45 protein-coding genes and 1 tRNA gene (1 of these 46 only partly in view) are annotated in these 48,374 nt (G+C 56.9%); 32 read left to right on the top strand and 14 right to left on the bottom strand.

All coding sequences use genetic code 11. The features are described from left to right. Positions 1-945 (bottom strand): hypothetical protein (locus OLX77_RS01225; protein WP_307631760.1); only part of this gene is annotated, 945 nt, incomplete at its 3' end. 165 nt (positions 946-1,110) lie between these two features. On the opposite strand from OLX77_RS01225, the gene OLX77_RS01220 reads away from it, so the two are divergent. Then, complete coding sequence (locus OLX77_RS01220) at positions 1,111-3,795, top strand: DNA topoisomerase (RefSeq protein ID WP_307631759.1); 2,685 nt, start codon at positions 1,111-1,113, stop codon at positions 3,793-3,795. Between the two features lie 17 nt (positions 3,796-3,812). Here the strand turns inward: OLX77_RS01220 and OLX77_RS01215 are convergent, their stop codons facing one another. Then, positions 3,813-4,415 carry a phospholipase D-like domain-containing protein gene (locus OLX77_RS01215; protein ID WP_307631758.1) on the bottom strand — a complete coding sequence of 201 codons (603 nt, stop codon included), beginning with the start codon at positions 4,413-4,415 and terminating at the stop codon, positions 3,813-3,815. Further along, the gene (locus OLX77_RS01210; protein ID WP_307631757.1) at positions 4,403-6,127 is read right to left on the bottom strand and encodes an FAD-dependent oxidoreductase; all 1,725 of its coding nucleotides are present in this window, start codon (positions 6,125-6,127) and stop codon (positions 4,403-4,405) included. Before OLX77_RS01210 ends, OLX77_RS01215 begins: the two co-directional genes overlap by 13 nt. A gap of 241 nt (positions 6,128-6,368) precedes the next feature. On the opposite strand from OLX77_RS01210, the gene OLX77_RS01205 reads away from it, so the two are divergent. Genes OLX77_RS01205 through OLX77_RS01195 form a run of 3 tightly spaced genes read left to right on the top strand, consistent with a single transcriptional unit; the run spans position 6,369 to position 8,273 of the window. Continuing rightward, positions 6,369-6,779 (top strand): DUF302 domain-containing protein, encoded by a 411-nt coding sequence (locus OLX77_RS01205; protein ID WP_307631756.1) that lies wholly within the window; start codon positions 6,369-6,371, stop codon positions 6,777-6,779. A gap of 52 nt (positions 6,780-6,831) precedes the next feature. After that, complete coding sequence (locus OLX77_RS01200; protein WP_307631755.1) at positions 6,832-7,818, top strand: arsenic resistance protein; 987 nt, start codon at positions 6,832-6,834, stop codon at positions 7,816-7,818. A 50-nt stretch (positions 7,819-7,868) separates the two neighbouring features. Then, on the top strand, positions 7,869-8,273 hold the full coding sequence (locus OLX77_RS01195; RefSeq protein ID WP_307631754.1) for a NifB/NifX family molybdenum-iron cluster-binding protein: 405 nt from the start codon (positions 7,869-7,871) through the stop codon (positions 8,271-8,273). On the opposite strand, the gene OLX77_RS01190 is transcribed toward OLX77_RS01195, so the two are convergent. Continuing rightward, on the bottom strand, positions 8,267-8,584 hold the full coding sequence (locus OLX77_RS01190) for a DUF134 domain-containing protein (RefSeq protein WP_307631753.1): 318 nt from the start codon (positions 8,582-8,584) through the stop codon (positions 8,267-8,269). The genes OLX77_RS01195 and OLX77_RS01190 overlap by 7 nt on opposite strands. Before the next feature lie 476 nt (positions 8,585-9,060). Between OLX77_RS01190 and dsrA the strand changes: the two genes are divergently transcribed. The 4 genes from dsrA (at position 9,061) to OLX77_RS01170 (ending at position 12,620) form a co-directional block, all read left to right on the top strand. Then, a complete protein-coding gene (gene dsrA / locus OLX77_RS01185; RefSeq protein WP_307631752.1) occupies positions 9,061-10,341 on the top strand; it encodes a dissimilatory-type sulfite reductase subunit alpha in 1,281 nt (426 codons plus the stop codon). Between the two features lie 65 nt (positions 10,342-10,406). Further along, positions 10,407-11,537, top strand: coding sequence for a dissimilatory-type sulfite reductase subunit beta (dsrB, locus tag OLX77_RS01180; protein WP_307631751.1), 1,131 nt, complete (start codon positions 10,407-10,409; stop codon positions 11,535-11,537). 116 nt (positions 11,538-11,653) lie between these two features. Further along, complete coding sequence (locus OLX77_RS01175; RefSeq protein WP_307631750.1) at positions 11,654-11,887, top strand: dissimilatory sulfite reductase D family protein; 234 nt, start codon at positions 11,654-11,656, stop codon at positions 11,885-11,887. Between the two features lie 148 nt (positions 11,888-12,035). Next, positions 12,036-12,620 carry a YkgJ family cysteine cluster protein gene (locus OLX77_RS01170; protein ID WP_307631749.1) on the top strand — a complete coding sequence of 195 codons (585 nt, stop codon included), beginning with the start codon at positions 12,036-12,038 and terminating at the stop codon, positions 12,618-12,620. A 34-nt stretch (positions 12,621-12,654) separates the two neighbouring features. Here the strand turns inward: OLX77_RS01170 and OLX77_RS01165 are convergent, their stop codons facing one another. The 3 genes from OLX77_RS01165 to OLX77_RS01155 are packed head-to-tail and all read right to left on the bottom strand — an operon-like array spanning position 12,655 to position 14,988. Next, positions 12,655-13,221, bottom strand: coding sequence for a tetratricopeptide repeat protein (locus OLX77_RS01165; protein WP_307631748.1), 567 nt, complete (start codon positions 13,219-13,221; stop codon positions 12,655-12,657). Continuing rightward, the gene (locus tag OLX77_RS01160) at positions 13,214-14,362 is read right to left on the bottom strand and encodes a DVU0298 family protein (protein WP_307631747.1); all 1,149 of its coding nucleotides are present in this window, start codon (positions 14,360-14,362) and stop codon (positions 13,214-13,216) included. Before OLX77_RS01160 ends, OLX77_RS01165 begins: the two co-directional genes overlap by 8 nt. Before the next feature lie 2 nt (positions 14,363-14,364). After that, the gene (locus tag OLX77_RS01155) at positions 14,365-14,988 is read right to left on the bottom strand and encodes a tetratricopeptide repeat protein (RefSeq protein WP_307631746.1); all 624 of its coding nucleotides are present in this window, start codon (positions 14,986-14,988) and stop codon (positions 14,365-14,367) included. A gap of 260 nt (positions 14,989-15,248) precedes the next feature. Between OLX77_RS01155 and OLX77_RS01150 the strand changes: the two genes are divergently transcribed. Then, positions 15,249-16,712 (top strand): cobyrinic acid a,c-diamide synthase CobB, encoded by a 1,464-nt coding sequence (locus tag OLX77_RS01150; RefSeq protein ID WP_307631745.1) that lies wholly within the window; start codon positions 15,249-15,251, stop codon positions 16,710-16,712. Between the two features lie 99 nt (positions 16,713-16,811). Further along, entirely contained in the window at positions 16,812-17,303 is a 492-nt protein-coding gene (locus tag OLX77_RS01145) for a DUF3617 domain-containing protein (RefSeq protein WP_307631744.1), read from the top strand. A gap of 40 nt (positions 17,304-17,343) precedes the next feature. On the opposite strand, the gene OLX77_RS01140 is transcribed toward OLX77_RS01145, so the two are convergent. Then, positions 17,344-17,706: a hypothetical protein gene (locus tag OLX77_RS01140; protein WP_307631743.1), complete on the bottom strand. Its 363-nt coding sequence runs from the start codon at positions 17,704-17,706 to the stop codon at positions 17,344-17,346. Positions 17,707-18,002: 296 nt separating this feature from the next. Here OLX77_RS01140 and OLX77_RS01135 point away from each other — a divergent pair, with 296 nt between their 5' ends. The 12 genes from OLX77_RS01135 (at position 18,003) to OLX77_RS01080 (ending at position 33,042) form a co-directional block, all read left to right on the top strand. Continuing rightward, positions 18,003-18,188: an ATP-binding protein gene (locus OLX77_RS01135; protein WP_307631742.1), complete on the top strand. Its 186-nt coding sequence runs from the start codon at positions 18,003-18,005 to the stop codon at positions 18,186-18,188. 207 nt (positions 18,189-18,395) lie between these two features. Beyond that, on the top strand, positions 18,396-18,827 hold the full coding sequence (locus OLX77_RS01130) for a hypothetical protein (protein ID WP_307631741.1): 432 nt from the start codon (positions 18,396-18,398) through the stop codon (positions 18,825-18,827). Between the two features lie 42 nt (positions 18,828-18,869). Further along, positions 18,870-20,000: an alanine racemase gene (gene alr, locus OLX77_RS01125; RefSeq protein WP_307631740.1), complete on the top strand. Its 1,131-nt coding sequence runs from the start codon at positions 18,870-18,872 to the stop codon at positions 19,998-20,000. 29 nt (positions 20,001-20,029) lie between these two features. Next, the gene (gene argS, locus OLX77_RS01120) at positions 20,030-21,688 is read left to right on the top strand and encodes an arginine--tRNA ligase (protein ID WP_307631739.1); all 1,659 of its coding nucleotides are present in this window, start codon (positions 20,030-20,032) and stop codon (positions 21,686-21,688) included. Between the two features lie 180 nt (positions 21,689-21,868). Next, entirely contained in the window at positions 21,869-22,447 is a 579-nt protein-coding gene (locus OLX77_RS01115; protein ID WP_307631738.1) for an SPOR domain-containing protein, read from the top strand. 310 nt (positions 22,448-22,757) lie between these two features. Continuing rightward, positions 22,758-23,228: an N-acetyltransferase gene (locus OLX77_RS01110; RefSeq protein WP_307631737.1), complete on the top strand. Its 471-nt coding sequence runs from the start codon at positions 22,758-22,760 to the stop codon at positions 23,226-23,228. A gap of 177 nt (positions 23,229-23,405) precedes the next feature. Next, positions 23,406-25,955 carry a preprotein translocase subunit SecA gene (gene secA, locus OLX77_RS01105; protein WP_307631736.1) on the top strand — a complete coding sequence of 850 codons (2,550 nt, stop codon included), beginning with the start codon at positions 23,406-23,408 and terminating at the stop codon, positions 25,953-25,955. 1 nt (position 25,956) lies between these two features. Further along, positions 25,957-27,156: a bifunctional glutamate N-acetyltransferase/amino-acid acetyltransferase ArgJ gene (gene argJ / locus OLX77_RS01100; protein WP_307631735.1), complete on the top strand. Its 1,200-nt coding sequence runs from the start codon at positions 25,957-25,959 to the stop codon at positions 27,154-27,156. Between the two features lie 145 nt (positions 27,157-27,301). After that, positions 27,302-28,453, top strand: coding sequence for a sensor histidine kinase (locus OLX77_RS01095; RefSeq protein ID WP_307631734.1), 1,152 nt, complete (start codon positions 27,302-27,304; stop codon positions 28,451-28,453). A 16-nt stretch (positions 28,454-28,469) separates the two neighbouring features. Continuing rightward, positions 28,470-29,813 carry a sigma-54-dependent transcriptional regulator gene (locus tag OLX77_RS01090; RefSeq protein ID WP_307631733.1) on the top strand — a complete coding sequence of 448 codons (1,344 nt, stop codon included), beginning with the start codon at positions 28,470-28,472 and terminating at the stop codon, positions 29,811-29,813. Positions 29,814-30,238: 425 nt separating this feature from the next. After that, positions 30,239-31,132 (top strand): phosphate/phosphite/phosphonate ABC transporter substrate-binding protein, encoded by an 894-nt coding sequence (locus tag OLX77_RS01085; RefSeq protein ID WP_307631732.1) that lies wholly within the window; start codon positions 30,239-30,241, stop codon positions 31,130-31,132. Between the two features lie 269 nt (positions 31,133-31,401). Next, a complete protein-coding gene (locus OLX77_RS01080) occupies positions 31,402-33,042 on the top strand; it encodes a methyl-accepting chemotaxis protein (RefSeq protein ID WP_307631731.1) in 1,641 nt (546 codons plus the stop codon). Between the two features lie 55 nt (positions 33,043-33,097). On the opposite strand, the gene OLX77_RS01075 is transcribed toward OLX77_RS01080, so the two are convergent. After that, complete coding sequence (locus tag OLX77_RS01075) at positions 33,098-34,078, bottom strand: bifunctional riboflavin kinase/FAD synthetase (protein ID WP_307631730.1); 981 nt, start codon at positions 34,076-34,078, stop codon at positions 33,098-33,100. A 144-nt stretch (positions 34,079-34,222) separates the two neighbouring features. Between OLX77_RS01075 and OLX77_RS01070 the strand changes: the two genes are divergently transcribed. From OLX77_RS01070 to hflC, 6 genes are all read left to right on the top strand, one after another. Further along, positions 34,223-34,309, top strand: a tRNA-Leu gene (locus OLX77_RS01070). A 218-nt stretch (positions 34,310-34,527) separates the two neighbouring features. After that, a complete protein-coding gene (locus tag OLX77_RS01065) occupies positions 34,528-35,307 on the top strand; it encodes a flagellar motor protein (RefSeq protein ID WP_307631729.1) in 780 nt (259 codons plus the stop codon). Beyond that, a complete protein-coding gene (locus tag OLX77_RS01060; RefSeq protein WP_307631728.1) occupies positions 35,307-36,101 on the top strand; it encodes an OmpA/MotB family protein in 795 nt (264 codons plus the stop codon). Before OLX77_RS01065 ends, OLX77_RS01060 begins: the two co-directional genes overlap by 1 nt. Positions 36,102-36,131: 30 nt before the next feature. Beyond that, complete coding sequence (locus OLX77_RS01055) at positions 36,132-37,046, top strand: rhomboid family intramembrane serine protease (protein WP_307631727.1); 915 nt, start codon at positions 36,132-36,134, stop codon at positions 37,044-37,046. Positions 37,047-37,317: 271 nt separating this feature from the next. Further along, the gene (gene hflK, locus OLX77_RS01050) at positions 37,318-38,454 is read left to right on the top strand and encodes an FtsH protease activity modulator HflK (protein ID WP_307631726.1); all 1,137 of its coding nucleotides are present in this window, start codon (positions 37,318-37,320) and stop codon (positions 38,452-38,454) included. Between the two features lie 73 nt (positions 38,455-38,527). Beyond that, positions 38,528-39,454, top strand: coding sequence for a protease modulator HflC (gene hflC / locus OLX77_RS01045; RefSeq protein ID WP_307631725.1), 927 nt, complete (start codon positions 38,528-38,530; stop codon positions 39,452-39,454). Between the two features lie 4 nt (positions 39,455-39,458). Here hflC and OLX77_RS01040 read toward each other — a convergent pair whose 3' ends face one another. Then, on the bottom strand, positions 39,459-40,127 hold the full coding sequence (locus tag OLX77_RS01040; protein WP_307631724.1) for a hypothetical protein: 669 nt from the start codon (positions 40,125-40,127) through the stop codon (positions 39,459-39,461). A gap of 27 nt (positions 40,128-40,154) precedes the next feature. Further along, complete coding sequence (gene thiE / locus OLX77_RS01035; protein WP_307631723.1) at positions 40,155-40,838, bottom strand: thiamine phosphate synthase; 684 nt, start codon at positions 40,836-40,838, stop codon at positions 40,155-40,157. Between the two features lie 226 nt (positions 40,839-41,064). Here thiE and OLX77_RS01030 point away from each other — a divergent pair, with 226 nt between their 5' ends. Beyond that, positions 41,065-42,378 (top strand): citrate synthase, encoded by a 1,314-nt coding sequence (locus OLX77_RS01030; protein WP_307631722.1) that lies wholly within the window; start codon positions 41,065-41,067, stop codon positions 42,376-42,378. Between the two features lie 149 nt (positions 42,379-42,527). On the opposite strand, the gene OLX77_RS01025 is transcribed toward OLX77_RS01030, so the two are convergent. Beyond that, positions 42,528-42,731, bottom strand: coding sequence for a hypothetical protein (locus OLX77_RS01025; protein WP_307631721.1), 204 nt, complete (start codon positions 42,729-42,731; stop codon positions 42,528-42,530). 254 nt (positions 42,732-42,985) lie between these two features. Between OLX77_RS01025 and OLX77_RS01020 the strand changes: the two genes are divergently transcribed. Beyond that, the gene (locus OLX77_RS01020) at positions 42,986-44,290 is read left to right on the top strand and encodes a pyridoxal phosphate-dependent aminotransferase (RefSeq protein WP_307631720.1); all 1,305 of its coding nucleotides are present in this window, start codon (positions 42,986-42,988) and stop codon (positions 44,288-44,290) included. Between the two features lie 121 nt (positions 44,291-44,411). Here the strand turns inward: OLX77_RS01020 and OLX77_RS01015 are convergent, their stop codons facing one another. Continuing rightward, entirely contained in the window at positions 44,412-45,188 is a 777-nt protein-coding gene (locus OLX77_RS01015; RefSeq protein ID WP_307631719.1) for a hypothetical protein, read from the bottom strand. Positions 45,189-45,429: 241 nt separating this feature from the next. Here OLX77_RS01015 and trpS point away from each other — a divergent pair, with 241 nt between their 5' ends. Then, on the top strand, positions 45,430-46,395 hold the full coding sequence (gene trpS / locus OLX77_RS01010) for a tryptophan--tRNA ligase (RefSeq protein ID WP_307631718.1): 966 nt from the start codon (positions 45,430-45,432) through the stop codon (positions 46,393-46,395). 22 nt (positions 46,396-46,417) lie between these two features. On the opposite strand, the gene dinB is transcribed toward trpS, so the two are convergent. Further along, complete coding sequence (gene dinB, locus OLX77_RS01005) at positions 46,418-47,656, bottom strand: DNA polymerase IV (RefSeq protein WP_307631717.1); 1,239 nt, start codon at positions 47,654-47,656, stop codon at positions 46,418-46,420. A gap of 331 nt (positions 47,657-47,987) precedes the next feature. Here dinB and OLX77_RS01000 point away from each other — a divergent pair, with 331 nt between their 5' ends. Further along, positions 47,988-48,374, top strand: the 5' portion of a protein-coding gene (locus OLX77_RS01000; protein WP_307631716.1) for a GGDEF domain-containing protein. The gene runs 645 nt beyond the window's last position; the window shows 387 of its 1,032 coding nt (coding positions 1-387); the start codon lies at positions 47,988-47,990; its stop codon lies off the right edge, out of view.

Genomic DNA, 48,374 nt, shown 5'->3' with positions numbered 1-48,374 from the left:
GAGTTCGATGTCGGCAAGATTATCGCCCGCGACCTCTTGGACCTCTTCGATCAGCTCCTCGTCGAGCAGTTCCACCCCTTCGGCGATCCCCGCATCCCCGGCCCCTCCTTCCTCTTCTCCCAAGCCTTCGGTGGGGGAGGTTTCATCTTCGAAGACCTCCTCAAGTTCTTCCTCGTCGAGGATCTCCATCACCTCCTCCTCAAGGAGTTCGGTGTCAACAAGGTCTTCGTCGGTGATCTCTTGGACCTCTTCGATCAGATCCTCGTCAAGCAGATCAACCTCTCCGGCGATCTCCTCTGCGTCTGATCCACCCTCTTCCTCAAGAACCTCTTCTCCGTCGATAACCTCAAACTCTTCGCTCTGGTCAAGGAGCTCAAACTCCTCTCCCGCATCGAGTTCAATGGTTTCAACGGTCTCGGTTTCTTCGCCTGTGTCCGGCGCAGCAACGGCTAAATCTCGTAATTTCTCAAACTCATCCAAGAGATTTTTGACATCCTGGGCTTGCTGATCCTTGATGTTTTCGGAAAAGAATTTTTTGAAGGCCGCAAACATTTCGTGCAGTAGATTCGGGGAGTTTGGTGAAAGCCCCATCTGCTTGAGGATGTCATCCTTGCGCTCTTCTGAGACAATAAAGACATTGTCCCGGCCCAGAATGATGCCGGCTTGATTTTTCCCTGCCTTGTCCAGCTCCTTGAGGGATTTGTTGAGCGCGGACTTGAGGGAGCTGAAGTTTTTCTTCTTGGCTTTGAGCTCATCGTCCTGGCAGGGCCCCCAGATTTTGAAGACGATTTCCTCGGCGGGGATGCTGGAGATGGATTGTACGGCGTGTTCGTCGGCGAAATATGAGCGAATAACCCTGACCAGTTCCGCTTTGAGGGTTCCCTCCTTCAACTCAAGGTTGTCGAGGGTCTCATTGATGCTTTGCAGGCTGAGCAGGGCTGGCATTGGGGCTCCGTGGAAAGGATTGGCAAACAAAAAAAGTATATGGATAATTGATTGTATAAAGTTGTTGCTGATTATATGCTATTTTTCGTGAATGAATGGGAATTCCTTCAGTGTTATTTTGCAAACAAGAATCTTTTGTCATTGAAAATAGGTCGGGAGAGGTGCATGGCAAAGTCTGTAGTCATTGTCGAGTCGGCAGCCAAGGCAGAAACCTTGGCAGAACAGCTTGGCGGAGAAGTGGAGCCCATCCTTGTGCTGGCAGCACCGGCGAGAGCCACCTACCTCCCGCCCAAAGACCATATGCGTCGGGAAAAGCCGCATTTCGATTTCGGACCCGAGGCCAAGGAAAAAATATTTCTCGATAAACTTTTTGCCTGTCAGGGGAGAGAAATATATCTCGCCCTTGATGGGGATTGGCGTGGGGAGTTTTGGGCCTGGCTGATCAGCGGTTACTGGGCGATGGTCGCTCCCGGCAGTAAGCAGCCCAAACGGGTCGGTTTAGTTGGGCTCGCCGGAGAGGCTCTCCGGGAATCGTTCCGGCGGGTGGAGCCTGTCAGCGAAGAGAAGGGGGCTGCGACCTATATCAAGATGATTTTTGAGTCCTATCTGGGGAAACACCTGCAGCGTCTTCTGGGCAGCCGAACCGGTCCCAGCGGTCTTCCGCTCAATCATCCGAGTCTCACCACCCTTTTTCTCCTGGCCGAGAGGGAAACCGAGATCAGGATGTTTACCCCCCTTGCGAAATGGAAGGTGAAGGTCAAGATCAGCAGCGAAGCAGGGGAGTGTGCCTTGGCTTTGCAAGAAGCTTACGGGGTAACGGATGACGGTTTTTTGCGCAACGAGAAAGAGGTGCATACCGCCATCAACCTTTTTAACAATGCCTCCTTTCAGGTCCGCGAGGTTGCGCGGTCGCCCCTCGCGGTTGCCCCGCCGAGCCCGTACCATTTCCTTGAGTTGCTGCGGGACGGAGTTGCCCAGGGAGGTCTTTCCCCCCTGGCGGCAATGACCGCGATTCGCAATCTCTATTACGGGGTGAAGGTGGATGGACGGAGGCTGGGGCTGGTCACCGCTTTTCTCCCCCCGGCCATGGCCCAGGAATCCTTTGCCGCTGTGTTTGTCCAAATCAGGGCCCAGATTGCTCAAAGGTTGGGGGATTCCTGCTTGGGGCCGGAGACCGGGCAGCAAACCACCCGGGGCCTCATTCTCCCCACTCTGCCGGAGCTCGGCCCTGAAGAGCTTGCAGGGAAAATAGGCGGGGCGGAGGAGAAGATCTACCGACTGGTCTGGGCTAGGGCTCTGGCAAGCCAGATGAAGGAGGCGCAAGGAGAGCTTTTGGCGGTGACGGTGGAGGGTGGTGAAGACTGTATTTTTCAGGGCAATGCCAAGGTTTTGTCGGATAAAGGGTTTCTCGCCATCTATCCTGGCTGTCAGGAGCATGAACTCCTGGCGCCTCCCTCTCCTCTGGCTGAGGTAAAGGCGGGGCAACCGCTGCACTGCGTGCAGATCATCCCGGAAAAAAATACCGGCCATCCCCCTGAATATTACAGTTTTGAGGGGCTGGCCACCGATCTGGCTGATTTCTCCCTGGAGATCGACGGGATGACCGTGGCCATGCTCCAGCAGATGCTCGATAACAATTATCTCAGAATGATGCCGGACGGTTCTTTTCGCTGCGCCGAGAATACCGCCAAGCTTCTCAGTGTGATGAACCGCGCTTTTCCGACCATGAAGGGGATTCAGCTTTCCGCCTATCTGGCCCAGACCATTGAGGAGGCGGTGAGCGGGAGAAAACTGCTGACCAGCGGTCTGCAACAGTTCGATCAAACCATGATGATGCGGGGCGAGGTTCTGGTGAAGATGGCAATGCCGGTTGCCACCCAGAAACGCGGGATCAGTTCACGCAGCGTTATCAGGCTGCCCGAAGAAGCGGAGCCTGCGAAGGTTCAGGATTCCGGGGGGGGTGTCCCGGGTCAAGCGGAAAAGGCGACTGAGCCGTCCATTGCTGAGCCGCTTGTGGAGGCCGCTTCGCTGGAGCCGCCGGAGTCTGCCTCGGTCAAGGAGGGTGCTATCTCGGAGTCCGCCGCCGAGGTCGCGGAAACAGGCGAGGGTGCTGCCGTAAGCAGTGGTCCGGAAACAGTTGAGCCTCAGGGTGACGAGGCCGTCTCCGCTCAGGAGGAGAGTCAGGAACCCATTGTCCTGGATGAGCCTGCTGTGGCGGAAGAGGTTGTTTCGCCGGAACTTGCCGCAGCCACGGAAAAGATGTTTGCCGAAGCCGCGACCTCCATGGACGAGCCTCTTCCTCCACCACCCGGGGAAGCTTTGCTTGTCGAGCCAGCATCGGCACAGGCGGAGCCGGGCAAACCCTGCCCAGACTGTGGCAGGGTGCTGTTGCTCAAGGAGGACCGTTTCGGAAAGTACTGGTACTGTTCGGGGCATCCCGAATGCCGGCATTCGGCATCCTATGAAAAAGATGGCGCCCCGTCTCTGCTCTGCCCTGTCTGCCGGACCGGTACAGTGGTGACCAAGCATACCCCCACCGGGAAGATTTTTTATGTCTGTCCCGAGCAGGATTGTGAATTTATGGCCTGGTCCAAGCCCCATGCCATCGCTTGTCAGGTCTGTGATTCCCCATTTCTGGTGGAAAAAAAGAGTCTCGATGGCAGGCTCTCCCTGCGATGCCCCAAGGCCGGCTGTACCTTCACGCGACCCCTTTCCGGGACCGCAGGCGCGGCACCAGAGCCCGGGGCGGCACCGCAAAAAAAGAAGGTGCTGGTTCGCCGGGTTGCTCCTGGCAGCGGAGGGGCAGGCGGGGCGACAAAGAAGGTTCGGATTGTCAGAAGGAAGAAGTGACGGGGAAAGAAAAAGGGTTACGGCAAGAGTGTCTCCATGTAGGCCAGGATCTCCTCGGCGAGCGCTGGGTTGTCCAGAAGCAGGGAAAACTCATGGTTGTGGCTCAGAGCCGACTGGGTGAGATTGTGGCTCCCCACCAGGCAGTAACGGCGATCAATAACCGCCAGCTTGGCATGACTGGTCCGCTTGGGGGAGTCGAAAAGCACCGTGACCCCGCCTTTTCTTAAGGCTTCCGCTGTCTCCTGGTTCGCCCGATTGAGTTTTGGGTCATAGTTGGAATATTCCAGGATAACCCGGACCGCCACCCCCCGTTGTCTGGCCGCAATGAGATCCCTGGCCAGCCCTGCCGGCCGGTTGTTGCCGGACGGGCTTGTTTTGAAGAGAAACATGGCGAGATCAATGCGCTGGCTTGCGGCTTGGATCTGTTTGGCAAGGGTGTCGCCATAGGTTGCATCGGGTAAGGTCTGAACGGTTCCGCTTCCGGGAGATGGCGTTTCCGTCTTGCTGCGCGCGGCAGCAGGCCCTGCGCCAAGCAGGCAGCACAGGAGGATGGCCGCCAAGGGGATTGCCCTGGAGACCACCCGCCATTGTGGGAGAGTTAACGGAATCAGTTGGGCCACCAGGCAACGCCCATGCGGCGGATGAGGTTAAAGCCGCCGCCGAGGACCAGGTTGTTTGTAAGGCCGAAATGGTCGAGGACAATCTGGATTTCGGAAGAGCGGGTGCCTGCATCGCAGATGATGAGCATGGTCTTGTCTTTGGGCAACTCCTGATACCGGTCCCGGATCTCGATGTAGGGAACGGAGAGCCATTTTTCCTTGGTGTATTTCTCGACAAAAGACCCGGCCTCGTTGGAGTGGCGGAGATCCAGGGCCACCCAGTCCGGCTGGCTGGCAAAATCGTCCATCCAGTTGAGAAACTCCCTGGTGCTCACATAACGCAGCCGTCCGGCGGCCAGATTGTCGGCCACGTTGGCGGTGGCGTTGAGGGCGTCGAGCGCCGTGGCAAAGGGTGGGGCGTAGGCCATTTCCAGCTGGCTGAGGTCGTCGATGGTGCCGCCTTGGCCGATGATCGCGGCGGCTGCATCGATCCGGGCCAACACCGCGTCGCTCATGGGGCCGAAGCCCTGGCAGCCAAGAACCTTGCGGGTTTTGGTGTCAAAGATGATCCGGAGCGGAATAACGGCCTGGGTGGGGAAAAAATGGGCCCGGTCGGACTGGGCGGTGGTCACGGCGGCCGCGGCAAACCCCTCGGCCAGGGCCGCGTCCAGGGAAAGGCCGGTGGCGGCGATGCTGTGTTCAAAGGCTTTCATGATGAAGCTGCCGATCCATCCCTTGTATTTGGTGGGGATGCCCGCCAGGTTGTCCCCGACGATCCGCCCTTCGCGGTTGGCCAGCGAGCCCATGGGTGCGATGGAGCCTTTGCCGGTGATGATGTTTTTCACCTCGATGCAGTCGCCAGCCGCGTAGATGTTGGGGTCCGAGGTCTGCAGCCGCTCGTTGACCACGATGTTGCCCATGGGCGAGACGAGAAGCCCGGCCGCCTGGGCCAGTTCACTGCGTGCCCGAACCCCCACGGCCATCACGACCAGATCCGCCTCCAGAGTCCGCTTGGGGGTGACGACCCGGCAGACCTTGCCGTCTTTTCCTTCGATGGCCGAGGCTGCCTCGCCGGTGAAAACCGTCACCCCGCTTTCCTGAAGGTGGGTTTCCAGCATTTTGGCAAAATCCCAGTCAACCAGGCGGGGCATGATTTGGGGCATGAACTCGAGGATGGTGGTTTCGATTCCCCACAGATCGGTGAAGGCCTCGGCCATCTCAATGCCGATGGCGCCGCCGCCGATGACCACGACCCGGCTTACCTCGCCCTTGGCGATCCGCTCCTTGATGGCAATGGCCTTGTGCAGGTCGCTGATGGTGAACACCCCGTCGAGATCCGCCCCGGGAATGGGGAGGACATTGGGGCGGGCGCCGGTGGTGATGACCAGGTTGTCGTAGGGGATGGACTCCTGGGTGCCGGAGGTGATGTCTTCAACCAGAACGAGTTTTTCCTTGCGGTCGATGGAGAGGGCGCGGGTGTTGGTTTTGGCCGTGACCCCCTTGGCCTTGAGGAAAAAGGCTTCGTCCCGGGTCATGTGAAAGCTGGTGTTTCTGAGCTCCTTTTCGTCGGAGACATCGCCCGACACATAATAGGGGATACCGCAGCCGCCGTAAGAGATCAGATTGTCCTGATCAATGATGGTTACTTCGGCATCGGGCATGAGGCGTTTGACTCGGCAGGCGGATTTTGGTCCGGCGGCAACCCCGCCGATGATCACGATTTTTTTTCCCATGGCAACAGTCCTTATAATGAAGAGTGGGTACCGTTAATATGTCATCCGAATGCGCGATAGCCTATCGCGATTGAACCCGTCTGTCAAACCTTTCAGGCGGCTGTTTAAATGTTTTCTTTTTTACTTAATTCCTTGCTTGACACCCGGGTTCCCCTTGTTTATTGTGGGCATATGCACAGAATAGGGTGCGGGGAAGTGGTTTGATATTTAGGGAATGCAGGAAAAATAAAAGGAGTGGGTTATGAAGCAGGAAGATCTCTACCTTGCGGAAACGGGCAAATCCCCGGCGGAATTTGCCCGGGATTTTGCAGAGGTTGTCACCAAGTACGGCTTTATCATTAACAATGCCGACACCATGGATATGGGCAAGACCTTTCGGGCGCACGGGGCTCAAGCAGGGCAGGATTTTGATCTCCACATGATCCAGATCTGCAAGCCGGAAAAGGCGGCAAAAAGTCTTGCCGCCAACCCGGAACGCTCGGTCCTGATGCCCAAGTTTGTCATGGCCTTTTCCAAGGAGGGCAAGACCCAGCTGCGATTTTTAAGCTACAACACCGAGGACATCAGCCTAATTGTCGCCGATGCGGTTTTTCCCGGTTCGCTGGCGGAATCTTTTCAGAAGATCCGCGAGATGATTGACGAGGCGCGATAAGCGAAGGTGTGTGCGTTGTGTCGGTTAACTTGAGGTCGCGGAGGAGCATCGTATGTGGAATTTTTTGATCAAGATCAACAAACGGCTGGTTGTGGTTATCCCGGCCATGATGGCGGTGGGGTATCTGTTCGGGATCAGCGTAGCCCCCGCATCCTTAAGCATTCTCAAATCTCTGATCCTGCCCTTCACCTTTCTCATGGTCTACCCCATGATGGTGACTCTGAATATCAAGGCCTTGCAGGAAGGGATCAAGAATGTCAGGCTGCAGCTTTTCGCCCAGGGCATCAATTTTCTCGTGGTCCCCTTTGTCGCCTATGGCTTGGGGCTTATTTTCTTTCGGGACCAGCCGTACATGGCTTTGGGGCTGCTCCTTGCCTCCTTGCTGCCCACCAGCGGTATGACCATCTCCTGGACCGGCTTTGCCAAGGGAAATCTCGCCGCCGCCGTCAACATGACGGTTATCGGCCTTACCTTGGGTTCGCTGGCCACGCCCTTTTATGTCCAGGGGCTCATGGGCGCCCGGGTCGATGTTGACCTGCTGCTGGTGGTCAAGCAGATTGTGATCATCGTCTTTCTCCCCATGCTGCTCGGCTATCTTACCCGGCAGGTGTTTTTGAAAAAATACGGGCCCCAGGAATTCAAAAAGACCTGGGCGCCCCGTTTCCCCTCGCTTTCCACGGTGGGGGTGCTGGGGATTGTCTTTGTGGCCATTGCCCTGAAGGGGCGGGGGATTTCGGAAAATCCGGCCATTCTGGGGGGGATCTTTATGCCGTTGCTTATTATCTATGGCTTGAACTTCGGCCTGAGCACCGTGCTGGGCAGGATGTTTTTTAATCGTGGCGATGCCATCGCCCTGGTGTACGGCACGGTGATGCGAAATCTTTCCATCGCCTTGGCCATCGCCATCAATGCTTTCGGGTCCAAGGGGGCGGATGCCGCTCTGGTTATCGCGGTCTCCTATATAATCCAAGTTCAGTCCGCGGCCTGGTATGTGAAGTTCAGCGACAGGATTTTCGGGCCACCGGTTAGTGCAGAATAAAAGAGCGAATTAAGAAACCAAACACGTCGCAAGGCGGGAGGAGTGACATTATGGATAAGAAGCGGATAGCGGTTCCATCAAACAATCCTGGGGGGCTTGAGGGCGGCCGTTCCGAGCACTTCGGGCATTGTGACCTGTTTACCCTGATTGATTTGGAAAACGGTAAGGTTGTCGGGGTGAATACGGTTGCCAGTGTCGAACATGGCGCAGGCGGCTGCATGGAGCCGGTGGGTGTGTTGAAAGAGCATGGCGTGCAGGCCATTCTTGTTGCGGGTATGGGGGCGCGGCCCTTACAGGGGTTTGCGCAGGTCGGGATTGAGGTCTACTTTGCCGCCCGGCATGCCTTTGAGACGGTGGCCGAGGTTGTATCCGGTCTGGTCGAAAACAAGCTGATCCTGATGGAGCCAACCCAGGCCTGCAAGGGACAAGGCAACTGCCATGGCCAGGGTCACTGAGATGAGATCCTTATTCCTTCTTTAGGCTGGGGGGAGTCTTCGATGATGAGGGCCGCTCCTTCCACCAGGGCCTGGGCGACCTTGCTTCGGGCCCTGGTGAGAATCCGTTGCACCGTGCCCCGTGATATTCCCATGCTGACTCCGGCCTGTTCCTGGGTTAAGCCCCGCAAGTCACAGAGCCGCAAGGTTTCAAGTTCATCCTGGAGGAGAGGGATTTGTTCCAGCTCCGCCAAGGGGATGCGTGCGGGTTTGAACGCTTTCCCGCATTTACGACCTTCTTCGCAATGGCGTATTTTTTTTGGTCTCGGCACAAAAGTTTCCTCACGGGTCCACGGGTAAGCCGTGGGAACCAAAAAAATATTTTGGTATTGTCATCATTGATAAAAAAACGGTTCCCAACGAGTGGCTTTACTGTACAGGAAAAAAAAGAGGAGATAAACCCCTTCCTGCGATTGTCTTGGCAAGAGAAAAAAACCGGGCAAAAGAGGATGGCGGTGTCGTAATATTCTCTGTGTCAATCAGACCGGCAAACCCTTTGTGCTTTGGAAAAAGAACAACCAAGCGCGGAGATAAAAACAGGGTGAGAAGTCTATCATTTTTTATTGACAAAGATTGCGGCACTGGCTATGGTCCTCTGACTGAATCACTGTTCAGATTTTGTCTGTAGTTACCATCGCCCTGCCTCGAAAGCCCCCTCCAGTGCTGCGAGTGGGAAATAATGGTGCAGGGCGAACTGTTTATTTATTGGAAACCTATTTAAATTACCTTAGTAAGGGAGGAATCGACAATGCCGAAGCATGATACGCCTTTGTTGGACGAGCTCGAAAAAGGCCCGTGGCCGAGTTTCGTCACTGACCTGAAGCGTCAGGCAGAGAAAAAACCCGAATGTTTTGATATTCTGGGTCAGCTTGAGCTGTCTTTCAGAGACAAGATTACCCATTGGAAACACGGCGGCATCGTTGGCGTTTTCGGTTACGGCGGTGGTATTGTTGGCCGTTACTCCGACGTTCCGGAGCGGTTCCCCGGCGTGGCGCATTTCCACACCGTACGGTTGAACCAGCCTTCCAGTAAGTTTTACAGCAGCGCAAAACTTCGCGACATCTGTGACCTTTGGGAGAAATACGGTTCCGGTATGACTAACATGCACGGTTCCACCGGCGACCTGGTTCTTCTCGGCACCACCACCCCGAACCTTGAGCCCCTGTTCTACGACCTGACCCATAACCTGAATCAGGATCTCGGCGGTTCCGGTTCCAACCTGCGTACTCCGGAATGCTGCCTCGGCCGTGCCCGTTGCGAGTGGGGTTGTTACGACACCCAGGATCTCTGCCACAGCCTGACCATGCATTATCAGGACGAAATCCATCGTCCGGCGTTCCCCTACAAGTTCAAGTTTAAGTTCTCCGGTTGCCCCAATGACTGTGTTGCTGCTATCGCCCGTTCCGACTTTGCTGTTATCGGTACCTGGCGTGACGATATTCGTATCGACCAGGCTGCGGTTCAGGGCTACATCAAGGGCGAGTTCGCTCCCAACGCCGGCGCTCACTCCGGCAAGGACTGGGGTAAGTTCGATATCAAGAAAGAGGTTCTTGATCTCTGCCCCACGAACTGCATGTGGATGGAAGGCGATGCCCTTAAAATCGACAACTCCGAGTGCACCCGTTGCATGCATTGCCTCAATGTAATGCCCCGCGCGTTGCGTCCCGGCGTGAAGCAGGGTGCTACCATCTGTGTCGGCGCTAAAGCCCCGATCCTTGACGGTGCCCAGTTTGCCACCATGACCATCCCCTTCCTTGAGATCAACAAAGATACCGAGTACGCCGAGGTTATCGAGGTTATCGAGAAGATCTGGGATTGGTGGATGGAAGTCGGCAAAAACCGCGAGCGTGTTGGTGAGACCATCATGCGTATCGGTCTCCCGACCTTCTTGAAGGTTATGGAAGTTACGCCTCTGCCGCAGCATATCAAAGAGCCCCGCTCCAACCCCTACGTTTTCTGGCAGGAAGATGAGGTTGAAGGCGGCTTTGAGCGTGATGTTAAGGAATTCCGCAAACGTAACGCTCAGTGATGTGCGTGGCTGTTGCTGATACTACATTGAACATATTTGACTTTACGATATAAGGAGGAAGTATCATGGGTTACGATCCAGCGAATCCGATGGCCGACAGAATCACAGATATCGGTCCGCCACATTACGAGCAGTTTTTTCCGCCCGTTGTCAAGAAGAACTACGGCAAATGGCTGTACCATGAGATCATTCAGCCCGGCGTTTTGATGCACAAGGGCGAGAGCGGCGACGAGTGCTACACCGTTCGTGTTGGTGCAGCCCGTCTTATCAGTATTGAATTGATCCGTGAGATCTGTGACGTTGCCGATGCGCATTGCGAAGGCTTTGTCCGTTGGACCACTCGGAACAATGTTGAGTTCATGGTTGATTCCAAGGCCAAGGTTCAGCCCCTGTTGGACGATCTGAAGGGCCGTGGGAACCGTTTCCCTGTTGGCGGCACCGGCGCCTCTGTCAGCAACTGCGTACACACCCAGGGCTGGATCCACTGCCATACCCCGGCTACCGACGCTTCCGGCGTTGTTAAGGCCGTTATGGACGAATTGTTCGACTACTTCGTCAGCCACAAGCTGCCGGCTCAGGTTCGTGTTGCCCTGGCTTGCTGCTTGAACATGTGCGGCGCCGTACATGCTTCCGACATCGCTATCCTCGGCGTACATCGTAAACCGCCGATGATCGATCATGATGCGATCAGCGGTCTTTGCGAGCTGCCCTTGGCTATCTCCGCCTGTCCTCTGGGCGCGGTTAAGCCTGCTACCGTGAAGAACAGCGCCGGCGAAGACATCAAGTCCGTAAAGGTTAACGCCGATCGCTGCATGTACTGCGGTAACTGTTACACCATGTGCCCGGCTATGCCTTTGGCAGATCCGGATGGTGACGGTATCGCGATTCTGGTTGGTGGTAAGGTTTCCAACTCCAGGACCATGCCGACGTTCTCCAAGCTGGTTATCCCCTTCCTGCCCAACACTCCGCCGCGTTGGCCGGAGGTTGTTGCCGCAGTAAAGAACATCCTTGAGACCTATGCTAAGGATGCCAACAAGTACGAGCGTGTTGGCGAGTGGGCTGCCCGGATCGGTTGGGAGAAATTCTTCGAAAAGACCGGTATCCCCTTCACCATCAAGTCTATTGATGACTACCGTCTTGCTTATGATACCTGGAGAACCAGCACTCAGTTCAAGTTCACCAGCCATATCAAGTAACGTGAACGGTTTTCACTAGAATCAGGGTCAGTAGTTCATTTGTTCTTTGGACTACTGGCCTTATTCTGTGATTGATGATGTGCTTGCGTAAAACCTTATCGAAAGGAGTAAGTACCATGGCATTAAGCAAAGATGAGTTGAAAGCAGCCATCCTTGAAAAAGCGCTGAGTGGTCCCAAGGCCCAGCTCTATGTTAAGGATTTTTATGCCTGTGATCCCGACGCCAAGCCCCGTGAAGTAAAGAACGCGGCCAACGATCTGGTTAAGGAAGGCAAGATGGACTTCTGGTCCAGCGGCAGTACCACCATGTATGCTGCAAAAGGCCGGGCCAAAGACGAAGAGCATCGCTAGTTTTTTTGTTTTTCAGTCGGTATATGAAAAATGCAGAGGGTTTCCTCTGCATTTTTTTTTGTCCTTTCCCTGATGCCTCTCTGGGACGAGGAACATTCCGTGATCGAAGAAGGTATTGTAAGTAGCCTTTGGGGAAGTGAGACCGGCCATGCACAACGATTTGCACACCCTCTTTGCCGCCATTGATCAGGCATTCAAGACCGTGAGTCAGGTCCATCCCGAGGCGATCAACTGCCAAAAAGGGTGCGCGGATTGTTGCCAGGCAGTGTTTGATGTGTCTCTAGTAGAGGCGGCCAATCTTCTCGCCCAGGTGCAACAGCAGGCCCCAGGGGTGCAGGAACGGATTGTTGGGGCGGCGCGAGAAGCCAGGCAGGGTTGGGAGCAAATGATCGCTTCGCATCTTGATCCGGGCATGGCCCGGATCCGATGTCCGCTTCTTGATGATGCAGGATGCTGTCTCTGCTATGAGGCACGTCCCGTCAACTGCCGCACTTATGGAATTCCTACGGAAATTGACGGCAAGGGACATGTTTGCGGGCTTTCCCGATTCGAGCCGGGCAAGTCCTATCCTACGGTCAAGCTTGCTCCCCTGCAGCGGATACTCCGCGATCTTTCCGTGCACTTGGCAGGAGAAGAAATGGGGGCAGGGCGTTGGCCCATCGCGGCAGTGATCCTTGAGCAGCAAGTATTCAAGGTCTTTGTCGCCAGTTTCACTCCTGCCGCGGAAAAATAAGAGTGTATTGCTGGGGAGAGCTCCCCAGCCTTCCTTACTCTTTCTCGATCTCCGCTGCTTTTTGCCGGAACTGTTCCGCATGGCGGCTGTGCTTGAAATTTTGGTGGATCGATGCTGCCGTCCGGTACGCATCCGCCGCTTTGTTTTTTTCCCCTTGCGCCAGATAGATCTCCGCAAGAATCTCCAGGGTATCCACCGAGCCCTGAGGATTTCGCAGGGCGCTGTACTCATCCAGCACGTCAAGATAGAGAGCGACCGCCTGCTCGTAATTCTTGGCGTCGTACATCAGTTTGGCTTTTTTCTTTTCGATGGAAAAAAGGCTGAAGCGGTCCGTGTGTTTCTGGCAGATCGCATAGGCCCGATCGTAATGGCTCATGGCTTTTTCCACGTCACCCCGTTTCGCGCAGATATCGCCGAGTTTGTCCGCCGCATTGGCAATGCCGTTGTCATCGCCTTCGAGCTCAAAGGCGATGAGGGCGTTGTGAAAGGCGTTTGCCGCTTGGGCCGGTTCCAGGTTTTTGAGGAATTCCTGGCCTGCCTCGTAGTCAAGTTGGGCCTGGCTTTTTTCTTCTTTTACTTCCGGTTTTATTGGTTCAGTCATTTTTGGGCTCTCTTGCTCTGTGCAGCCGGGCGAGTGCTTCCTTGGCAAGTTCCGCCACGGTAATGCGTATGGGTTGCCCCTGCTCATAAATGGTTAATTCGGCTTCGTCGCCGGTTAGTTTCTCAATCTCACTTTTCACCTCGGTGGCGGTAATCCGGCCAAAAAGACGGACCGCGTGCCCCCTGGTGATCGCTTCGGGGTGGTTGACAAAGGGAAACAGACTGTAAAACGGGGTGGCGCGGACTATGTCGGGACGTTTTTCCGCCAGGGTGCCCAAGGCCCACAACACCTGCACCCTGGTGGTGGGAACCCCGCGGTGCATAAGGAGATGTCTGGCAAAGGCGCCATAAATGTCCGCCCGCGCCGCGATGATTGAACCGATGGATTCCACCAGCCCCCAGTGGGCGGCGGCTGAATCGGAACAGGCCTCGAACAGCCGGTGCAGCAGGTCGCTGACCGCTCCGGGCTGGCGGGTGGAGAGCCGCCGACAGACCTGACCCAAGACATGGGCGTGTTGCCAGCGTTTTCCCTCGTCCGGGTCATAGAGCAGCCGTTGAATAAAACGCAGGGTCTTGAGGTCATCGAAAGCCAGGTCAACCAGGCCGTCTATGTCCTGATCCGCAACCATCCGGGTGACGGTGAGCTTGTCGGCTCGTTTTTTCTTGCGTTTTGGATCGCGGGCCGGCTCCATGGGCGGGATATCGCTTGTCGGATCTTCTTCGAGCTGAGCGATGTCCTTGGCATTCTTGTCCGTGTGCAGACGGTTGGCCAGCGTGGCCAGCTCCCGATTAAGGCGGACAAAATAGAGAACCCCTGCCACCTTGCGGCCATCAACATTCTTGGTTTCGTATACCTGATGGTTCTGTTCGTCGTAGTTATCAATCCGGCCCGTAAGGTAATCCTCGTCGGGCATCAGCTCCCAGGCCAGATCCCAGTTGTCGTCGCAGGCGTGGACTATGGCCTCGACCATGGCTGCGCCCACATTAAAGCCGGTTGGGTCACAGGTGTAGGTTGCGCCGCATTGGCACTCGCCCACGGTGAATTCGTCCAGCTTGCGTTGTTCCGGTTCTTTGGGTCGGCCCACATCCTGGCCGCAAAACGGGCACCAGGGACGGACCTTTATCTGCGCTTCTTTTGCCATGGTTAGATCTCGTTCTCGATGGCCTCGACCAGGCGCGGGTCAACCGCATAGCCGAGTTCCTTCGCCTTGGCGAGTGACTTTTTCGCCGACGTGTAGTCCTTGTTGTAAAAATGAGCCACCGCGAGATTATTGTGGGCCATGGCAAAGTCCGGTTCAAGCTTCACCGCTTCCTTGGCGGCCTTGACCGCAAGATCGAAATTGCCGGCCATGACCTGGGCCGAGGCCAGATTAATCCAGGCCATGTGCATTTTCGGGTCGTTCATCGTGGCCATGGTATAGGCCTCGATGGCCTTGTCGGCTTCACCCTTCTGTTGCCAGATGAGGCCGATATTGTTGTGGGGCTGGGCCAGGGCCGGATTGACCTGCACCGCGGCCTGGTTTGCGGCCAGCGCCTTGTCCAGTTCGCCCTGTTCAAAATGCATGGCCCCGATGTTGATCAGGGCTTCCACCGCGTGGGGGTCGATCTCCAGGCATCTTTCCAACGAACGCATGGCATCGTCTGTTCTGCCTGCCTTTCGGTAGACCAGGGCCAGATGGTGATGGGCCACGATGTTGTCCGGGAGTTCAACGCATTTTTGTTCCAGTTCTTCAATGATCTTGCTCAGGTCTTCCTGTTGGGCAGACATAGGGATATCCTCATCATTCAAAGTTGTTGTAAATCGTAGATCCGCTTTGTAATCTCGAGAAAAAGCAGATGGCGTTTCAGAAAAAGGACTGGTGACGGAAAACACCGGCATACAGCCAAAGTGGGATATATATAAGCATGGCACCGCCGGTGTGCAAGTGGCGCAAGGTACCATATGCCGAAAACTTCGTCAAAATCTTTGCCGCTCTCGGGTGCTGGGGGTGCTGGCCCGGTGCAAGCGCTTGACAGCAGGGATCCCAGATGGTTTTCTGTGCCCGGGATAAAGACGATGGGTTGGCAGGGCAGATGACGACTACGGGAGGGAAAGGCGTGGCCGCAGAGCAAGGATGGGCAGCAAAAGGGTTGGTGGTGGCCGGCCTGGGGGGCGGTGCCGGAAAAAGCGTAGTCGCGGTTGGCTTGGCCGCCGCCTTTGCCGGGCAGGGTCGGCAGGTGGTGCCCTTCAAAAAAGGGCCGGACTATATAGATGCCGGCTGGCTTGCCCTGGCCGCCGGATATCCCTGCTACAATCTTGATCCCTTTCTGATGAGTCCCGAGGCGCTGCATCGTTCTTTCCGCACGCATGTTTACGGGCGGGAGCTGGTCATTATCGAGGGGAACCGTGGCCTCTATGACGGGGTTGATGCCGAAGGAACCTTCAGCACGGCCGAGCTAGCCAAGACTTTGGGTTTGCCGGTACTGCTGGTGGTTGACTGCACCAAGACCACCCGCACCATGGCGGCCTTAGTGCTTGGCTGTCAGCGCTTTGATCCGGAGGTGAAGATCGGCGGGGTGATTTTAAACCGGGTCGGTACGGCGCGGCACGAGGCCATTGTTCGGCAGGCGGTGGAACACTACACCGGGATCCCGGTCCTGGGCGCCATGCCGCGATCCAAGGAAGATGCCTTTCCGCAGCGGCATCTTGGTATAACCCCTTGCCCCGAGCATGCGGGAGCCGAGGCCGCTGTGCAGGTCCTCGCCGACAAAGCAACGCGGTATTTGGATCTGGCGGGAATAGAAACAATGATGGCCCCCTGCGCCAGTGCGCCGGAAACGAGGCCCTCGGAGCTGGCTGGGGCAGAAAAATCGGTACGGATCGGTATTCTCAAGGATGCGGCTTTTCAGTTTTACTATGCGGAAAACCTGGAGGCGCTGAGCCGGTGCGGCGCACAGTTGGTGGAGATCAATGCCCTCACCGCGCCGGAACTGCCGAGGCTTGATGGCCTGTATATCGGTGGGGGCTTTCCTGAAACCAGCGCAAGGGAGCTTTCCGCCAATGTCTCCTTCCGAACCGCTCTAAAAAAGGCGGCCGAAGCCGGGCTGCCCATCTACGCCGAGTGCGGCGGCCTGATTTATCTTGGCGAGTCCATGGTGCTCGCGGGCGAGGACTTTCCCCTGGTGGGTCTTTTTCCGGTGCGGTTCGGGCTGATGAAAAAGCCCCAGGCCCATGGCTATACCGTGCTGGTGAGCGAGGGAGAAAACCCCTATTATCCCGAGGGGACCGAGATCAAGGGGCATGAATTTCGCTACAGTCGGGTGGAAGAGTGGACCGGGGAGGTCGCCGAGCTTGCCCTGCGGATGGAACGCGGGGTGGGGTTTGCCGGTGGCCGGGATGGCTTGGTGTTTAAGAATGTCCTGGCGCTCTATACCCATATCCACGCCCTGGGGATGACCTCCTGGGCCCCGGCCCTGGTGGGCAAGGCGCGGGAATATCGTGCCCAGGTGTGACAGTGGCACCCTGTGTTGACAAGTGGCCTCCTCCCAGCCATACTTGAGCTGTATCAGCTGAGAGGTGGAGCTTTTATAAAATAAAAGGGAGGGAGAAGGATGAATCAGGGAATGCGCATGGGTGTCCTGGTGGTGTCGGCGGTCTTGGCTCTTGTGGGGTCGGCAGGCGCTGCGGAGAGCATCCGCGAAGGAAAGTGGGAGTTTGCCTCCGAGATGCAGATGGAAGGAATGGTGCAGATGCCCGCTTTGCCTCCGGGGGTAACGCTGCCTCCGGGAATGGCGGTATCCACCAAGGGAAATACCATGCATTCGACCATGGTGAAATGCATCACCAAAGACGATCTGCTTCCTGGTTCAGACCGGAAAAGCGAGAATACCTGCAAGACAACCAAGATGGAGCGGAAGGGCAATACCCTCCACTGGAGCACCGTCTGCACGGAGGGCGGGATGAAGATGACGGGAAACGGGGTCGCCACTTACAGCGGCGAGGTCATGGACAGCACCATGACCATGACCACCCAGGGCCAGGGGCAGTCCATGCGGCAGACCGTGAAAACCAAGGGGAAATATCTGGGGGTGTGCAGCAAATAGTCCGAGGGTGCCGTGTTTTCCTGGGGGAGTACTGTCCGGCTCAGTGGCTGGTGTAGTTGCCGAGCACCTTGGCCTCGATCTTCATGCGGGTGGCGCCGTCAGGCATCGGTTCCTGCCAGTGGATGAACTGGCTCAGCACCCTGGAAAAGGCGCCGTTGTCCGCTTTGCATGCCTCGCAGATGCTCTCGGCCTCGTCCCGGTAGATGACTACCTTGCTGGCGGGTTCGCCCTTGGCGTCAACCGCCGCCATTTTCCTGCAGCCGCATTCCAGCCGGATAACCGCTACGCCGATCCCGTCGGGACTTCCTTCCAGAATGCCGGCAATCATGGCTTCTTCATTTTTCTGGGCTTTGAGTTCCGGACGTGGGGTGGGTTTTTTTTTGATTTTTGGTTTGCTGCTCATGGCATCGGCCCTTTTCGGACATGGTGAGAAGAAGACAAGGGAAACGGTTGTCAGAAAACAATGGCTGCTATCCTAAAAGATCGGCGCCAACTGGTCAACCTGAATTGTCTTTCTCTCCCCGGTGTCCCTGCTTGTGGTGGGGATTCTTTTTTATTGACAAAAAAATGGTGGTGCATTAGAGGGAAAGGGAAATTTGTGTCTTTTTCCGGAAGCAATGGGCTCGATATTCTGCCCCTGTATAGTGGCAGTACGATCTTGTTTATCAATTTTTTTCAACCTTATATGGAGGAAGTACTATGTGGCAGATTGACATTGACAAGGACAAATGCGCCGGTGATGCAGAGTGCGTAAACGCTTGCCCCGCTCAGGTTTATGAGATGGTTGACGGCAAGGCTGAAGCTGTGAATGCAGACGAATGCCTTGGCTGTGAGACCTGTGTAGAGGTTTGCCCCGAGGGTGCTATCACCGTCACCGAGGTGTAATGTAAAATTTAGGAGCCGTTGCGCATAGTTGCTTTTTGAGTCATTTCGTTACGGCTCCTTATGCCGGTCCCTTGTTATGCAAGGGGCAACGGCGTGCGGAACATCTGTGAAGTGAGTAGGCCTATTCCCATACTTGGGGATAGGCCTATTTATTTGCTGCGCCGGGATGGGTTGCTTCTGGTATGGCAGGCTTGGAGGGGGAAAAGAATGAGCTGGTTGTTCCGTTTGAAGCCGGGTGCGAGCATCCGCACCAATCTCTTGGTCGCCGCCCTGATGTGGAGTTTTATTGGCCTCTACCTGATAGTACGAGGCTACCTCCTGCACGTCCTTTTGCCTGGGATTTTTTGGGCCTTGGCCTTGGGGCTTGGCACTTTGAAAGCGCGTTTTGTTATTGAGCGGGCGGCCCGGAAGAATATCACCCGGATTGTCGCCCGCCCGGATGGGATGTGTCTTGGCGGCGTCTACTCCTGGGGGATGTGGGGGATGGTTGTCTGCATGATGCTTGCTGGGCGTCTGTTGCGTAATTCCGCCGTGCCTTCCCTGGTGGTCAGTGTTATATATGTTGCTGTTGGTTGGGCCCTTCTCTTATCGAGCAGGCTCATCTGGCAGGAATGGAACGCGAGAAGGACTCTTCGCTGAGAGAACGGGTTGCTTGGTATGGGAACACCTTCCTGGAATAGAGTGGAGATTGATCGTGCCGCCCTGCGCCATAATTTCCGGCAGGTGCGAAAACTGGTCGGCCCGTCGTTGGGCATTTTGGCCGTGGTCAAGGCCGATGCTTATGGACATGGCCTTATTCCGGCGGCCCAGGCCTTTGCCGAGGCAGGGGCCACCGCCTTTGGCGTGGCCGAAATCGAAGAGGGGGTGCGTTTGCGGCAGGCCGGGATAACCGGACAGATCGTGGTCATGCTCGGGGTTGACCGCCAGGGGGCAGCGGAGGCGGTGGCCCATGCCCTCACCCCGGTGGTCTATACCCTGGACGCTCTGGAAGCGCTTGGCGCGCAGGCGGCAAAGGCTGGTTGCCTCCAAGGGGTGCAGATAAAAGTCGATGTCGGCATGGGGCGACTTGGTCTTCTTCCCCACGAACTTGAACCGTTTCTTGCCGCCTTGCGCCGGTTTCCCAAGCTCTATCTTTCCGGGATCGCCAGCCATTTCCCCAAGGCGGATGTGGAAGGCGACGGGCTTACGGAAAAACAGTATGGACTCTTTCAAGAGCTCTTGACCCGGGTGCAAGGGGATGGCCAAGGGCGGATCAATCATATTGCCAATTCGGCCACCCTGTTGCGTTATCCCGGGATGCGTTGCGATATGGTACGGCCGGGTATTTCTCTCTATGGCTGTTATCCAGCGGATTGGCTGAGCCAGGCTTCCGCCCTGGAGCTGAAGCCGGCCATGCGCTTTACCACCAGGGTGCTGCAGGTCAAGGAGATCCCTGCGGGGCAGGGGATCAGCTATGGGCACCGGTATGTGACCGAGCATTCCACGCGCTTGGCGGTTTTGCCGGTGGGCTACGATGACGGCTATCTGCGGCGGATGGCGGGCAAGGCCGAGGTCTTGCTTTCTGGGCAACGGGCTCCGGTCCGGGGCATGATCTGCATGAATGCCTGCATGGCCGATGTGACGGATATTCCCGGGGTCAAAGCCGGGGACGAAGCGGTGCTCCTCGGGGGGCAGGGGGCGGGGGAGATCAGGGCCGAGGAGATCGCCCGGTGGTCCGATACTATAAACTATGAAATCCTCTGTCTTTTCGGTTCCTGCAACCGGCAGGTCCATGTTGACAGTGAAGAATCCACAAGACAGTCCGTTGGTTGAAAAAAACATTTTTCTGGAATAGAAAGACAATGATCAAGACACGTCTGAAAAAATTGATAGACGACTGCTTCACCCAGGGAATCGAGGCGGGGTTCTGGTCCGCTGCTGCGGCGGGCGGGTATTCTCTGGACGAGCCCAAGCATGCGGGCCAGGGCGATCTGGCCACCAATCTGGCCATGGTGGTGGCGGGGAAAGAGAAGAAAAACCCTCGGACCCTTGCGGCGCAGCTGGTGGAAATGCTTGCCCCCCACACCGATCTTTTGGAGCGGGTGGAGATCGCCGGGCCGGGCTTTGTCAATTGTTACATCAACAAGTCCGTCTGGCAGTCGGTGCTGCCCGAGGTCTGCGCTCAGGATGCGACCTTCGGCCGAAGCGCGGTCGGGCAAGACAAGAAGGTGCTGGTCGAGTTTGTCAGTGCCAATCCCACCGGCCCATTGAGCGTCGGGCATGGGAGGCAGGCGGTTTTAGGGGACGCCATCGCCAGCCTGCTTGCCGCCACCGGCCATCAGGTTACCAGGGAGTATTATTACAACGATGCCGGCCGCCAGATGCGGGTGTTGGGCGAATCCACTCGCGCCAGATATCTTGAGGCGCTGGGGCTGCCCTTCACCTTTCCGGAAGACGGCTATCAGGGCCAGTATATCCGGGATATCGCCCAGGAGCTCATCGAGGAGCAGGGCGATGCGCTCAAAGATGAAGCCGATGTTCTGGTGTTTAAAAACAAGGCAGAGCGGGTGATCTTTGCCGATATCAACTCCACCTTGCACCGCCTCGGCATTGTTTTTGACAACTACTACAACGAACATTCCCTCTATGAAAACGGGTTGGTGGACGATGTGGTCGCCTCCCTGCGGGAAAAGGGGCTGGCCTATGATCAGGACGGGGCGGTGTGGTTCAAGGGCACCGAGTTTGACCTGCCCCAGGACCGGGTGATCATCAAGTCCACCGGCGAGCCGACCTACCGGCTGCCCGACATGGCCTACCACCGGGAGAAATTTAAGCGCGGCTTCGACTGGATGGTGGACATCTTCGGTTCCGACCATATCGCCACGGTGCCGGATGTCCTGGCCGGGGTCAAGGCGTTGGGCTATGATCCGAGCAAGGTGACCGTGGTCCTGCATCAGTTCGTTACCCTGATGCGCGACGGCCAACAGGTGAAGATGTCCACCCGCAAGGCCAATTTTGTTACGGTGGACGAACTGCTCGATGAGGTGGGCGTGGATGTGGCCCGTTTCTTTTTTCTCATGCGCAAGGCGGACAGCCAGCTGGAGTTTGATCTGGATCTGGCCACCAAGACCAGCCAGGAAAACCCGGTCTACTATGTCCAGTACGCCCATGCCCGTTTGCACAGCATCCGCAGGCAGGCCGAGGCCAAGGGGATTGTCCTGGGGAGTTTGGAGGATGCGCCGCTCGGGCGACTCACCCTGGATGACGAGACCTTGTTGTTTAAGGCCATGGCCGGCTTTCCGGCTCTGGTGCAGAGCGCCGCTCTTGATCTGGCGCCGCACCGGCTGGTTTATTTTCTTCAGGATCTTGCCGCGCAGTTTCATAGCTACTACAATAAGCACCGGATTGTTTCCGAGGATGAGGAGTTGAGCCGGGCCCGTCTTTGGCTGGCCATGGGCTTGCGGGTTGTTTTGCGAAACGGCCTGGCCCTGATCGGGGTGAGTGCCCCTGAATCCATGTAGGGGCAGGGTGTGAGCAGTTTGGCGTAAGACGATCATCATTGTGATGAATCAACGGTATACAGAGCTGTAACGAAGCAGTGCTGACGGGGATGTGCAAGAACGCATCTGCTTTGAAGCGGCTCCAAAAGTTCAGCAGGAGGAGGCGTTGCCCGGTCTTTCCCGGCAACGGATAATCGGCTTATGGCTGCAGGGCAAAAGAAAGGCAGATTTGTTGTTCGTTTTGAACTGGGCTTGTTGGGGATGTTTAGCCTGACCTTGGTGACCGGCTGTATTTTTTTCTGGATGTTCATCATCGGCATCTGGGCCGGGCAGACCATCCTGCAGCCGACCCCGGGCGAAGTGACCTCCCCGCTGGCGAAACTGGCCGGGGTTCTCCAGCCGGGAAAGCCGGCCGCTGTTGAGCCCGCCGTTCCTTCCGGGCAGAAGGCAGACGTGGCGTCGGAAGCGGGTCCGCCGTCGGCAGCACCCCCGGCATCGGAAACGGAATGGGCCGAGGCCGAGCCTTCTGTCTTTGCCTTGCAGGTTGCCGCGGTTCGCGACCAGGAACGGGCGCAACAGGATGTGGCCCAGTGGCGCGGCCGAGGCTACGATGCTTTTTCCGTGCCGCCCGAGGATCAGGATGATCCGTTTATCCGGATCTATGTGGGCAAGTTCGATAAGCTGGCCGAGGCCAATCAGCTTCTTGCCAAGCTGGAAAAAGAGGAAAAGGTCAAGGCCTATATCGCCCTCTTGCCAGCCTCCCGGCTTCAGGCCCCCTGATTCTTTTAGAAAAGCCGTTGTGATAATCAAATAATGTTGTCATCCGGCTGGACCGAACGGCTAGGAATCCGTGAGGAAACGGTCAAGAAAGCATTAGGGTGTCTTGCGGCGGCTCCTAAATCTTTTTCTTTGCGGGCGGTTGTGGTAGAACGAACGGGTTCCTGCCAGCCGGGCGGGCCGAAAAAATTACGAGGCGTCATGATTGTTGAAATCGCAACAAGTGCGATTTCAACTGTTTCCGCTGCACTGCTGTACCCATTTGATTCCGTGCTGCGGACATGTGGATTGTTTCCCTTTTTACGAGGCTGTCATGATTCGTGATGCCAAGATGAACGATGTGAAGGTGATGTATGGCCTGTTGCAGCATTTTGCCAACAAGGGCTTGCTGCTCGGCCGTTCCTTAAGTTCCCTCTATGACCAGCTGCGGGATTTCAAGGTCTTTGTCAAGGAAGGGGAGGAGGATGCCGCTGCCGGGCAGATGCTGGGGATCTGCGCCCTCCATGTCTGTTGGGAAAATCTGGCGGAGATCCGCTCCCTGGCCGTGGTGGAAGAAGCCCAGGGCCAGGGGATCGGCCGTCAGCTGGTTGAGGCTTGTCTGGCCGAGGCCGATCATTTCGGGATCACCAGGGTCTTTACCCTGACCTATCAGCCGGCATTTTTTCAGCGGCTCGGGTTCAGGCATATTGATAAGAACGAACTCCCCCATAAGGTGTGGAGTGATTGTATCCAATGTCCGAAATTTCCGGATTGCAACGAAGAGGCCCTGGTCTGGGAAAGATAGGCCGTCGTCGCTGTAACAAAATAATATCGTGAGTTGTATCGCCAAAACGGCATCATGAACCGAAACGAAATGGTCGAGAAGGCAGAGGTCTTTTCGCAACGGTTCTTAAACAAACGCTGATCATGTCGGGGTGTGCTCTGCAGCATGCCGGCGGCGTTGACCTCCTGGGGTGAAAATATGTTCGCTTCTGTTTTGAAAAAGTTTTTTGGCAGCAAAAACGAACGGGTTCTCAAGTCCATTCAACCGCTGGTAGCCGCGATCAACCAACTGGAGCCCGAGATCCAGAAGCTCGATGACGCCGCGCTGGTGGCGAAGACCGTGCTCTTTAAGGAGCGGCTTGCGGCCGGGGTTCCCTTGGACAGTCTCTTGCCCGAGGCCTTTGCCGTCTGCCGGGAGGCATCCTGGCGGGCCTTAGGCATGCGTCATTTCGATGTGCAGCTCATCGGCGGCATCATCCTCCATCAGGGCAGGATCGCCGAAATGAAAACCGGCGAGGGAAAAACCCTGGCCGCCACCCTGGCGGTCTACCTCAATGCCCTTACCGGGCGCGGGGTCCATGTGGTCACGGTCAACGACTATCTGGCCCGGCGCGATGCCGAATGGATGGGCAAACTCTACCGCTTTCTCGGGCTTTCCGTCGGCTCCATCCTGCATGAGATGGATGATGCGGCCCGCCGCGAGGCCTACGCTGCCGACATAACCTACGGGACCAACAACGAGTTCGGCTTCGATTACCTGCGCGACAATATGAAGTTTGAGCTCGCTGATTTCTGCCAGCGCGAGTTCCACTACGCCATTGTCGACGAGGTGGACTCCATTCTGGTGGATGAGGCAAGAACCCCCCTGATCATCTCCGGGCCGTCCGAGATGTCCACCGAACTCTACGATAAGGTGAACCGGCTCATTCACAAGTTCAAGGTCGACGAACATTACACCTTGGACGAAAAGGCCCGCTCGGTGTCCCTCACCGAAGAAGGGGTAAACCTGGGTGAGAAGCTGCTTGAGATAGAAAACCTCTATGATCCGCGGAATATCGAGTGGCTGCATCATCTGAATCAAGCCCTGAAGGCCAATGTCCTTTTCAAGCGGGATGTGGATTATCTGGTGCGGGACGGGCAGGTGGTGATCGTGGACGAGTTCACCGGCCGGGCCATGCAGGGGCGTCGTTTCAGCGACGGTCTGCATCAGGCGCTGGAGGCCAAGGAGGGGGTCAAGGTGGAGAAGGAGAACCAGACCCTTGCCTCCATCACCTTCCAGAATTACTTCCGGATGTATGAAAAACTCTCGGGCATGACCGGCACTGCCGATACCGAGGCGGCGGAATTCAAGAAGATCTACAATCTCGACGTGGTGATCATCCCCACCCACAACACCATGATCCGCAAGGATTATGCCGATGTCATCTATAAAAACGCCGCGGCCAAGGATCGGGCCATCATCCGCGAGATCCAGGAGCTGCACAAGAAGGGCCAGCCCGTGCTGGTGGGTACCATCAGTATCGATGTTTCCGAGAAGATCTCGGCCATGCTCAAGAAGGTGGGGGTGCCCCACGAGGTGCTCAATGCCAAGCAGCATGAGCGGGAGGCCGAGATTGTCGCCGATGCCGGGCAGAAGGGGCATGTGACCATCGCCACCAACATGGCGGGTCGCGGCACCGATATCAAGCTGGGCGAGGGGGTCACCGAGCTGGGCGGCTTGCATATCCTGGGCACCAGCCGGCACGAAAGCCGCCGGATCGACAACCAGCTCCGCGGCCGTTCCGGGCGCCAGGGCGATCCCGGTTCCTCCCGCTTTTACCTCTCCCTGGAAGACGACCTGCTGCGGATCTTCGGCTCGGACCGGATCTCCGGGATCATGGACAAGCTGGGCATGGAAGAGGATGAGCCCATCGAACACACCATGATCAGCCGGGCCATCGAAAACGCCCAGCGCAAGGTGGAGGGGCACAACTTCGATATCCGTAAGCACCTGCTCGAGTACGATGACGTGATGAACAAGCAGCGTGAGGTTATCTACCGCCAGCGCCGTGAGGTGCTGAGTTCGGATGATGTCCATGAGGTGGTGACCGATATGCTTCCGGAACTGGCCGAAATGGTGGCGCAGGAATTCGCCGAGAGCAGGATCCCCTCGGAGGAGTGGGACTGGAATGGGCTTTCCGAAAGGATGTTCGCCCTGTTCGGTTTCAGCGGAGAGTGGAGCGAGGAGGAAAAGAAGGACCTTGATTCTGCCGCCTGTACCGAACTGATCCTGGCTGCGGTGCAAGCCCGCTATGCCAAGCGGGAGCAGGAAATCGGCGAGTTGAACATGCGTCACCTGGAACGGGTGGTCCTGCTGCAGATCGTGGATCACCACTGGAAGGAACACCTGCTCAACATGGATCATCTCAAGGAAGGCATCGGTCTTCGCGGCTATGGACAGAAGAATCCTTTGGATGAGTACAAGAAGGAAGGGTTCAACATGTTCGGCGAGATGATCCATGCGGTAAAGACCCAGACCGTCAGCACCCTGTTTAGGCTCCAGTTGGTGCGCGATGAAGAGGTGGCCGAGCTGGAGCGCGAGCAGCGGGAGCAGCGGCAGCCCATGCAGCTGAGCCGTGGCGATGATGAGGATAACGAGCATAAGCCCTTTTCCCGCGAGGGAGACAAGGTGGGGCGGAACTCCGATTGCCCCTGTGGCAGCGGGCAGAAATACAAACGGTGCTGCGGCAAGAGCGGCGGGAAGAAGTGAGATGGCGACGGAAAATTTTTTAGTGCAGGGCTTTCGGGCGGCGGCGGTAAACTCCGGAATCCGGGGCAAGGATCGCTTGGATCTGGCTCTGATCGTGAGCGACAAGCCCGCCACCGTGGCCGGGGTTTTCACCACCAGCCTGGTCAAGGCGGCCCCGGTACTCCTGGATATGGAGCGGTGCAAAACCGGCAAGGCCCAGGCCATTTTGGTCAATTCCGGCATCGCCAATGCCTGCACCGGCGAGGAAGGCATGCGTCTGGCCCGGTTGACCACGGCCATGGCCGCCGATGCCCTCAATATTGCTCCGGAACTGGTGCAGGTCTGCTCCACCGGCATCATCGGTCAGCAGCTGGAGCTCGCCTGTTTTCAGCGGGGGATTCCCAAGGCGGCCCAGAGTCTGGTTGGTGATGGCCTTGCGGATGTGGCCCAAGCCATCATGACCACCGACACCTTCCGGAAGATCGCGGTGCGCACCGCCCTCATCGACGGCAAGCCGGTCAAGCTCCTGGGGATGGCCAAAGGCGCGGGCATGATCATGCCCAACATGGCCACCATGCTTTCCTTTATCCTCACCGATGCCAAAATCGACCACGATCTGCTCCAGAGTGTGCTGAAAAAGGTGGTGGCAAAGACTTTCAACGCCATAACCGTGGACGGCGATACCAGCACCAACGATACGGTCCTGCTCATGGCCAACGGCTTGGCGGAGCATCCGCCCATCGCCGAGAATCGGCCCGAGGCGCTTGCTGCCTTTGCTGCCGCCCTGGAGGAGCTGTGCAAGGAGCTGGCCCTGTTGGTTGTCCGGGACGGGGAGGGTGCAACCAAGCTGGTGACCATCCGGGTGCGGGGCGCGGTCACCGAGGCGCAGGCCGATCAGGCGGCCCGAACCGTGGCCAATTCCAATCTGGTCAAGACCGCCTTTTTTGGCGAGGATGCCAACTGGGGCAGGATCATCGCCGCCCTGGGCCGCTCCGGGGCCCAGTTTGATCAGAGCAGAGTGGACATCGCCTTTGACGACGTTTTCATGGTGCAAAACGGCCTGGGGCAAGGCGCTGAGGTCGAGGCTCGCGCCACCGCGGTGCTGAAGAAGCCCGAGTTCGTGGTGACCATCGACCTGCATGCGGGAGATGGGAGCAAGGATATCTATACCTGCGATTTTTCTCTGGATTACGTAAAGATCAACGCAGACTACCGGTCTTAGGGCGGCGTCATTTTTTCTCCTTGCTGGTGCCGCCTTCCATGTCTCTGAATCAGTCACGATTTTTTCGGTGGAGGCGGCATGCGTAAGCCGTTGTGCATAAACGGCCTCGAGTTGAGAATGACATGTGCGGCATAAAGGGCTGTAAATGAATAAACTGAAAAGCACAATTTATTCATCAACAGCCCCTAAAATTCTTTTTTCTGTCCTGCTCATCGCCGTCGTCGTCATCGGTCTGCTCCATCTTTTTACCCCCGGCGATCTCCTCCTCTACCACAATACCTACCGGCGGCTCAGTTATTTTCCCATCGTTCTTGGCGGTCTCTGGTTTGGAGTTGCCGGCGGCCTGGGTATTGCCGTGCTCACCTCCATCGCCTTTATTCCCCATGTTCTCCACTACGTCGGGCACGGCCAGCAGGCGGTAAGCGAGCTGATGGAAATCGTCCTCTATCTCGCGGCCGGGTTGCTGGTCGGGGTGATTTCCGGACGGCAGACCCGGTTGCGCGAAGGGTATCAGCAGTTGTCCGAGAAGCTCCAGGCCTCCTATCTTCGGCTCCAGGAAGAAGCCTCGCAACTCATCGAGGCGGAGACCCGGCTGGCAGCAGCGCAGAAATTTTCCGCCCTGGGACACCTCTCTGCCTCGTTGGCCCATGAAATAAAAAATCCGCTCGCCTCCATCAAAGGGACGGCGGAGATTCTCCGCGATGAGTTTCCCGGAGAGCATCCCAAGCGAGAGTTTGTGGATATCTTGTTCAAGGAAACCGGCAGGCTGCAGGAGACGGTGGAGGAAATCCTCCGTTATGCCAAGGGACGTCCTCAGGAAAAAGAAGAGCCCCTCGAGCCGTTGGCCGCGGTTGCCGGGCATGTTGCTGCGTTGCTGGAAAGGCAGCTGCGGGAAAAAGAGGTCCGCTTGATTCTGCCAACCAATGGCGAGGGGCAGCAGCTGCTGGTGGAGAGCACGAAGTATTCCCAGGTCCTCTTGAACCTTGTGCTCAACGCTCTGGATGCGGTCCAGCCCGGCGGCCATATCTGGCTTCTGGTCGAAGGCGGGGCGAACGGGGGATGGCGGATCGCTGTCTGCGATGATGGGCCGGGTGTGGTGGAGGCGGAAAGGGAAAGCATCTTTGCCCCCTTTTATACAGACAAATCCGATGGTACCGGGCTTGGGCTGTTGATCAGCCGGAAGATCGTGGAGAGCTATGGCGGGACTCTCCGGGTTACGGATCGTCCTGGCGGCGGGGCATGTTTTGAGATGCTCCTGCCCGTGAAGAATGGCTCCGGTTTCCGACAGACAGTTTGACGGCGGAGGCGATCGCATGAAACCCCGGATATTGCTTATTGATGATGATGCCAGCCTGCGGCGGGTTACGGAATACAACCTGAGCAGCGGAGGTTTCCACGTGCTCGCTGCAGCCTCGGGCCGGGAGGGGTTGGCGCTTTTTCGCCGGCATGACCCGGATCTGGTGATCACCGATGTGCAGCTTGGCGACCTGAACGGCTTGCAGATTTTGGCGGCGGTAAAAAAAGAGTCGCCGCTTACTCCGGTGTTGGTGATCACCGCCTTCGGCTCCATCGAATTGGCGGTTAAGGCCATGCAGGAAGGGGCTTTTACCTTTCTTGCCAAGCCCTTCGACCGGGAGGCGTTGCGCCTTTCCTGCCGGAAGGCGTTGGAGCTGCGGCAGCTGCACGAGCAGAAACAGCTGCTGAGTGGTGAGATCAACAGGCTGACCGGGACCGAGGGCATGGAAACCGCCAATTCAGCCATGGCCGAGTTGCTGGACACGGCAAAGCGCGCGGCCAATAGTGAAGCCAACGTGTTGATCGCCGGAGAATCAGGGACCGGTAAGGAGGTGCTGGCCCGGCTCGTCCACCAGCACAGCCCAAGGGCGCAGGGGCCTATGGTGGCAGTGAACTGTGCCGCCATTCCGGAAAACCTTCTCGAAAGCGAACTCTTCGGCCATGTTAAAGGCGCCTTTACCGGCGCGGTGCGCAGCCGCAAGGGTTGTTTCCAGTCCGCCGCCGGCGGCAGTCTCTTTCTCGACGAGATCGGTGAGCTGCGGCTGGATCTCCAGGCCAAGCTGCTTCGCGCCATCCAGGAGCGGGTGGTGACGCCGGTTGGCGCAGACCAGCCGGAAGCGGTGGATGTCCGCTTGATTGCCGCTTCCAACCGGGATCTCTATGCCGCCATTGGCCAAGGGACCTTTCGGGAGGATCTCTACTACCGGCTGGGGGTGATTGTTCTGCCGCTCCCCCCGCTTCGGGAACGGCGAGAGGATATTCCGGGACTGGTTGGCCATTTTCTGCTGAAGCTCGGTGCCCCTGCCGGGGTACGCTTTTCCCCCCAAGCCCTGGCCAGGTTGAAAATCCATCCCTGGCCCGGGAATATCCGTGAGCTGCAAAACATTGTCGAGCGCGCGGTTATCCTGCGTAAGGGGCTGTTCATCGAGGCGGATGATCTGCAGCTTGCTCCGCTGAGCCAAGCTCTCGGCACAAAGGGTATTCCGGAAATCCCGGATGAGGGTCTTTCCCTGGAGGCGGTCGAGCGGGGTCTGATTGTAAAGGCCCTGGCCAAGGCCAACGGCAACCGCTCCGAGGCGGCCCGCCTGCTCAAGATTCCGCGTCATGTCCTGATCTATCGCCTGGAAAAATTCAAGATTTGATTTCCGCTCTGTTTGAGAATATTCGCCTTCGCCCTCCACGGTATCTCCTCTCTGAAAATTTCGGAAAATATCTAGCAGGCGGGGGCATTGCCGGGATCACCGCCCGCTGACCGCGGAGGGCTACGTCTCATCATGGCGGACCCTACCGCCGCGGATGTCTGTCGCCATGGCGACAGGGCCATCCTGGTCCGTGACACCCTTTGTCTTGGGCAGTGATTCTGTCGAAAAAAAAGAAAAACAAAAGGACAATTCCCTTTGACACTATCTTCCTGAAAATTATACAATAAATTAAGTGTGGGTGTTATTACCTATACGATGGCGCTTCCGGCGGAGGGCTTTATCTTGCCCGGAGGTTTCCATTTTTGTCTGTTTGGGTTCCGGATTTTCCGGAAAGAGCATGAACTACAACAGCAAGGAGAAGTCTTATGGGAAGCAGCATGAAAAAGATCGGGATGATGTCTCTGGCCCTGTTGGCCAGTGCCATCTTCGTCGTGGCGGCGCAGGCGGAAATCAAGGTCGGCGTTCTGGCATTGCGGGGTGCGCCCAAGGTTATGGAGGAATGGTCCGCGACCGGAGAGTATCTCACCGCCAAGATGGGAGAGCCGGTTACCATTATGCCCCTTGAGTTTGCTGCCATTTCGCCCATGTTGAAAGACGGCAAGATTGATTTTGTGTTGGCCAACTCCGCTTTTTACGTGGAGATGGAAAAACTGTATGGCGCCAAGGCCATTGCCTCGCAGGTCAATTCGGCGGGGGGCAAGCCGGTCAAGGAGTTCGGCGGGGTGATTTTGGTCCGCAAGGACAGCCCCATCCAGAATCTTGCTGATCTCAAGGGCAAAAAATTCATGGTGGTGAAATCCTCTTCTTTCGGCGGCGGCCAGATGGCTTTGCGTCTTCTGCTCCAGAACGGGATCGATTACAAAAAAGATTTTGCCGAATTCCGGGAAGGCGGCAAGCATGACAACGTGGTTCTCGCGGTAAAAAATGGGGCCATGGATGCCGGCACCGTTCGCACCGACGTCATGGAGGCCATGGCAAAGGAAGGCAAGATCTCCATGGCCGACTTCAGGATCATCAACCAGATCAAAGACAGCTTTCCCTTTGTGCACAGCACCGAGCTCTATCCGGAGTGGCCCATGGCAGCGGCAAAGCATGTTGATGCCGCCAAGGTTCAGAAGTTCACCGATGCTCTCCTCTCGATTAAGGCCGATTCCGATGCGGCCAAGAAAGCCGGAATTCTTGGCTGGGCGCCGGCTGCTGATTTTAGCAGTGTGCGGGAATGCCTGAAGGCCCTGAAGTATGGGGCGTTTGCCAACTAATGACTCCGGGAGGGGTGGGGCCTGCTAAAAAGAGCAATTGCAACCTGCTGCGGCAGGGAAGAAGGCTGAAAAGGGTATCCCTTTTGCCGGGGAGGAGTTTGAAGATTTTTAGCGGCTAATCTGCGGTCAATTAGTGGAAAACGGCTGGTTCTCTCGGGGATCAGCCGTTTTTTTTCTGGTACGCGTCGCTGCGGAAATGATAGAAGGGGAAAAAGAAGTTGGGGGGGATCCGGCGAGGCAATGGAGTCAGTGCACAGGAGGAAGGGATTGTGAATGGTGATGTTACCGTGAAAAAATTGTTGCTCATTGGGTTTGGCTTGGCCATTCTCTTGGTGGTGGGGCTGAGTTCCGTTTCCCTGTGGCAGTTCCAGGGCAACAAGGCTGGGGTTGTGATGTTGACCCAGTCGGATATGCCCCTGGCTCTTACCTTGGGTGAAATCAAGAATAATATCTTGATGCACCGGCGGTACGAAAAGGATTTTCTCCTCAATATCGGCAATGCGGAAAAGCAGCAGAAGTATCTGGAGAGTTTTGCCAAGGCCTCTGAAAAGATAAAAAAAGATATTCAGAAGGTTGCGGCAATGATCGCGGCCGACGATGAGCTTGCCGCGGATATCAAACAGAAGGCGGCAGGGCTGGAAGATGTCTACCTCAAGTACCATGATGGTTTTTTGGCAATTGCCGCGCAGATCAGCGCCGACCCCTCCATTACCCCGCAGCAGGGCAACAAGATGTTCGGTGAGATCAAGCAGGTCACCTATGATCTTGAAGAGGGGGCGGATCTCCTCTTTGTTGCGGTCGATGGGATGATCGCTGAAACCGCCTCTGGCTTGCTTTCGGTTACAAAGACCACCCAATATGTGCTGTTTTTTGGTCTTGTCGGCGGGGGCATTCTCATGCTGTTGGTTGGCCTGGCCATAAATCGCAAGATCTCGGGCTCGCTGCAGAGAGTGGTGGCGATCTTGAGCGAAACGTCCAGCCAGGTGCATGCCTCCGCGAGTGCCATAGCCGAGGCCGGGCAGGTTTTGGCCGATGGCGCCTCCGAGCAGGCCGCAGGCATTGAAGAGACTTCTTCTTCCATGGAAGAGATGTCTTCCCAGACCAAACGCAATGCCGAAAACTCTGCCGAAGCCGAAGGGGTGATGCGGGAAACGGCAAAGGTTATTTCGCTGGCCAGCCAGTCCATGGGCGAGCTGACCGCCTCCATGGGTGAAATATCCGCAGCCAGTGAACAAACCTCGAAGATCGTCAAAACCATCGACGAGATCGCTTTCCAGACCAACCTGCTCGCTCTGAATGCCGCGGTTGAGGCGGCACGGGCCGGTGAGGCCGGGGCCGGGTTTGCCGTGGTCGCCGATGAGGTGCGCAATCTTGCCATGCGGGCCGCCGAGGCAGCGAGAAACACGGCCGAGCTCATTGAGGGCACAGTGGAGAAGGTGCGCGGCGGTTCGGCGCTTGTCGGCAAGACGAGCGAGGAGTTCGGCAAGGTGAGTGCGCACATCGGCAAGGTGGATTCTCTGATGAGCGAAATCCATACTGCTTCCGATGAGCAGGCGAAGGGGATCAGCCAGATCAACCAAGCCATAGGCCAAATGGATCAGGTGATCCAGCAGGTTGCGGCCAATGCGGAAGAGGCGGCCGGGCATTCCGAGGAATTGGGCGGACAAACCGAAGTCCTACAGATTGTTGTGCTGGAGTTGGCTGCTTTGGCCGGGACCGAGGTAGGGGGCAGTGGCGGACAGCGGCCAGCTGCGAAAAAAAACACCCAGGCGCGCATGGCGCTCAGCCAGAAACCAGGGCAAGCGCGGAAGAAGCCGCTTGCGGCTTTACCGCCCGGTGCAAACCGTGGTGCTTCGAAAAAACCCGAAGAGGTGATCCCTTTTGGTGAGGACGACTTTGAAGATTTTTAAGGGTTGGTTGTAAAAGCAGATAAAAAAAGCCCGCCTTGCAAGAGACGGGCTTTTTTTATCGGTTGTACTTCTCTTCGCAGGAGAGCAGGATCTCCTGCTGGGCATCGGCCAGGACCTTCTTGGCATCGGCCACATCCCGGCTGATCTGGGCGGCCAGCTCGCCGGGGGCGGAAAACTTCTTTTCTCCGCGGAGGAAGCGGAGCAGGTTGATCTTGATCGGTTTGCCGTAGATATCCTGGTTGAAGTCGAAGATATGGGTTTCGGCGGAGAGATGTTGCCCTTCAAAGGTCGGGTTGTAGCCGATGTTGAGCACGCCGCCGTAACATTTGCCGTCGTAGATTACCTGGGTGACGTAAACGCCCAAATGGGGGCAAAGATCCTCCTCGGCGATGGCGAGGTTCGCGGTGGGAAAGCCCAGCAGGGGGCCGCCGCGTTGCTTGCCCATTTTAACCTCGCCCCGGATCTGGTAGTAGCGGCCAAGCAGTTTTTTGACATCCGCCATCTTGCCCAAGCCCACCAGTTCCCGGATCTTGGTGCTGCTGGCCAGCATCCCCTCTACGTAATAGGGTTCCACCACCGAGACCGTGAACCCTTTGGCCTTGCCTTGTTCCTGCAGAAAAGGGATGTCGCCCTGGCGGCTTTTACCAAAGGCATAGTCGTACCCCACCACCAGGTCCTGGACGCCGATGGCCTGGCGCAAGACCTGATCCACAAAGGACTCGGCCGGGGTATTGGCAAACTCCCGGGTAAAGGGGAGGATGATCAGCACGTCGATATTGGCCAGAGCAATGAGCTCTTTCTTTTGTTCGGCGGTGGAGATGAGCTTGAGGCCGATGTCGGGTCGGACCACCTTGAGCGGATGCGGCTCAAAGGTGACAACCACGCTGGTCCCTTTCTTTTGGTAGGCTCTGCTCACCACCTCGGAGAAGAGGATCTGATGGCCCAGATGGACGCCGTCAAAGTTGCCGATGGTAACGGCAGCCTTGGGAAAAGGTCCTGGAATGTCGGCGATGTTGGTGAATATTTTCATGGTCATGGGCGTCCTGATTTTATGTGCGCATACAATAGGCGACAACCGGGAAAAGGTCAAGCTGCAGCCCGGGGAGATTTTTTATGCACCCCCTTGTAAATTTTCTTGACAAACAGTGGTCGGAAAAACTATTATCGCCTCTCACGATGTGCCGAAGTGGCGGAATTGGTAGACGCGCTAGGTTCAGGGCCTAGTGGGGGTTTCCTCGTGGAAGTTCGAGTCTTCTCTTCGGCACCATTTTGAAAAACGTTTTCTTGTGTAAAGAAATCAGGTCATGCTTCGGCATGACCTTTTTTTTTGCCGTGCGCAGAGGCTTTTCCCGTCTGGCGACAAATAGCCTTTGCCCTTTCGGGTTCTCTGCACCGTCCGCCTCTCTTTTTGTTGACCAGGGATGGGGGAACCGTGCTATAATACGGGCATTTCCCTTTGGATAACTCAATGGAGCCGCACAACATATGGACATAGCTACCCTTATCGGCCTGTTTATGGGCTTCGGCGCCGTTATCGGCGGCCAGCTTCTCGAGGGCGGCCACATCGACGCCCTTATTCAGCCCACTGCGGCCCTTATTGTTTTGGGGGGGACCTTGGGGGCAACCTTTGTTTCTTTTCCGCTCCAGGATATTCTCCGGGCCTTCTCCAGTGCTGCGACAGCCATTTTTCCCCAGGAAGAAGATCCGGAGGAGTTGATCGGCAAACTGGTCGGTTTTGCCAGCACCGCCAGGAAGAACGGCTTGATAACCCTGGAGCAGGACGCGCAACGGGTTAAGGATCGGTTCCTCGGCCAGGGTCTGGAAATGGTTGTGGACGGCATGGACCCCGAGGAGGTTATGGCGGTTCTGCAGATCGAACTCACCAATTTCGAGGAGCGCCACAAGGTCAGTGCCGAGGTCTTTGAGGCCGCAGGCGGCTTTGCCCCGACCATCGGCATCATCGGCGCGGTGTTGGGCTTGATCCATGTAATGAACAATCTTTCCGACACCTCCAAGCTTGGCGCCGGCATTGCCGTGGCCTTCGTGGCCACGATCTATGGACTGATGACCGCCAATATCATCTGTATCCCTCTCAGTACCAAGCTCAAAAAAAGATTGAAGGAACAGATTCTCCAGCGGGAAATAGTGATTGAGGGCCTTCTTGCCATTCAGAAAGGCGAGAACCCCAGGATGATCGAAAAACGGTTGCGTGGTTTCACCCTGACCAGCGGGGTCCTGATCTACAGCCGAGGCGGGGGTGGTTGATGAGCAGACCGAAAAGGAAAAAAGCGCACGAGAAGGAGCCGAACCTGGAGCGGTGGCTTGTCTCCTATGCGGATTTTATCACCCTGCTTTTTGCCGTTTTTGTAATGCTCTATGCCATGTCCATCGTGGATCAGAAAAAAATGGAGGAGGTGCAGGCCTCCATCCAATCTTCTTTCTCCGGGCCTCAGACTTTAACCCCGGCGCTCAAGGTTATCGGCAACAAGGATTTTGGTCTGATCCCCGAAGTGGTGGAGCCGCCGGTGCCGCCCCAGTCCCAGGAGGAGGTCTCCTCCGCTGCCGAGGCCCAGGAGTTCAGCCAGATCAAGCAGGACATCCAGAACAATCTTCAGGAGTATGGCGGTAAAAACGAGGTGCAGCTGACCGTCAACGAACGGGGCTTGGTCATAAGCTTGAAGGAGGCCGGGTTCTTTCCCTCCGGCACCGCCCAGGTTCAGCCGGGCGCCCTTCCTCTCCTGGACAAGATTGCCACCTCCATCTCCCGCTATGCCAATACCCTCCGTATCGAAGGGCACACGGATAATGTGCCGGTTAAATCTCCGACCTTTCCCTCCAACTGGGAACTCTCCACCGCCCGCGCCAACAGCATTGTCCATTATCTCATGGAGAAGCACGGCTTCATGGGCGCCAAGCTCTCCGTGACCGGCTATGGCGAATACCGGCCCATCGCGGATAACGCCACGGAAGAAGGGCGGAAGCTCAATCGGCGCGTCGATATTGTCATGCTTTCCCGCAAGGGGGCTCAAGGTGAGGCGTTGAAATTCGGCGGGCAATAGCGGATGGGTGTGCACGCCGGGGAGCTGTTTGTGCACCCGCCTGAACCCTTGTCGAGCTGGGTGTCCATCGGCTTGACGCCGGAGCGGGAAGTGGCCCATCTGTGGTCTTTGGTCCTGCATGCTGCGGATATTGAGCATGAGCTGTTCCATGGCGCAGCGGGCTGGCAGCTGCTGGTCCCCGAGGAAAACATCATCCGCGCCCGGCAAGAGCTGCTGCTTTTTTCCGAAGAAAACCAGGATTGGCCCCCGGAGCGTCCATTTCGATTCGAGCGGGAGACCATAGTCGAGAATGCACCCCCAGTGTTGCCGGTTATCGGCGGGCTGGTCGTGTTTTATGGTGTCACCGGTGCCTGGGAGAGCCACAGCCACTGGTTTGATATCGGAGCCCTGGATCGGTTCCGGGTGCTGCACGATGGTCAGTGGTGGCGCCTGGTTACCGCCCTGACCCTGCATGCGGACAGCGTGCATCTGCTTGGCAATATTTTCTTCGGCGGCGTGCTGGTCTATTCGCTCTGCCGCCATCTTGGCAGCGGCATTGCCTGGTTCTCGGTTTTGTGTACCGGGGTTCTTGCCAATGGTATCAACGTATTCTTCCATGATGATCTCTATCGTTCCATTGGCTTTTCCACTGCGGTTTTCGGTATGGTCGGCATCTTAAGCGGCATGCGGTTGCGCCGGATCGGCGGCTGGCAGGAGATGGTCCTTGCCTTGGGCAGTGCGGCAAGCCTGTTGGCGCTCATGGGCTCTTCCGGAGAGCGGACCGACCTGGGCGCGCATTTTTGGGGCGTCTTCGTTGGCCTTCTGGTCGGGATGCTCCTTGTCGCTTTAGGGCTTGCCGGGAAACGGGTGCTTGCGCCCGCTGGTCAATGGCTGCTCTTTGTTGCCAGCCTGGCAATGGTGTTCGGCTGCTGGCTCTTTGCCCTGTACCCCCGGAGCGGGCTGTAAAATTCAGGGCGCGTCATTGTCCTCGGAGAGAGAGGGCCGGGGAAACGGGGCAGATGGTTGGGCAGCCGAGCCAGAAAACGCCTGGGCTTCGTACTTTTATAATAAATATTGCCTGTTAAACCAGTAAGATATGTAGTTTTATTGCACTTCGGCCTTGAACCACCCTGGGAAGGCTGTTAGGGTCAAGGGTCAAGATCAGGGCATGGAGCGGATGTTTCCCATGCATCTGGGAAATCTGGAAATAATTTTTTTAAAAAAAGGAGTCGAGCCCATGGCTTGGGATGATCAGGATCAGCAGCCACCTTGGGGCAAAAAAAAGGGGCCGCAAACCCCTGAAGAGCTTATTGCTCTCTTGCTCAACAAGATCAAGGAGTTCTTTGAGGGGGCGAGCGGCGCGAAGGATAAGGGGCCGGCCGGCGGTGGCGGGAGCGCAGGGCCGAATATCCCCGGGGCCGGACTCTTGGGCGGCCTTGGCCGACCGGGGATGATCATCGGTGTGTTTTTTCTCGGCTATATCATTTTTTCCGCTTTTTACACCATCGCTCCCGGAGAAAAGGGCGTGGTGTTGCGTTTTGGCAAATATGTCAAAACGACCTCGTCGGGCTTGAACTTCAAGCTGCCGCTCATTGACGAGCTCATCAAGATCGATGTGGAAAATGTCCGCAAGGAGGAGTTTGGCTTCAGGACGAAAATTCCCGGGCAGCGCACCGAATATGCGAAGGCCGGTTTTGACAACGAGTCGCTCATGCTCACCAGCGACCGCAATGTCATCGATCTGGAGTGGATCATCCAGTACAAGGTGCAGGATCCCATCTTCTTTGCCTTCAAGGTCAAGGATGTCCGACAGGCGGTCCGTGATATTTCCGAGGTCGCCCTGCGCCGCATCGTCGGCAACATGACCTTTGACTATGTGCTCAGCAACCGGGAAATGTTGGCGGCCGCCACCCAGCGCGAGGTTCAGGACTCCCTGGATCGCTATCAGGCGGGGGTGAAGATCGTCACCGTTCAGTTGCAGGATGTGAATCCGCCGGAACACGTCAAGCCGGCCTTCAACGAGGTCAATGAGGCGGATCAGGATATGAAGCGGCTGGTAAACGAGGCGGAGGAAGCCTACAACCGGGAGGTGCCCAAGGCCCGGGGCGATGCGAAAAAGATGCTGGAAGAGGCGCAAGGCTACGCGGTGGAACGGGTGAATCTGGCCCAGGGCGAGGCCTCCCGTTTTCTCGCCATCCTCAAGGAATACAAAGGGGGACAGGATGTCACCCGCAGGCGGATGTATCTGGAGACCATGCAGGAGGTCCTGCCCAAGGTCAGCGAGATCTATGTGGTTGACCCAAACAAGGGGGGGCTGTTGCCCTTTCTCGATGTGAGGGGCGGCGCCAAGGGTAAGGGGACGGAACCCAAGTGAAAACGGACCGTTTCGTACAGGAATCAGCACGGGTCGAAGCAGCAGAGGCCAAGAAAAATGATAGGGGAAGCCAGTGAATAGGATACTGCGTAGTGTTATGATAGCGGTGGTGGTGGCGGCGGCAGTGGCGCTGTTCAATGCCTTTTTTGTTCTGCCCGAGGGGCAGCAGGTGGTGATCACCCAGTTCGGCCGTCCGGTGGGCAAGCCCATCACCCAGGCCGGGTTGCAATTCAAGATCCCATTTATCCAGGATGTGACTTTTTTCGATAAGCGGATTCTCATCTGGGACGGGGATCCGAATCAGGTGCCCACCAACGACAAGACCTTTGTCTATCTCGATGTTACTGCCCGCTGGCGGATCTCCAATGCCCTGGTTTTTTTACAGGCGGTGAACAACGAGCAACGGGCCCAGACCATTCTCGATGATATTATCGACGGTACGGTCCGGGATCTGGTCAACAAGAACGACCTGGTTGAGATCATCCGCAGTTCCGATTGGGATCCGGAAGCCATGGGCTTTGGTCCTGTGGGCGAGGATGAGAAGATTAAATTCGGGCGGGATAAGATTACCGCCCTGATCCATGCCAACGCCTCCAAGGTGACGCCCAAGTACGGTATCGAGCTGGTGGATGTGATGTTCAAGCGGGTCAACTATATCGACACGGTTCAGCAGCGCGTGTATGAGCGGATGATTTCGGAGCGGAAGCGGATCGCGGCGGAAAAGCGCTCCACCGGCGAGGGGCTCAAATCTGAGATCCTCGGCAAGCTGGAGCGGGAGTTACGTGAAGTCAGCTCCCTGGCTGTCCGCGAGTCCCAGAAGATTAAGGGCAAGGCCGATGGCGAAGCGGCCAAGATCTATGCGGATGCCTACAATCAGGATCCCGAATTCTATGCCTTTTCCAAGAGCATGGATGCCTACCGGCTCACCATGGGAGAAAACACCCGGCTGGTGCTTTCTCCGGACTCGCCGTTTTATCGGTACCTGAAAACAATCAAATAGACGATTATTGCAGGTCGAGCGGGGTGAGTGGGTACGCGGGCCGGTGTTCCTCTGCAGAGAAGGGGAGCCGGCCCTTTTTATTGAGCAGGGTCAGGAGTTCTTCCAGTTGGCTTTCGCTTTTCAGGTCCGAGCGGCCGAGCAGGGTGAAGCGGCAGTCGCAGGAGGTCAGCTGGCCCCCGCACCAAGGACAGACCTCCACCGGGCAGCCCAGGGTGTGGATCTCGCCGTCCGCCACATGGCAAAACGGGCAGAGATCGGTGTGGAGATGGGCCGGCACATAGACCGGAAAGGTATTCAGATCTGTAAATTTTTTGAGAAAGGCTTCGCGGCTTTCGTAGTTGAAAAAGGCCAAGACCTCCTCCTCCCAGATCCCCTCGGCAAGGGGACCCAAGAATTCTGCCTGTTCGCTGGTGACCAGATAGAGATAGTCGGTCTGCGCGGTGGTGGCGCAGATCAGGAAGGTCCCCTGTCTGCGTTCCAGCAAGCGGAGAACTGTGATGGCGTCTTCCAAACCCTCGGGCAGATAGCTGTAAAAGGCGTGAAAAATGTGCAGGGCCACGCTGTCCGTGTCGTGTTTTTCCACCAGGGCAGTGGCCTTGGCCAGATCCTCCGGTGGGACTGCATAGCGCATGAGCAATTTGATGTCGGCAAGCCGTTGGTTCAGGGTGGACACGGTTCTTTTCCTTTCGAAATTCTTGTCTTAGGCGAGCGTTGTCTGCTGCTTGATAGTCTCAAGCCAGATTCTGGTTTCCGCGGCGATGTCGTCGGCACCGGTCAAAGCGGTGACCACGGCCAATCGCCTGGCTCCCATGGCCGTCAGCTCCGGGATATGTTCTTTTTTGATGCCGCCCATGACCGTGAAGGGCAGGCGGCAGCGGGCGCTGAATCTTGGTATGGCCGCGGGCCCGAGGAAGGCGGAAAGGCCGTCCTTGGTCTGGGTGGCATAGAGCGGTCCGATGTTGAAGTAGGACGCCCCGCGCTGCTCGGCGGTGGCCGCCTGTTCTTCGGTGTTGCAGGAGACGCCGATGATAAGCTCCGGCGCCAGGGCGCGGACCTCTGGCGCCGGGAGATCGCTGTTGCCGAGATGTACCCCGTCGGCGCCGCTGATCAGGGCGATATCCACCCGATCATTGACGATGAACAAGGCGCCGGCCGCCAGGGTTTTTTGCCGGAAGATCTTGGCCTTTTCCAGCAGGCGCAGGGTGTCGGACTCCTTGTCCCGCAGCTGGACGATTTTTGCCCCCCCAGCCAGCACGCCATCCAACCAGGTGAGATCGTCGCGGCCCTTGGCCAATCGCTCGCACGAGACCGGGTAGAGGGTGACCTCTTCGATGAATTTTTTGAGCCGCTGGTGGTACAAATCGCTTCTCTCGTGTGTTGCCACATCTCTCCTTGCGGGCGGTGATCCCAGACGCTTACTTGTTGAAAAAAAAAGGTATTTAAGTATAATAACTGATTAAAGATAATCTTTCATTATGGTTTTGCTCCTTTTGTTTTGGAGGGGATCATGGTGTCCAACGCACTGTTTCTTGAGGGAGGCAGGCGGTCTTTAACGAAAATGCAGGCGAGCTGTTGAGGTAAAAGCGGCGCTACGGCGAAGGGTATATATTATGGGAAATGTGGTTCACGGTCAAGAAACAGCGGAGTTGAAGCTTGATGGTAAGGTCTACCAGCTGCCGGTCATTGTCGGCAGCGAGGGAGAAAAAGCCATTGATATCAGGGAGTTGCGTTCAAGCTCCGGCTACATCACCCTGGACAGCGGCTTCATGAATACCGGTTCCTGTTGCAGCAGCATCACCTTTCTCGACGGGGAGGAGGGGATTCTCAGCTACCGCGGCTATGGCATCGAGGATCTTGCCGAGAATTGCACCTTTGTCGAGGTTGCCTATCTTCTGGATCACGGGAATCTGCCCACCCGGGAGGAGCTGAGCAAGTTCAGCCAGATGCTCGGCAAATACGCCATGGTCCATGAGGACATGATCCGCTTTTTCGACGGTTACCCGCCCAACAGCCCGCCCATGGCCATTCTTTCCTCCATGGTGAACTCCCTGTGCAGCTTTTACCCGGAGATGCTGGATAATCCTCTGGAAAACATCGACAAGATGGCGGCCCGGCTGCTTTCCAAGGTGCGGACCATCGCGGCTTTCTCCTACAAGAAATCCATGGGCCAGCCCCTGGTCTATCCGCGCCATGACCTGAGCTATTGCGCCAACTTCCTCAATATGATGTTCGATTCGCCGGTAAAGCCCTATGAGATCAACGACACGGTGGTCAAGGCCCTGAACAAGCTGTTGATCCTGCATGGCGATCATGAGCAGAACTGCTCCACCGCTACGGTGCGGGTGGCAGGGAGTGCCCGGGTGAACCTCTACGCCTCGATCTCCGCCGGGATCAACGCCCTATGGGGTCCGCTGCACGGTGGGGCCAACCAGGCGGTGATGGAGATGCTCACCCAGATCCACGAGGAAGGCGGCAACTACAAACAGTTTATTGCCAAGGCCAAGGATCCGGCGGACCCGTTTCGTTTGGTCGGTTTCGGACATCGGGTCTATAAAACCCACGATCCCCGGGCGCGGATTATCAAGAAGGCATGCGATGACGTGCTGACGGCCTTGAACATCTCCGACCCGCTGCTCGACATCGCCAAGGAGTTGGAAGAGGTGGCCCTGAAGGACGAGTATTTCATAGCCCGGAACCTCTATCCCAACGTGGATTTTTACAGCGGCATCATCTACCGGGCCATCGGCATCCCCACCAATATGTTCACGGTGATGTTCGCCCTCGGTCGTCTGCCGGGCTGGATCGCTCATTGGAAGGAGATGTGGGATGATCCCGACTGGCGGATCAGTCGGCCCAGGCAGGTTTACGTTGGCCCCAAACGGCGGCCCTTTGTCCCCCTTGCTGAGCGGACCGGAAACGAATAGGCTGCAGACAAAAAACAGGAAGAACGCGGGTTGGCCGGAGGTGTGGGCAGCCCGTTTTTTTTTGTGCCTGGCAGCGAATGTTTTGCCGAACCGCTCCTTGAACAACATGTGGTTGCGCGAAACTCAGTAAAGCGAGAAAAGCTCCTTTTTCAGATCGCCCCGCACATGGCCTGGTAGTTTTCACATTCCCGCAGGCAGCGGAACGGGCAGGGCTCCGTATTGAACCATTTTTTTTTCGGGCACCAGTACCGGTCTTTGTAAGGCTCATTGCACCCCTTGCTCGTGAGCTTCTGCCGTTCTCTGGCGCCGAAGCGAACCACATCTCCGAGAATCGAAAACCGAATGATTGTCATTCCGAGTCCTCCTGTCTCCGTGGGTTGCTGCATGGGCTTCCCTGCCCACCTCTTACCCTCTCTATCGGCAATGTTGCCCCCTAGATAAAGGACTTATTGACTTCTGACAGGGGCTGGTGTTAATAAATACCCTTTGTCCTTGCGCCTGGGCGAGGTGCGGTGCCAACCCGGAAACGGTCCCCACCTGATTTGCTTGCAGATCCCCCCAGCCGCAACAAAAATAGAACCACGATTTTTTAAGGGAGATTACGTGCATGCGTACTGATATCCTGCATGTCGGCGCAGGGGAACTGACCTATGAGATCCGCAACATCGTCATTGTTGGCGAGAAGTTGCAGAAGCTGGGAACCAAGGTCTACTGGGAGAATATCGGCGACCCCATTGCCAAGGGGGAAAAGATCCCCCAGTGGATGAAGCAGGTCGTTGCCGACCTGGTCATGGAGGATGCCACCTACGGCTATTGCCCGACCCGGGGGATGCTGGCGACCAGGGAATTCCTTGCCGAAAAGACCAACAAGCGCGGCGGGGCGCAGATCGGCCCTGATGACATCATCTTTTTTAACGGCTTGGGCGACGCGATCAGCAAGGTCTTCGGTCTCCTGCGGCCCACCGCCCGAGTGGTGGTGCCCTCGCCCAGCTACACCACCCATTCCTCGGCGGAGGCAGCTCACGCCGGAGACCGGCCGGTAACTTATTGGTTGAACCCCAACAATTACTGGTATCCCGATCTCGATGATCTGGAAAAACGGATCAAGTACAACCCGGCCGTGGCCGGCATCCTGATCATCAATCCGGATAACCCGACGGGCGCGGTCTATCCCGAGGAAATTCTCCGGGGCATGGTGGCGCTGGCCAGGAAATACGACCTGTTCGTGATCTGCGACGAGGTGTACCAGGCCATCATCTATAACGGGCAGAAAACCCTGCCCCTGGCCGAAGTGATCGGCGATGTGCCTGCCATCTGCATGCGGGGCATCTCCAAGGAAATGCCCTGGCCCGGCTCCCGCTGTGGCTGGATTGAGGTTTACAACGGTGACCGCGATTCCATGTTCGCCAAGTATGTGACCTCGATTTTGAACGCCAAGATGGTGGAGGTGTGCTCCACCACCCTGCCGCAAAGGGCGATTCCTGCCATTCTCAGCCACCCGCAGTATATGCCCTATCTGCAGGAGAGGATCAACCGTTACGAGTTGCTTTCCAACATTGCCTACGATGCCCTCAAGGACATTGACGGGGTGTTGGTCAACCGGACCAACGGCGCCTTTTACATGAGCGTGGTGTTCGAGGAAGGGAGACTGAACAGCCGGCAGACCCTCTCCATCGGTAACAAGGAGGTCCGTACCCATGTGGAGAATCTGGTGGGCGGGGCCAATGTTGCCTTTGACAAGCGTTTTGTCTATTACCTGCTGGGAGCCACCGGCGTCTGCGTGGTGCCGCTTTCCTCCTTCGCCACCGAGTTGCAGGGGTTCCGCATTACCTTGCTTGAGCGCAACGAGGAGCGGTTTGCCGAGATTTTTAAGATCATTGCCGATGGGATCAAGCAGTACCTGAACTCATAGTCCCGGCAGTATATCGCGATAAAAAAATCCTCTTTCCTTGTCGGGAAGAGGATTTTTTTTGCTTGTATGCAATGGTCGCAGAGGGCGCGGTGCGGGCAATCAATGCCGCCGCCCGCAATGCTCATGGCTTCTTGGTGGAGAGGACGATCTGCTGCATCTCGAGCTTGAGTTGGCGGTTTTTTATTTCGGAGAGGCTGTAGGAAGCGACCTTGTCCCCGATAAAGATATGGTACACCTGGATCGTGCCGGGAAGCTCCTTGTGCCGGCATTTCTGGACAATCACTCCGCCGTTGTTTCCCCGGTAGCGTTTTTCGATGATGAGGTTGGGGAAATGTTTTTGGGTCAGCAGCACGTCAATGGGGGTTTTTCCTGGGCCTGCTGCGCTCTCATCGACCCCAAGGATGGATTTTAAGGATTTGCCGATTGTCCCGGTGAGGCTGTCACCGGGGACATAAAAATATCCCCGTTGCGTACTCTTGTCCTTGTCCGTGGTCAGGGTGGCAAAACGGACGGTCAGCTGTGAGCGTCCGTCCCGGCCGAGGGTAGAACCCTCTCCCTGGGTGGAGACCAGATGCCACGGGCGTGGGTAGGTGAAGGTGAGTCCTGTGTTGTAATCGGTAAAAACCTGGGTCTGCGGCTGCGGCGGAGATTGTACTTCCTGCCCCGGCTCGGGCGGGGTCATAACGGCTGTCGGCGCCGCACTCTCCTTGGGGATCAGGGAGATCCGTTTTCCCTTCGTTTCAGTCGGGACCTTGGGGGCGGTTTTTTCCGGGGAGCTACTTTTGCTGACGACCGTCTTGTCCGTGCGCGGTGCCGAGCCCTGCACGGCGGGCATGGTGCAGCCGCCGGCAAGCAAGACAAGGGCGAGCATGGTCGGAAGAGAGGGTTGTATTTTCATGGGGTCTCCATTGGCTCGATTTGCAGTAAAGATATGCAAAGGTGTAACGTTGGTCAGTGCGGCTGTCAATCGCAAAAAAAAAAGAAGGGGATGCGCGCGGGGCAGAAAAAGATTGCCCCCCCGGCCTTTTTTTTTTAACATCCACTTCTTCAGAATATATGCATGATGCGCAGCGATAACCAGTCGGATTTTGTCCGGTTTGGCTGCCTTTTTTGTCTGTCCGTAACCAAGAGAGAACCTAATGAGAATTTTATCCGGGATCCAGCCCTCTGGCCAGCTTCATATCGGCAACTACTTCGGTATGATGCGCTCCATGATCGCCAATATGGATTCAAGCGAGTTGTATGCCTTTATCGTCGATCTCCATGCCCTCACCTCGGTGCAGGACCGGGAGCGCTTGTCCCGCGGCACCCTTGAAGCGGCCACCGATTTTCTCGCCCTGGGCCTTGATCCGGAACGCTGCACCTTCTGGGTGCAGTCCGACGTGCCCGAGGTTACCGAATTGGCCTGGGTGCTTTCCACCCTCACCCCCATGGGGCTGCTGGAGCGCTGCCACTCGTATAAAGACAAGGTTGCCAAGGGCATTGTTCCCAGTCACGGCCTCTTTGCCTATCCGGTGTTGATGGCCGCCGATATCCTGCTCTTTCAGGCCGAGCGGGTGCCGGTGGGCAAGGACCAGAAGCAGCATCTGGAGGTGGCTCGCGATATCGCCATCAAGTTCAACAACACCTTCGGCGAGACCTTCGTCGTGCCCGAGCCGGTCATTGACGACTCGCTGGCCACCATCCCCGGACTGGACGGGCAGAAGATGTCCAAATCCTACGGCAACACCATCCCCATCTTCGCCAGCGAGAAGGAGCTGAAGAAAAAGGTCATGGCTATCGTCACCGACGCCACCCCGGTGGAGGCGGTCAAGGATCCGGACAACTGCAACCTCTACAGCCTCTTCAAGCTGTTCGCTCCCAAGGATCGGTTGACCGAGGTGCATGGCCTCTATGTGAACGGCGGGGCCATGTACGGCAAGATCAAGCTGGAGTTGCTCGATCTGCTCTGGGAGTATTTTCGTGAGCCCCGGGAAAAACGGGCGCAGCTGCTGGCCGACCCCGGCCAAGTGCGGGAGATCCTCCAGCGCGGCGCGGTCAAGGCCAGGGAAAAGGCGGTGGTCACCCTGGATCTGGTGCGCGACCGGGTGGGCTTGAAATATTGAGGGGCAAAGCGCCTCTGCTCTCTTATCCTTCCTCTCTCTTTTCCACCAAGGTAGCCGGCACAATGCTGCCATTTCCATAGCGGTCGCTGATGGTATCAATCGCCTGATAGAGGCGGCACTCTTTTTCCCTGGGCCGGTTTTCTCCGAACAGCGTCAACTGGCCGCAAGCCCCGGCAGGGGCAAGATTGGCCAGGGAGATCCCCAGCAGTCGGATGGGCCGCAAGCCGATCTCGGTTTTGGCAAGCAGCAGCCGTCCCGTCTGATAGAGCGATTTGTCATCCCCCCCCACCGGTTCGGCCAGGGTGAGCGAACGGGTCACCTGCACGAAATCCCGGTATTTTACTTTGATGGTGATGGTTCTGCCGGTCAAGCCTTTGTCCCGGACCCGCTTGCCGACCTTGCAGCAGAGGGCCAGCAATTCCTGGTCGATCCTTTTGGTGTCGCGCAGATCCTCGCTGAAGGTCTCTTCGTGGCCGATGGACTTGGCTTCCTGGCTCGGTTCCACCGGGCGCAGATCGATGCCCCGGGCGGAGTTGTACATCAGCATTCCACCCTTGCCGAACTTGGCCGTAAGGATCGTTGGGGAGATCCGGCGCAGATCGCCGATGGTCTTCACCCCGATCAGGGCCAGCGCCTCCCTGGTGGTGCGCCCCACCCCCCATAAGCGGCCGATGGGCAGGGGGGCGAGAAATTCCTCTTCCCGGCCCGGGGGGACAATGGTCAGGCCGTCGGGTTTGTTCAGATCGGAGGCGATCTTGGCCACCAGCTTCGAACCGCCAACCCCGGCCGAGACGGTGAGGCCGGTGGTTTCCCGGACCAAACCCCGGATCTGTATGGCAATATCCTCGGCCGTGCCCATCAGCCTCAGGCTGCCGGTGACATCCAGAAACGCTTCGTCCAGGGAGAGTGGCTCCACCAAAGGGGTATAGCGGAGGAAGATCTCCATGATCCTCCGGGAAATCTCTTGGTAGCGGGCCATGCGCACCGGGAGAAAGACCCCCTGCGGACAGAGCTTTCTGGCGGTGTGGATGGGCAGGGCCGAATGGACCCCGAACTTCCGCGCTTCGTAGGAGGCGGCGCAGACCACGCCGCGGTTGGAGTTGCCGCCCACCACCACGGGAAGTCCCCGGAGGGCCGGATTGTCTAAGATCTCGACGGAGGCATAAAAGGCATCCATGTCGAGATGGATGATGCGGCGGTTGTTCGGGGTCGGCATGGCGGTGGTCCACTCCCTGGCATGAACTGGCTGATTGTTTTCCATAATATCCCCTCCGTTTCCAGATGCAAGGAAACGATTGCCGGGAAACAGAAAGAGGTGTCGCCCGGATGGCGGCAAGGTCGTCCGGGTGTCAGTGGACTGACAGGATGGAGGGGAAATTTTTTCCTTCCACAAGTCGCGTGGCATTGTGGAAAGATCGGATGGCTTTCTTGGGAATATTTTTATTTTATTAAATAATTTTAGATAGATGTAGCGCATACGTCGCTGCACCTCCTTGCGGGGCAAGGGTTTGTGCACGGTCCTTTCGGCGTTCTGGCATGAAAATGGCATAGGTACAGGGCAAAGAATCTTTTCAATGAAAGGAGCCGTTGCAATGAACGCCGCACTCTCTCTTGCTGACCGGGAAATTATAGAGCCGATTAATCTGGACCATTTGATGGTGGAGCTGGATCGTTACCGCCGTCAATCCGAATGGTTGAAACAGGTCAACGAGCTGCATGCCAGACTGGCCGGGGCCACCGACCTGCAGGGCATGATCGAGGCTTTTTCCGTCTGGTTGATGCCCCTGGTTGACCATGATCTCATTGCTTACCGCAGCCTCGACCGAAGCCGGGTGCATATTATCTGCTCCTGTCATGGGCCGGAACGGCGTCTGGCCATGGAGACCGCGGAAGAGGTGTTTGAGAAGATCGATTGTCAGTTGGATGGCACCTGCTGCGAGTGGGGGTCGTTTTTCGTGCAGCAATGGCAGATGTCCTTC

Origin of the sequence: Thiovibrio frasassiensis (genome assembly GCF_029607905.1) — a bacterium.
GTDB lineage: Bacteria > Desulfobacterota > Desulfobulbia > Desulfobulbales > Desulfurivibrionaceae > Thiovibrio > Thiovibrio frasassiensis.
The sequence above is the reverse complement of the archived record's forward strand: the minus strand, read 5'-3'. Positions and strand labels throughout refer to the sequence as shown.

Coding starts and splice junctions, on each gene's coding strand:
- OLX77_RS01220 (WP_307631759.1), top strand. CDS start 1,111: ATGGCAAAGTCTGTAGTCATTGTCGAGTCGGCAGCCAAGGCAGAAACC.
- OLX77_RS01210 (WP_307631757.1), bottom strand. CDS start 6,127: ATGGGAAAAAAAATCGTGATCATCGGCGGGGTTGCCGCCGGACCAAAA.
- OLX77_RS01205 (WP_307631756.1), top strand. CDS start 6,369: ATGAAGCAGGAAGATCTCTACCTTGCGGAAACGGGCAAATCCCCGGCG.
- OLX77_RS01200 (WP_307631755.1), top strand. CDS start 6,832: ATGTGGAATTTTTTGATCAAGATCAACAAACGGCTGGTTGTGGTTATC.
- OLX77_RS01195 (WP_307631754.1), top strand. CDS start 7,869: ATGGATAAGAAGCGGATAGCGGTTCCATCAAACAATCCTGGGGGGCTT.
- dsrA (WP_307631752.1), top strand. CDS start 9,061: ATGCCGAAGCATGATACGCCTTTGTTGGACGAGCTCGAAAAAGGCCCG.
- dsrB (WP_307631751.1), top strand. CDS start 10,407: ATGGGTTACGATCCAGCGAATCCGATGGCCGACAGAATCACAGATATC.
- OLX77_RS01175 (WP_307631750.1), top strand. CDS start 11,654: ATGGCATTAAGCAAAGATGAGTTGAAAGCAGCCATCCTTGAAAAAGCG.
- OLX77_RS01170 (WP_307631749.1), top strand. CDS start 12,036: ATGCACAACGATTTGCACACCCTCTTTGCCGCCATTGATCAGGCATTC.
- OLX77_RS01165 (WP_307631748.1), bottom strand. CDS start 13,221: ATGACTGAACCAATAAAACCGGAAGTAAAAGAAGAAAAAAGCCAGGCC.
- OLX77_RS01160 (WP_307631747.1), bottom strand. CDS start 14,362: ATGGCAAAAGAAGCGCAGATAAAGGTCCGTCCCTGGTGCCCGTTTTGC.
- OLX77_RS01155 (WP_307631746.1), bottom strand. CDS start 14,988: ATGTCTGCCCAACAGGAAGACCTGAGCAAGATCATTGAAGAACTGGAA.
- OLX77_RS01150 (WP_307631745.1), top strand. CDS start 15,249: ATGGTTTTCTGTGCCCGGGATAAAGACGATGGGTTGGCAGGGCAGATG.
- OLX77_RS01145 (WP_307631744.1), top strand. CDS start 16,812: ATGAATCAGGGAATGCGCATGGGTGTCCTGGTGGTGTCGGCGGTCTTG.
- OLX77_RS01140 (WP_307631743.1), bottom strand. CDS start 17,706: ATGAGCAGCAAACCAAAAATCAAAAAAAAACCCACCCCACGTCCGGAA.
- OLX77_RS01135 (WP_307631742.1), top strand. CDS start 18,003: ATGTGGCAGATTGACATTGACAAGGACAAATGCGCCGGTGATGCAGAG.
- OLX77_RS01130 (WP_307631741.1), top strand. CDS start 18,396: ATGAGCTGGTTGTTCCGTTTGAAGCCGGGTGCGAGCATCCGCACCAAT.
- argS (WP_307631739.1), top strand. CDS start 20,030: ATGATCAAGACACGTCTGAAAAAATTGATAGACGACTGCTTCACCCAG.
- OLX77_RS01115 (WP_307631738.1), top strand. CDS start 21,869: ATGGCTGCAGGGCAAAAGAAAGGCAGATTTGTTGTTCGTTTTGAACTG.
- OLX77_RS01110 (WP_307631737.1), top strand. CDS start 22,758: ATGATTCGTGATGCCAAGATGAACGATGTGAAGGTGATGTATGGCCTG.
- secA (WP_307631736.1), top strand. CDS start 23,406: ATGTTCGCTTCTGTTTTGAAAAAGTTTTTTGGCAGCAAAAACGAACGG.
- argJ (WP_307631735.1), top strand. CDS start 25,957: ATGGCGACGGAAAATTTTTTAGTGCAGGGCTTTCGGGCGGCGGCGGTA.
- OLX77_RS01095 (WP_307631734.1), top strand. CDS start 27,302: ATGAATAAACTGAAAAGCACAATTTATTCATCAACAGCCCCTAAAATT.
- OLX77_RS01090 (WP_307631733.1), top strand. CDS start 28,470: ATGAAACCCCGGATATTGCTTATTGATGATGATGCCAGCCTGCGGCGG.
- OLX77_RS01085 (WP_307631732.1), top strand. CDS start 30,239: ATGGGAAGCAGCATGAAAAAGATCGGGATGATGTCTCTGGCCCTGTTG.
- OLX77_RS01075 (WP_307631730.1), bottom strand. CDS start 34,078: ATGACCATGAAAATATTCACCAACATCGCCGACATTCCAGGACCTTTT.
- OLX77_RS01065 (WP_307631729.1), top strand. CDS start 34,528: ATGGACATAGCTACCCTTATCGGCCTGTTTATGGGCTTCGGCGCCGTT.
- OLX77_RS01060 (WP_307631728.1), top strand. CDS start 35,307: ATGAGCAGACCGAAAAGGAAAAAAGCGCACGAGAAGGAGCCGAACCTG.
- hflK (WP_307631726.1), top strand. CDS start 37,318: ATGGCTTGGGATGATCAGGATCAGCAGCCACCTTGGGGCAAAAAAAAG.
- OLX77_RS01030 (WP_307631722.1), top strand. CDS start 41,065: ATGGGAAATGTGGTTCACGGTCAAGAAACAGCGGAGTTGAAGCTTGAT.
- OLX77_RS01025 (WP_307631721.1), bottom strand. CDS start 42,731: ATGACAATCATTCGGTTTTCGATTCTCGGAGATGTGGTTCGCTTCGGC.
- OLX77_RS01020 (WP_307631720.1), top strand. CDS start 42,986: ATGCGTACTGATATCCTGCATGTCGGCGCAGGGGAACTGACCTATGAG.
- OLX77_RS01015 (WP_307631719.1), bottom strand. CDS start 45,188: ATGAAAATACAACCCTCTCTTCCGACCATGCTCGCCCTTGTCTTGCTT.
- trpS (WP_307631718.1), top strand. CDS start 45,430: ATGAGAATTTTATCCGGGATCCAGCCCTCTGGCCAGCTTCATATCGGC.
- dinB (WP_307631717.1), bottom strand. CDS start 47,656: ATGGAAAACAATCAGCCAGTTCATGCCAGGGAGTGGACCACCGCCATG.